Source organism: Paenibacillus sp. FSL R7-277, from assembly GCF_000517965.1.
Classification (GTDB): Bacteria; Bacillota; Bacilli; order Paenibacillales; family Paenibacillaceae; genus Paenibacillus_AQ; species Paenibacillus_AQ silagei.
Genome location: NZ_ASPX01000122.1, coordinates 57,672 through 109,242, shown reverse-complemented (window position 1 = coordinate 109,242; position 51,571 = coordinate 57,672). Strand labels below are relative to the sequence as shown.

The window sequence follows — 51,571 nt, the reverse complement described above, 5'->3', positions numbered from 1 at the left end:
CCCCTGCGGCTGCGCAGCCGCAGGGGGTGCACTGCCGCCCGCCGCGCCGGAGGCGGGCGGCGCTTCGGCGAGCTGCGGCAGAGTGCCGCGCAGCTCGGAGAGCACGCCCTGCAGCTTCGCGAGCAGGGCCGGCCCCGCAGCGCTCTGCGCCTGCGCGGCAACGCCCGCGCCCTCACGCACTCCAGCTGCAATTCCCGCACCTTCGCGCGCTCCTGCCGCGTTCCCTGCGCTTTCTCGCACTCCAGCTGCGATTCCCGCACTCTCACGTGCTCCTGCCGCGTTCCCTGCGCTTTCTCGCACTCCAGCTGCGTTCCCCGCCACTTCACGCGTTCCTGCCGTGTTCCCTGCGCCCTCACGCACTCCAGCTGCGATTCCCGCACTCTCACGTGCTCCTGCCGCATTCCCTGCGCTTTCTCGCACTCCAGCTGCGTTCCCCGCTCCTTCTCGCGCTCCAGCAGCGATTCCTGCACCCTCACGCGCTCCCGCTACGTTCCCTGCTCCTTCGCGCGTTCCCGCTACGGCACCAGCACCTTCACGCATTCCAGCCGCGTTCCCCGCTCCTTCTCGCGTTCCCGCTACGGCACCAGGACCTTCACGCATTCCAGCCACGTTCCCTGCTCCTTCACGCATTCCAGCCACGTTCCCTGCTCCTTCACGCATTCCAGCCACGTTCCCTGCTCCTTCACGCATTCCAACCGCATTCCCTGCGCCTTCACCACGCGCACCCGCAGTGTTCCCGCTTCCTGCCGGCTCCGCATCTCCCGCTGGTACTAATGCAGCTTGTCCATTAGCACCCCCAGCCTGAGAAGTGCCCGCATTACCGGTCTGTCCTGTCTGAGCATTCGCCCCGGCAGCTCCTCCCGGAAGAGCACCGGCTGCTGGGGTATTGCCAGCTAGACCGGTATTCACTCCGCCTGTCAGCAGCCCTCCCGCAGGTCTGCTATTCCCCGTAGCTTGACCTGATCCGTCGCCGTCAGCACCTTGCTGCACCCAGACGTTCAGCGCAGTCTCCAGCTTCGCCAGCAGATCATGCAGCTTCGGTCCGAATACAGCCTGCTGCAGCCCCTTCACCGTCTCAGCCGTTACAGGCAAACCACGCTTCACTGAGATTACAGCCGCCTCCAGCCACTCTGAGGCAGGGACACCGGGAGGTTTGGCATTCATGACTGCGTCCAGCTTCGCTGCAGTCTCCTTGGTGAAGGCCAGCCCTCCGGCCTGCATCGCTTGAACAATCTCCCGTCCCGCCTTGGAATTGGCAAGTCCAAGCGACTCCAGCGCCTCGCCCATACTCTGCGGCGAGACCATAGCCGCCTCCCCCAGAGAGACCGGCTTAAGCACCGGCAAGCCGCCTTCTCCTGGTGCTCCCACCTGCAGGTTAAGCGTCTGACCGGGTGCCAGCGGTGTTTCCAGTTCAGCCCGTACCGGCGTTCCCTGAATCTGCACCACAGCTTCTTTTCCGGAATCGGATACGCTTAGCACAACGCCGCGAACAACCTGACCTTCCTTAAGCTCTACAGATTTGGCCTCCCCCGCCTTGCTGTCGCCAAGCAAACCGCGAACCAGTGATCCGATGTTCATGTTGTCCGCCTCCCTTCTTTCTATTTATATCGGTATTTCGCCTTCATTTGTGATTATCGGGATGATACGCCAAGTGGAAACTGCTATGCCATCCTTTTAGAGGACGGCGCCGTTTCAGCGAGAAATAGAAGGATAATGTAGACGTGAAACCATACATTCTTATATTTTTAGAATAAAGACAACTGTTCCTGCTCGGCAAGAATATTACCGATGAAGCTGCGCCGGTGCATCGGAGTTACACCCAGTGCCTTGATCTGTTCACGGTGCAGCTTGGTAGCATATCCTTTATGTACTTTGATCCCGTAATCCGGGTATAATTCCTCCCACAAGCCCTCACAGAGCCGGTCACGTGTCACCTTGGCTACAATGGAGGCGGCAGCAATCGACTGGCTGTTGGCATCCCCTTTAATGATGGCACGCTGCGGCAAGGGCAGGTCCACCTTCTCCGCATCAATCAGCATATAGTCCGGCTGCTGGCTTAATCCCTCTACCGCCAGGCGCATCGCCAGACGCGAAGCCTGCTTAATATTAATTTCATCGATCACCGCCGCCTCCACATGCCCTAAGCTTACCGCCAGCGCCTGCTCCATAATGGTCTCATACAGAGCATCCCGCTTTTTGGCCGTCAGCTTCTTGGAGTCATCCACACCCTCAATAATCAGCCCAGCCGGCAAAATTACCGCTGCGGCCACCACATCTCCGAACAAACAGCCCCGCCCCACTTCATCCACACCTGCGATGTGACGGAAGGATTGTTCCCAGCCTTCTTTTTCATACCCAAGCATATCGATCTCACTCACTGTCTCTCCACCTGCCCATTAAAATTAAAGTAAGCCACATCTATGATCTTCCTACGAATATATGACAGAATTCGAATCCCATAAGAACTTCGAACTTGCACTCATTTCCATCCAATCCCAGTCTCAGAATCTTAAAATTCTGCACTGAATACAACAATCCCTTCATTAATACTGCGCAAATCCAAAAAAGTTGTATGAATAACAGCATTTCTCTTCCCTCAAGCTGACTAAACGAGGACATTCCTGCATTTCATACAACACATCTGCTACGCTGCCCTATTCCCCGTCTACACGCAAAAAAAGAGCCACCCCACATTCACGGATGGCTCTTCCATTCCACATTCCATTCTACTATTCAGGTGTCTCCAGCGTGAAACGTCCAAGCTTCCCTGCACGAAGCTCATGCAGTAGCGCGCGTGAAGCCTTCTCCAGATCTACTCGGCCACCGCTCATCAGACAACCGCGCTTACGCCCGACTGCTTCCATAACAGCCACGATTTCGTCCGGGTTCTCTAAGTCCTCCGGCAGCTTACTGATATCGAAGCGTTCCTGGAACCGGCTTCCGTAATCCTTCACCAGATACTTCACCGCATAATAAGCGATATCCTCAATATTCAGGATCTCTTCCTTAATGGCCCCGGTTACTGCCAGCTTATAGCCTACCGTCTGGTCCTCGAATTTCGGCCAGAGAATCCCTGGCGTATCCAGCAGTTCCAGACTGCCGCCGGTCTTAATCCATTGCTGGCCCTTGGTAACCCCAGGACGGTCACCGGTAATCGCAATATTTTTTCCAGCCATCCGGTTAATGAGAGTCGATTTGCCTACGTTGGGAATGCCCACAATCAGTGCCCGCATCGCACGCGGATTCATGCCCTTGGCAATTTGCCGGTCGATCTTGTCCTTCAGCAGCAGCTTCACCTGCTCCGGAATTTCTTTAATCCCGGTGCCAGTAGAAGCATCTACCGGATAGGCAACATGACCCTGCGCCTTGAAGTAAGCCAGCCACTTGCGTGTAGCTTCCGGATCGGCCAGATCCGCTTTGTTCAGAATAATCAGCCTTGGCTTGTCCCGCAAAATATCGTCAATCATCGGATTGCGGCTCGAGATCGGCAGACGGGAATCAAGCAGTTCTATTGCAACATCAATTAGCTTCAGCTTATCCTCGATTTGCCGTCTAGCCCTCGTCATATGACCAGGAAACCATTGAATGGCCAATGCCGTCACCTCCTTTGACTTCTGTCAGCTTAAAATAATTAATGATTTATCAATGAGATATTCTTCACCGGCCAGAAAATAAGGTCTGCACGGCCGACAATATCCCCCAGCGGCACATAACCGATCATCCGGCTGTCCGTACTGTCAGAGCGGTTATCCCCCATTACGAACACATGGCCTTCCGGCACCTTGTTGTCCGTAAACTGCTCATTCGGGAAGTTCTTATTGTTGTACAAGATGTTGTTATTATGTGCATCATCAATCGCGCTCTGGATATACGTCTCGTTCACAGGCTCTCCGTTAACTGTAACGACATCCCCTTCAACTGTGACTGTATCGCCTGCCACACCAATGACACGTTTAATGAAATCCCGGCCCTCAGAGGGCACATGGAACACAATGACTTCCCCGCGCTCCGGCTTGCGGATATCGTAGAGAATTTCATTAACAATCACACGTTCTCCGGTATGGAAGTTAGGCTTCATGGAAGGGCCGTCTACGATAAACGGTTTGAACAAAAGCCAGCGTATTAGAATAACCAGAACCAATGCAATCGCTATCGCTTTAATCCATTCCAGGACTTCATTCTTTGGCTTCCGGGGGCTCTGGCCGTTAGAATCAATCACTTCGCCTTGCCCTTGCTGCAAATCCTGCTGCATAGTTCACCGTCCTCTCCATCAGTTGTTATCTCCACTATACAATACAAAAAAGCTCCTGCCAAAAACTCCCCCGCGATTACTCCTTCAGGAGGCCTTTTCGGAGAAGCTGTTCCTAAGGCACATATGTCTAAAAACCCCACAAAGTGATGCTTTAACTTCGTGCTTACTCAGGTACTTTGCGGGGATCCAAAATTCTTTAATCACAAGAAATAAACGAAAGGGGCTTGAATTCAAGCCCCTTTCCTTTGTCACTATTCTAGCGACGAATTTCTTTAATTCTTGCAGCTTTACCGCGCAGGTCACGAAGATAATACAGCTTCGCACGACGCACTTTACCACGGCGAGCCACTTCGATTTTCTCGAGTTTAGGGGAGTTGACTGGGAATGTTCTTTCCACACCAACACCATAAGAGATTTTACGAACCGTAAAAGTCTCACCGATACCGCCGCCGCGACGTTTGATTACAACGCCTTCGAACAGCTGGATACGCTCACGAGTTCCTTCGATAACTTTTACATGCACCTTCAAAGTGTCACCCGGGCGAAAACTCGGGATATCTTTACGAAGTTGCTCTTGTGTAATTGCTTGTAGGATATTCATTAAGGACTTCCTCCTTCCGTACAGGTGTTCTTGCCTCTTCCGGAGAGCCATTGCTCTCCCTCATTATCCGCAGAGGACCACCGTATTCCACACAACAGAAGTAATTTTATCATAAAAGACAGGCTCATGCAACATATATTTATTATTTAAAGCGGCAGCATATCCCGTTTCTTCGCCTTCACCTTGCAGTCCTTGCAGAGTCCGACCACACTTCCGTCATCCTGGGCATAAAAAATCAGCTTGCCGTTCTTCTTCTTACAGGAGGAGCACTGCTGATCCGCAGCATTCTGCTTGGCCCTACGGTGCCCTTCCATAGAAATCACATTACTGGCCTTCCCTTGCTTCGGCGCTTCAGACTGTTCTTGGCTTATCCGGCTGCGGTACACGGTATAGACAACTGCACCCACCAACACAACGATCAGGAATGCTGCATACTGCATTTGGCTCATCCGCCCCTCTGACTTGTTCAGTCCAAATAGTAAACAGACCGTCTCCCGGGTCTGCTTCCGTGCCGGCCCTCCAGCTGTCACATTTCATTCTTCCGGTCCTTCATCTAACGACAGTGTACCATAATGCCTCTCTAAAATGTAGTAGCTAAGCTTACTGGACTATAGTCCAGTAGAACAACCCGCCGCCAGGCTGTTATCCAGTGTTTTCCCATAATATATAATACTGAGTATACATAAGCAAATAATCATGCCTTTAGGAGGGCCTATATAATGAAGAAACATCACAGTACAGCAATTATTGCAGCCATGGCCGTGTTTTCTATTGCACTTACCGGCTGCCGGGAGCTTCCCGGCAAGGAAGCGGCAGATAACCAAATGGAGCAGACGATCTCCGGCAGCTTCAAGCAGGAGGCGGCAGAAGCCGTGAAGCAGAGTCTCAGCGATGCCAGTGCTGCTGTCGGTGACGCCATCCAGAACACAGCAGGTATGATTAAAGAGCAAATGAACACCAATGGAATCAGCCGGGAGTTCTCCACCTCCCTGCCTATTGCTTCGGCTTCCGTTCTTAAGCTGGATAATGCAGTGGGGGAAGTCGCAGTAGTGCCCGCTTCAGGTGACGAGATTACTGTCCAGGCCACCGTCATTGTCCATGAGCAGACTGGCCACAAGCTGGTATCCGGTGTGCTGGATCATACTGAAATTTCTATTGAACATAAAGGAGACGCTCTAATCGTCTCTGCTCATGGTGAAGGCAATTCGAAGAGGGATCTCTGGGAATGGGCGCAGCATGAGTATGGGGATTCCAACTTCAGCATTAATTATGTAATCGGGATTCCAGAGACCGTTGACCGGTTTGAGATTGATAATAATGTAGGCACCGTCCAGCTCCGCGGGCTTGAGGGAACTTTTGAGATTAACAGCAATGTCGGCAGCATCATCCTTCAAGACACCATATTCACAGGCAAGTCCAGTGTGGAGTCAAATACGGGAAGTATTGAGCTTGGGGTATCCGGCATGACAAAGGGCAGCAGTCTCAAGGCCAAGAGCGATATTGGAAGAATCTCCGCCGATCTGTCAGCATCAACCGCATGTACGGTCAAAGCCCGCAGTGAGCTCGGCCACATCTCCGGCGCCGACAACGGTACACCCAAGGATTATAACGGCGGCGGTCCGCTGGTATCGTTAACCACGCAGATCGGAGCCATATCTGTTAATTAGATCATCCTATAGTGACGCAAAAAGTGGGCCTTCCTGACTTCCAGGAGCCCACTTTTTGTGTTGTTCAGGCTATCGTCAGATTAACGCAATTGCCAGAAGCGTGAACAGGCTTAAGGTAAGGATCTGGCTGCCGTAGCCATAGTATCCGCCATAGTAGTTCCCTGCACCGCCCGGGTAGAAGGCCGAAGTTTGCATTCTGCCATTGCCTTTTGTTTTCAGATACACATTATTCCGGTCCACATCCACAATAATTCCTTCATGGCGTTTGCCGTCAGTAGTCATAATGCGTACACGCTTATTCTTGCAATGAAGACAATTATAATAAGCTTCCATCTGCTGTTTCCTCCTTTAATCGTGGTTCTGTATCTTATGAGGGGAGGGATAAGCCGGTAACGGCTATCGTCACGCAGCAATTGTCTATATGTAAAATAGTTGTGAATTGAAGAACTTGTGAACATTGTGTATCAATTTTGTGTAAAAAGGGGTAATATTAAAGTAACAAAATCAATGAACCGCTTACGGTTGTGAACAATCTTCTACAATCCATAAGGAGGCAGGAATCATGAGTACAGCAGGCAGACGTTTTATTAATGAAGGAGTACTGCGGATCGCCTGGTTTATCATCTTCGCTTCGCTCACCTACACGGTGCGCAATTATACTTGGGCCATTGTATTGCTCATGGTTGTTGGCTTGTATTCACTGGTCACGGGAGTCATCATGCTTACCCGCCGGGATGGTGACAGGGGCAGGTTCTAGCTTAACAGCACATGAATCTTATCATCTAAATAAAAACACTTCCTACAGAGCGTGATGCGCTGACGGAAGTGTTTTTTGTTTTTAGCGAAAACCGGAATAATCGGAGTAACAGGATTTGAACCTGCGACCTCACCCACCCCAAGGGTGCGCGCTACCAGGCTGCGCTATACCCCGACATTGCAAATAAATCCATTACTTCATACTTACGTTTGCCGCATCCCTACGATTAACATACGTTAATCTAATGCATAATATGCCGGTAAGCGGTTACTTACTGTTATACTATAAATATACCTCACTAGTTCAGCAGTTTCAAATAGAGTTCAGTATTTTTATTGAGTTCAATATTTTTTCTCATCTCATTAAAATTTAATGGATTTTCCGTAAAGGCTGTGCTATACTCTTGGCACAAGGAAAGGAGGTGCGTTCACATCAAGCATGACATGCTGAACGTATCCCTTACCCGGACCAACGGCTGAATGATTAAGTCTTGGTGGCGCGGGATACGGATCAAAGTTACAAACTAGCGCCTCGGGTAGAGAGACCGTCTTCGGACGGTCTTTTTTTGTTTGCCCGCCCTCTTCGCACCCGGCAAACAAATAACCGCCGAAGCCAGCGAACCTGGGGTTCGTCTGTCTTCAGCGGCTATTTGTGGAATTTGCTGTATTACTGAGCCTATTGAACCTGCTTCCAGGTCTAATTCATTTCTTCGATTATAAGATTACGATTTACGATTCTTATAAAAATCAATAATATCACTTACCGTGCGGAGCGGCTCCGCCTCCTTGTGGACAGTGTCCACGGCTGGCTTGAATGATTCATGCGTATTCGTAGTCACTTCAGTCATTCCTTTCGATAATTAAGCTAGCTGCGTCTATAGCTGCATGTCTACTTGCGGCACCTCTATTCATTACCCTAGAAAAAGGGTATTGACGCACATCTGCTCGTATTTATTTCGCTGGCAAAACTTCTTCTATGCCTATCCGTTCTAGTTCGTAATTCCCGTTCCCGGTTCTCAGAACACAGCAAAAAACGCCTCCCTAACGTAATATACGTTAAAAAGACGCCAGCTATGACTCTATTTAAGCCCAAATTTATCATTTATTTCTGCTCCAGGCTTGCCTGCTCCTGCAGCCGCTTCAGCGTCTGCTTGTCCTTCGCTGTCAGCTCGGCGGTCTCAAGCAGATCCGGCCTGCGTTCGAGAGTACGCTGCAATGCCTGCTCGCGCCGCCATTCCACGATATTGGCATGATGTCCGCTGAGCAGCATGTCCGGCACCTTCCAGCCCCTGAACTCTGCCGGGCGGGTATAATGCGGGTACTCCAGCAGCCCGGTGCTGAAGGAGTCGGAGATTGCAGAGGTCTCATTGCCCAGCGCCCCCGGCTGCAGCCGCACTACCGAATCAATGACGGTCAAAGCCGGGAGCTCACCGCCGGTCAGCACATAGTCGCCAATCGACAGCTCGTCCGTCACCAGATGCTCACGGATTCGCTCGTCATAGCCCTCATAATGACCGCAGATGAAGATCAGATGCTGTTCCTGTGCCAGCTCTTCGGCGATCTGTTGATTATACGTCCGGCCCTGGGGGCACATCAGAATAATACGCGGCTTCACCGCCTCTGTATTGCCGTGTTCCCCTTGCTCCCCTCCAGCGCTACTCTGAGCCAGCACATGCTCCACCGCTGCGAAGATAGGGTCAGGCTTCAGCACCATGCCTCCCCCTCCGCCGTAAGGTGTATCATCCACGCTGTTATGCTTGTTGCCCGAGAAGTCGCGGAAGTTCACCGTGTTCAGTGAAGCAATGCCTTTCTCACGGGCCTTACCGAGAATGCTGGTGCCGAAGACGCCTTCACACATATCGGGGAACAGCGTCAGCACGTCGATACGGATCATGGGAGCAGCCCTTCCATAAGGTGCACAGTGATTTTTTTGGCTGTAATATCGACGTCCAGCACTACATCGTTAATAACCGGAATCAGAATATCCTGGCCCTTCTTCGGCTTCACTACCCAGACATCATTGGCCCCGGGCTGCAGAATCTCTGTAATCGTCCCCAGCGGCTGGCTGGCATCTTCATCCGTGTAAACCTCGCAGCCTACAATCTGGTGGAAATAATACTCGTTCTCCGGCAACTCAACCAGATTATCACTAGGCACCTTGAGCAGGCTGCCTTTGTATTTCTCGATCTCATTAATGTTCGTATACCCCTTAAGCTTGGCGATATACATCCCTTTGTGCTCTCTCGCCGATTCGATCGTAACCTCGAATTTCGGGCTTCCGTCTGCGGGAATCAGCAGCAGCTTGTTGCCGGGTGCGAAACGCACTTCCGGGAAATCGGTATGCGACAGGATTTTGATCTCCCCGCGAATGCCGTGCGTGTTCACCAGCCTGCCTACGGTTAACTCTTCTGTCATGTGTTCATCTCCTTCACGTTGATTGCGTACAGTCTATAAATTCTTATATTTTCAACAAAAAGGAGCCGGGATATACTATCCCTAGCCCCTCCTTGTGCGCATCCTTAAGATAAAATATCCACGGTAACGCGTTTATCACTTTTGACTGCTGCAGATGTGACTACGGTACGAAGCGCTTTGGCGATCCGCCCCTGCTTGCCGATGACCTTACCGACATCATCAGGATGCACGGAGAGCTCATAGACAATCAGGTGATCCTTCTCCACGGTCCGTACGGCCACATCCTCCGGATGATCCACTAAAGCCTTAGCAATAACACCAACTAATTCTTCCATAGAGGACCCTCGCAATCAGTCATTATTTCTGAAGCTTTGACTCATGGAACTTCTTCATCACGCCAGCTTTGGAAAGCAGGTTGCGGACGGTATCAGATGCTTGTGCACCTGTCTGAAGCCATTTAAGAGCCTTCTCTTCGTCAATCTTAACGACTGCCGGTACTTCGATCGGATTATAATAACCGATTTCCTCGATAAAACGGCCGTCACGAGGAGACCGGGAATCGGAAACCACTACACGGTAGAAAGGCGCTTTATGTGCTCCCATTCTTTTCAAACGAATACGTACTGCCACGAAATTCACCTCCTTAAAAGAATATCGTTTTCGATCCCTCCCAAACCCTCCCTTCCCGAAGGGAGGGCCCCAAGGGCTCTGCCCTCTGGACACCCGCTAAGTGCAACTAGCGTAGGCGTTCAGACTGGCGGGACTTGGGTGAGTTCGGGGGAAGACCGCTTTTCCTCCCTGCGGGATACGCTTGACTGGCGGCGTTCCCTGGTAACGAGGGGAAGAGATTTAAACATTAAGATCAAGGTCAAAAGATCAAAAAATTAAGGTCAAAAGATTACTCGATCTTCTGATGTTGTACTATATCAGATCTAGGGGTAAACATTATACCGTAAAGATTAAGGTCAACGGAACGGGAACTTCATTCCGCCTTTACCGGCAAGGCCCTTGAGCTGCTTCATTGCGTTCTTCTTGCCGCCTTTGCCGCCTCCGCCGCCCATCATGCCGGAGAACTGCTTCATCATCTTGCGCATTTCATCGAATTGCTTGATGAGCCGGTTCACCTCAGCGACGTTGGTACCGCTGCCTGCCGCAATACGCTTGCGGCGGTTGTGGTTGATAATCTCAGGCTGGGCTTTCTCGGCCTTGGTCATGGAATGAACAATGGCTTCAACGCGGCCCATCTGCTTATCGTCCACCTTCAGGTCCTTCATGCCCTTGGCCTTATTCATGCCGGGCAGCATATCAAGAATCTGGTCGATCGGGCCAAGCTTCTTCACTTGATCCATCTGCTCCAGGAAATCATCGAACGTGAACTCTGCATTACGCATCTTACGTTCCATTTCCTTGGCTTTCTCGGTATCGATGTTAGCCTGAGCCTTCTCGATCAGCGACAGCATGTCGCCCATGCCGAGGATCCGCGAAGCCATCCGCTCGGGATGGAAAGGCTCCAGCGCATCAATCTTCTCGCCGAGAGCGGCGAATTTGATCGGGCAGCCGGTGACCGCCTTGACGGATAATGCAGCACCACCACGGGTGTCGCCGTCAAGCTTCGTAAGCACTACGCCGGTAAGCTCCAGCTGCTTGTTGAAGCTGTCGGCCACATTCACGGCATCCTGACCGGTCATCGCATCGACTACCAGGAGCACTTCATCCGGAGTTACAACGTTATGGATCTGCTTCAGCTCTTCCATCAGCTCTTCATCAATATGCAGGCGGCCTGCCGTATCAATAATCACATAATCCAGGTTATTGTCCTTCGCATGCTGAACACCTTGTCTGGCAATCTCTACCGGACTCGTCTGATCACCCAGCGAGAAGACAGGAACCTTAATCTGTTCTCCGAGCACCTGCAGCTGCTTGATCGCAGCCGGGCGGTAGATATCGGCGGCTACGAGCAGCGGGCGGTGGTTGCCCTTCTGCAGCAGCTTCGCCAGCTTACCGGAAGTGGTCGTCTTCCCTGCGCCCTGCAGACCCGTCATCATGATGACCGTCGGCGGCTTGTTCGACTTAGCCAGCTTCGCCTGGCTTCCGCCCATCAGCTCCGTCAGTTCCTTGTTAACAATATCGATGATGACCATGCCTGGCGTGAAGCTGTCCATCACTTCCGTACCAACAGACTTCTCTTTCACCTTGGACACGAAGTCCTTGACGACCTTGAAGTTAACATCGGCTTCCAGAAGGGCCAGCCGCACTTCACGCATCGCTTCGTTTACGTCATCTTCGGATACTTTCCCTTTGCCGCGCAGTTTGCTGAACACATTCTGCAATCTTCCGGTTAATCCTTCAAATGCCATAGGCGGCTCGCTCCCTTCTTCCTACTCTAACCTCTGCAGCCGGTCCATGATTTCCATGAATTGCTGCTTATATTGCTCCGGCAGCATTCCACTGTCAGGGAATCTGCGCAGTTCTTCTAAGTACTTATTGCGGTCTTCATGCTTGGACAGGAGTCCAAGCTTCTCTTCATAATTCTCAAGCACCTGCTCCGCCCGCTTGATATGCTCGTACACAGCCTGGCGGCTAATTTCAAATTCCGCTGCGATCTCCCCCAGGGAGAAATCATCATGGAAATAATATTTGAGAAACGTCTGTTGCTTGTCAGTAAGCAGCCGTTCATAGAAAGCAAATAACAGGTTGATCCGGTTGGTTTTCTCGAGCCTATTCTCCTGACTCATCAAGGGCACTCCCTTCGTCAAGGAAAAACACTTTACAGCTTCACAACGTCCCTTATGATACCGAAAACAAAGAAAGATGTCAAGTCTTTTTACTTGTCATCTTTTTCTTTGCCCAAAACCGGCATTCCCGCCCTGAAATCCTGCAGCAGTACGGCACTATACCTCCCGCATTAATGAATAGGGAGAATGTATAACAATACAACGAAGAAGTGCAGAACGGTTCCCGCAAGCACGAATAAATGCCAGATCGCATGATGGTACGGGAAGCCGCGCCATACATAAAACACGGTGCCCAGAGTGTACAGCAGTCCGCCAATCATCAGCAGAGTCATCCCGCCGCTGGCGACGGCCTGGGACAGAGGGCTCCAGGCGATTACGATCATCCAGCCCATCGCAATGTAGAAGACGGTGGACATGAACAGGAATTTTTTGACGAAAAAAGCCTTAAAGAAAACACCGAATACCGCCACTCCCCAAGCGATACCGAATAACGTCCAGCCTAGCGGTCCGCGAATCGCCACCAGCATAAACGGGGTGTAAGTTCCGGCAATGAATAAGTAGATCGAAGCGTGGTCAAGGAATTCAAAGAAGTCCTTCGCCTTGCCGTCTCTGAGACTATGCACCATCGTTGAATTAAAATACAGGATCAGCATAGTAGCGCCGTAAATGGAGAAACTGACTACATGCCAGGCTGTGCCGTTCTGAACAGCATATACGATCAGCAGGACCAGCGCAGCAATACTTAATAGAGCGCCGATCCCGTGTGTAACCGCATTTGCTACTTCTTCCTTGCGGCTGTAAGTGTGAGTATTTGCCATACCACGATTCCTTCCGTTTGCGGTTTCCTTCTATTATAGCCATTTCTCCGAAGTCCTTCCAGCTTACGGACGCCTCAGGGCAGGCTTCTGCAACAATCAATCGCTTAAGAAGTCATCATTTGCTGTTACAGCAATTCAAGTCCTATAGCTTGTAGAGCTCGGTATACTTCGCTTCCAGATAATCCGCCAGATAATCGGGATTCAGCGGTTCGCCTGTGACTTGCTCGATAATTTGCGAAGGGGTCAGGCTCTGGCCGTAGCGGTATACCTTTTCAGTAAGCCATTCTTTGATCGGCAGCAGGTTACCAGTGGCAATCAGCTCCTCGAATTCCGGCAGTTCCTTACGCAGGGTGTTCAGCATTTGGGCCGCATACATGTTACCCAGGGAATAGGAAGCGAAATAGCCGAAGTCTCCACCGGACCAATGAACGTCCTGCAGTACGCCAAGCGCATCCGTAGGCGGTGTAATCCCTAAGTATTCCTGATACTTCGCGTTCCAGGTCTCAGGCAGATCCTTGACTTCAAGCCCTTCGTTGAAAATCAGCTTCTCAATCTCATAGCGTACAATAATATGCAGGTTATACGTCAGCTCATCAGCTTCGATCCGGATGAAGGAATTGCCTACACTGTTGATTGCCCGGTAAAAGTCTTCCATCTCCACGTTCGCAAGCTGCTCCGGGAAATGCTGCTGCAGATCGCCGTAATAACGCTGCCAGAAGGCCCGGCTGCGGCCGATCATATTCTCCCACAGTCTGGACTGGGATTCATGGATTCCCATGGAGGCCCCCTGTGCCAGAGGTGTACCGATCAGCTCTTCACCGAAATTCTGCTCGTACAGGGCATGTCCGCCCTCATGCAGCGAGCTGAAGATGGAGCTGGTCACATTGTCCAGCAGATAGTTCGTGGTTATGCGGACATCGCCGGGGTTCAGCCCTGTAGCGAACGGATGTACACTTTCATCCAGACGTCCTGCCTCGAAATCATAGCCCATCTGTTCGAGTAAGAAGAGGCCGAATTTCTCCTGCTGCTCCTTAGGGAAGATCTGGCTCAGGAATTCGGTGTCCGGCTTGTTCGGCGAAGCATTGATCGCTTCGGCCAGCGGCACAAGACGGCTGCGCAGACGGGTGAAGATCGCATCCACCTTCTCAACGGTCAAATCCGGCTCGTACATATCCAGCAAAGTGTCATAACGCGAGCCTTGCACACCCCAATAATCAATGAACTCTTGTTTGAAGGCCACAATCTTGGTCAGATAAGGCTCGAAGGAGGCGAAATCATTATCATCCTTAGCCTCTTCCCAGATCGTCTGCGCATGGGCGGTGAGCACCGAATATTCCTCGAAGGTCTTGGAGGGAATGCTTTTGCTGCGCTGGTACTCCTTGCGGGTATCCTTCACAATCTTATTCTGATTGCTGTCCAGCTGCTCCGCTACTTCCGGGCGGCTGAAATATGCTGTGAACGCTCCGACCTCCTCCGATACCTGGAGTCTGAATGCTTCTGCACTCAGCATACCCAGCGTGGCGGAACGGATCTCTACACCTTTGCGGGGCGCGCCTGTACGCAGATCCCAGCCCAGAAGTCCAATTGCTTCATAATAGCCTTTGATTTTAGATAATAGCTCACTGAATTTATCCCATTCTTCCTGGATCTGCTTTTCCATGTTTTGAGCACCTGCCTTGTTTTTTTATCTACTCCTATTGATGATACTTTTTTAAATAGTTATAATCAAATTCGGGCTGTATCTCTTCAAATTTGAAGTAGTTAACAGCTCACAGGCGCGGAGACAGACTCCGCTTAGATTTTGCAATATTTGATTGCAGGAAGCCCTTTATGTTCGCGGCAAGACGCAGTACAATGAATTACAGTTTAATCTTAAGGAGGCACATGGCTTATGAGTCAGGTTACAGACATTTTAGAGTTCAACAAGCATTTTGTAGAGGAAAAAGCATATGAGAGCTATCTGACCAGCCGCTTCCCGGATAAAAAAATGCTGATCATCACCTGTATGGACACACGGCTTGTTGAGCTTCTGCCCAAAGCAATGAATTTCAAGAACGGTGATGTCAAAATCATCAAAAATGCCGGAGCCATCATCTCCCAGCCGTTCGGGAGCGTCATGCGCAGCGTAATGGTTGCGCTATACGAACTGGACGCGGACGAAGTGATTGTCGTCGGCCATTATGAATGCGGCATGGCTTCCCTGAATGCTGACCATATGATTAACTCCATCAAGGAACGCGGCGTGTCCGAGGAAGTACTCAGTACCCTGGAGAATTCAGGGATTAAGCTGACCAAATGGCTGCGCGGGTTTGACAACGTCGAGGAAGGGGTAATTCAGACTGTGGAGCTGATTAAGCGCCATCCCTTACTCCCCCCAAACGTACCTATTCACGGCATGATCATCGATCCGGCTACCGGAGCGCTTGAGCTTGTCTCGGACGGATACGCGGACTAAGGCAACTCTCTAATACTGCTGTTTGCGCGGGTCCCGGACCCGCGCTTTTTTTGTGTCCGGGTATCCGGGCCAATGCCGGGTGAAAGTTATCGTATGAAACATATAAATTCTTATATTTTAAAAATTGAAACCTTAGCCTCCGCCTTGCGTATTACCGGGCAACAGCCAGGTAAACTGGGTGTTACCAATACTTCTAGGAGGTTCTCGTACTCAATGAAACCAATGAAACGTGTAATGATGATCGTCATGGCCTTCACACTGTTCTTCGCAGTCACTGTTCCTGACTTCGCAGATGCCCGCCGCGGCGGGGGCTTTAAATCAGGAAGCCGGGGATTCACAACGACCCCGAAGAAATCGACTACCGATAATGTGAAAAAAAGCGATAGCACTAAAAGCAACACCAACGGAACTGCAGCGAATGCGAACCGCGGCTTCTTCAGCGGCGGCAGCCTGATGAAAGGCCTGATGATCGGTGGGATCGCCGGGTTCCTCTTCGGCGGAATGTTCGCCGGTATGGGCGCTTTTGGAAATATCATCGGATTCCTGATTAACATGCTGGCCATCTACTTCGTGATTACGCTGATTATGTCCTTCTTCAAGCGCAGACAGGAACGACGCCGGCTGGAAGAAAGGGACGGACGCTACTAATGGGTGTTACCGTTCTCAGCATGGACGAGATTATCAATGCGATCTGCCTGCATATGGCGGAACGCAAGGCTGTACGGGTGGAGGAAGTCCAGGTGGAACTTAGCTGGGACGAGGACACCGGCTACACAGCAGAGGTCTGGATACAGGGAAGAAGCCAGTATCTGGTGGAGTCCAACATGATTGAATCCATCCTTCGCTACGTACACAGCGAATACGGCATCCGTGCCTACCGTGAAGATGTACGGCTGGAGCTGGATGAAGAGATTACAGCGGTTGTGAACACGTAAGCATTGCAAGACTTGATTGAATAAAGGGCTGACCCCGGGTAGCGGGGTCAGCCCTTTTATTGTGACTGCCTTTTATGATCATTGCCTGATAATCACAAGATAGCTTATTCTTCTGCTGTCAGGAATCCGGCCAGTACATCGTCCCTGCCCGCCCGCGCAGTGCCGCTTCCGTGCAGCTCAGCCCAAGGCGCACGCTGCTTCCGCAGAATCGCCGCAGTTCCTTCAGAAGTGTACTCCGCATACCTGACCGTCTGCTCATTAGCAGGCTCGCCCCAATGAGCCCAGCCTTGGGGGTGGATATGCTGGCCCATCCGGCAATCCACAAAGGCAGTCTTGGCATGCTCCCGCCATGGGCGGCCCAGGAATACCGGCGCTGTTCCCGGCTCAGCACTCAGATAACATTGATTGAACACGTAGCCGTAGGCCTGCCCTTCAGGAGTGGAGGCAGCCGTGATGTAGCCTGCATGGCCTCCGCTATTCCGCAGGCTGTGCAGCGTACAATGCTCGAAGTAGGCCGTTGCTCCGCCAAAGATATAATCTACCGTTCCCTCAATGTAACAGTGCTGGTACAACTGGCGGTACTGCGCATGATGCTCCCGCAGCGGAACGCCGCCGAACAACAGGCGCTCTCTGGGGGCTGGCGGCAGCGGACCGGTGAACAGCGTGTCCTGATGACCCTTGAATGTACAATTTCGGAATACCGCCTCATCACAATGGGCGTACACCGCCACTGCCTGCCCCACCTCGCTGCCTTGTCCGGCTGTATTGGAGACGGTCAGATTCTCCAGCACCAGCTTCCTGCCGCCCAGGAACAGGGTGGGAGTGGCAAAGGTCCCGATCTCTTCCCCCTGCTCATCCTGCTCCCGGGCATAGCGGTTCATCGTGATCTCCACTTGTCCGATGCCGATGATACGGAGACAGGAGCGGTAGACCCGCACCTCCTCCTTGTACACTCCCGGCATAATGTAGAGCGTTGCCTCTGTGTCCGGGTCCAGCCGTTCCAGGGCATCGACTGCCGCCTGAATGGTAGAGTAATCGCAAAAGCCCTCCTTGCCCACCAGCATCCCTTTTCCCATCCCCTCTCAGACTCTGGCCTTCACTTAAAGCTTGCCTGCTTGCTTACTTCTGTGTCAATTTGTATGCAGCTTCATATTCTTCCGTGATCTTGGTTCCGCCCGAATCCTTCCAGGTCTGTACGGCTTTCTTGAAGGCCGCCTCATCCGATTGGCCCATGATATATTTGAAGGTAGCATCTGTGATGATCTTTTGCAATTCCGTTCCCTGCTCATTATTGGTAGCCGAATCCAGCGGAACGGTGGGGTCAAGCACAGCGAACTTGTCATTCTCGCGGATCAGCTCATTGGCCAGCTGCTTCTCAGGGTTCGCGTCCTTAAGTGTATAGGCAATCTCACTAGGTCTGCTGGAGGAGAAAGGCTGCACATCCGCCTGCCACAGCTCGGTGTTCAGAATCTTGAAGGCGCCGTTCTCATCATATTCATAATGGGTGCCTTCAATCCCGCCGGTCATCAGCATGAACGCCTTCTCATCGATCAGGTCATTGACGAACTTCAGCAGCCGCTTGAGCTCTGCTTCGGTCTTCACCTCGGATTTCGGAAAAGCCATCAACCCGCCGATCCCGCTGCCCTCGGACCAGATATGATACTGCCCGTCTCCATTAGAAATCTTGTTCACCGGCACCAGCTCCATGCCAGGCTGAAGATCCTGTGCCAGGGTTCTCAGACTGGAGATGTCGACCATACCGGTATAGATCCCGGTTTTACCCTGCGCGAATTGCTGCTGCTGGTCTGTTTTGGCTGTAACTGCGAAATCCTGCGCCAGGTATCCGTTCTCGTAGAGCTTTCTGGAGAAATTCATCGTGTCGATATACTCTTGAGTATCGAATTCAGGGATAAACTTGCCGCTATCCTCCACCTTCCAGCCATTGGGCGTGCCAAAATAGGAGCTTAGTGTTTTGAAGCTGCTGTATTTCAGCTCTGATCTGTCCCCGAAGCCTGTCGTGTCCTTCACACCGTTGCCATCCGGGTCATCCTCTGTGAAGGCTCTGGCCACTTCATACACCTCATCCAGCGTCTTCGGAACCGGCAGACCCAGCTTATCCAGCCAGTCCTTGCGGAAGATCAGCCCGGAACGCGCCAGATTCTTCTGGAAGGGAACGCCGTAGAGGACGCCTTCAATCGAAGCCGCTTCCTTCAGCTCAGGAGCAATCTTCGCCAGATTACTGAACTCTGAGAGATAAGGGCCCACATCCCAGAACAGCCCTGATTTCAGTGAGCTTCTAACCGATGAATTCGTCATCATGGTCAGGGTGACAATGTCTGCAAGCTCCCCCGAGGCCAGCGCCGTAGTGATCCGCTCTTCCTTGGAAGCATCAGGTACCCAGTTGAAGGTGATTTTACTGTTGGTATATTCCTCAAGCAGCGATTTGATCGTATCGGTCGGCGGCGAAGCTGTGTGCAGAATATTCAGCCAGCTTACTTCCAGCTTCGAGTTCAGATCCTCTGGTGCGGCATTCTTCTTCTCTTCCTTGTCTCCGCCGCATGCCGAGAGCATAGTGGTAGCCATTGTAGCGATTGCAATTAGAGTGACCCATCTTTTGTTCATAACACTTCTCCTTTGGTAGATGAAATAGGTAGCCTTAGCCTTAATACACGCCGTCTTCGCCCATCTTCTTGGCCAGCTTATTGGAGAGCATCACAAGAATTAACCCGACAACGCCCTTGAACAAGCCTATCGTGGTGCTGAAGCTTAATTGCCCGTTCTTGAGGCCCGCCGTATAGATATAGGTATCGAAAATCTCGGCGACACTGCGGTTCAGCGAATTCAGCAGCAGATACATATGTTCGAAGCCGAGATCCAGCGTGCTGCCGATTTTGAGAATCAGCAGGGTAATAATCACGGGACGGATCGCCGGCAGTGTAACATGCCAGGTCTTGCGCAGACGGCTGGCCCCGTCCATCTCGGAGGCTTCATAGAGCTGCGGGTCCACTACAGTAATAGCTGCCAGATAGATAATGGTCGACCACCCCAGCTCCTTCCAGATAATCTGCAGGATATAGATCGTCCGCAGCCACTCCGAAGAGGTGAGGAAGCTGATTTTGTTGCCGCCGAGACTTGCGATCAGCTCATTGATGACCCCACCATCCACCGTCAGGAACACATACGTAATAGAGACAATAATAACCCAGGACATGAAGTGCGGGATGTAGATAATTGTCTGAATCCAGTTCTTGAGATAGCGTCCCTTCAACTCGTTCAGCATCAAGGCTACAATAATCGGCAGCGGGAAGAAGATCACAATGTTCATGGCAAACAGAATCAGGGTGTTGCGCAGCAGCTGCATGAACGTAGGCTCCGTAAATAGACGGATGAAATGCTTCAGGCCGACCCACTCACTCCCGGTAATTCCCTGGAACGGCTGATAATTCTGGAATGCAATGATCAGCCCGCCCATGGGCAGATATTTGAAGATGATGAAATACAGCAGCCCGGGCAGGATCATCAGATACAGCAGCTTGTATTTGTTCAGAGCCGTAAGTGCGCGTGCGCCTTTCCCCTTTTCGATAGTCAGATTTGGTGTTGCGGTGATGCTTGTTGCTTTCACATGTCAGCCTCCTTTGCTCGTTCCTGTTACGGTCTCAGCGTAAGAAATTTCTTACATTACGTATATAATCATTATGTGATAGCGTTTACAGAACCCGCGTGGCTGCGGGGTTAAGGACGATCAGATCTCCTCTGAGGATTACCTGCCTAGGCTAATGATTATCTCCGGAGACGGGGCTGCACAAGGCAAGTCTGCGAACACCTCATGCCCGGATTATATACGTAATTTCTGCTCCTTGTTACAGTGAAGAGGTACTGAAAACCGAGGAGGATCACAGAATGAACCATAGCTCACGTAGAAAAGAATCGGTCGGCGGAAGGATCTTCACCTTCGTTAATACAGCCGTACTCGTTCTGATTGCGCTTGTCTGCTTATTGCCCTTCATCAATATCATTGCCAGCTCCTTCGCTACCACCCAGGAGGTCATGGCCAAGCGGTTCATCTTATTCCCGACTACCTTCTCCCTGGATGCGTACCGCTACATTCTCTCAACGCCTACCATCTTCCGGGGACTCGGGGTATCCGTGGGTGTCACTGTTGCAGGAACCGTAGTCAGTATGCTGCTTACCGCGCTGATGGCCTACGGCTTGTCCAGGAGATACCTGCCTGCCCGCAATACCATTAACTTCATCGTCGTCTTCTCCATGCTGTTCAGCGGCGGAATGATCCCCACCTTCCTGGTCGTCAAAAGTGTCGGCCTGATCAACTCGTACGGGTCCCTCATCTTCCCGGTTGCCGTCAATGCCTTCAACATGATTATCATGCGCAACTTCTTCCAGGCGCTGCCTGACAGTCTGGAGGAGTCGGCCAAGATCGACGGAAGCAATGACTTCGGAATCTTCATGCGGATCATGCTGCCGCTGGCCCTGCCTTCCATCGCCACCATCTCCCTGTTCTATGCGGTTGCTTACTGGAATACGTACATGAACGCGATCCTCTATATGAATGATTCGGCAAAATGGCCGATCCAGGTGCTGCTGCGCCAGATCGTCATTGTCTCCAGCGGGATGCAGGCCGAGGGAACCTCGGTCGATATTGTGCCGCCGGCCCAGACGATCAAAATGGCGGTCATTGTCATCGCCACGGTGCCGATGCTGGCCGCTTATCCTTTTGTCCAGAAGCATTTCACCAAGGGCGCCCTGCTCGGAGCAGTCAAAGGCTGACGGCCCGCCGTTCAGCATCCATCCGAAACTACCGGAACTTTAGAACATATACAGAAACGGTACCGCCTTGAAGCAAGGACGGTACCGTTTGTGCATGAACCCCTGATCCAAGCTCTCTCCTGAACCAAGCCCCTATTCCTGCTAAAATATCTGCTGCTCCCCCTGCTTCAGCTTCCGGTAAGCGCCAGGCGTAACCTGCTCCTTCTTGCGGAAGGAGCGGATGAAATTCTGCGGATTATGATACTGCAGCCGCTCGGCAATCTCCCTGATCGTCATATCCGTCTCCGTCAGCCACCGTTTGGCCATCTCCAGGCGGTAGTTCATGAGGTATTCGCTGAAAGCGGTGCCGTACTCTTTTTTGAAGATGCTGCTTAGATAATTCGGATTGTAATGAAGCCGCTCGCCGATCCCCTCCAGCGTAAGCTCACGGTCATATTCCGCATGCACAATGTCGGTGATCTTATCCGAGAGACAGCGGAACTGCTGGCTGGTCTTGTCCTTCATGCTGTACATCATGGGGTAAATAACCTCCTGCACCAGCATCCGCTCCATCTCTTCGGGATTGCGGATATCCAGCAGGCGGTGATACAGCTTATTGTTATCCTGAGTCAACAGGACACTAACTCCCAGATGCTGCTCCAGCTGGATCAGATTATTCACGAGCCGCACCAGCATGACCTCGAATTTCAGGGTGCTCTTATTCTTGCCCATCAGCTCCGCCAGGAACGGATAGAGCGCAGCCGTAACCTGCTCCTTGTCCCCCAGCCGGATGGCATTGAACAATTGCGTTTCCAGCTCTGCCGGATAATGCAGCGACACCGGACCGGAGACGACCATGGAGATATCCTCATAGAAGATAATCGATTCCTTGCCCAGATTCAGCCGCTGATGCAGGGCCTGCTTGCTCATCTCCCCCGCTTCCTTGCTCTCCAGCAGATTGCTGTAAAAGTTGCTGATGCCGATGCTGATCGACACCTTCAGATAATCGCGTACCGCCTTCAGCAGAGCTGCCGCATAATCCGTCACTTCCTTATTCATCCCGGCATCACTGGTCCCGGCGAAGGTCAGGATCGTAGCCTGGGTATCATCGTTCAGGATAATAGGCTGTAATCGCTGCTGTGCTGGGATAAGTTCCTCCACCATCTTATTGACGGCAAGCAGCAGGACATCCTTGTCCGAGGCCTCCCGGCCGCCCAGACTGTCCAGCTGAATCAGCATCGCAGCATAACGGTGCTTCTCTGACAGGTTATACCCGAACCGGAGCAGACTCTGCTCCAGCTCCTCCGCCGAGACGCGGCTGCGGAACAGATTAAGGATCAGCTGCGTCTCCAGCCGGGGCATTTCCGATTCGATCAGACTCTCAAGCGAAGCCTTCTCCGAGATAATTGTGTCAATTGAATGCCGGATATATTCCAGCTCATTCCTGGAGTTCACCTGCGGAATAACGGGCAGACTGCGCTTAAGCTGCTCAATCGGCTTAGTGAAATATTGGGAGATCATATACGCCACCACCCAGATCAGGAGAATCAACAGCAGCCCCATCGCGGAGATCCCGAACTTGGTCATCTCCAGAGAGCGGGTAATCTCCGCCTGATCCAGCACGGTCAGATAGATCCAGTTATTATACGAGGACTTGGCATAGATAAGCTTCACACTGTCGCGGCCGGACATCTCCTGCTGGACCGCCCCCTTGTCCTCCATGGAATTGATTGTACCGGCAAGCTGGCCGAACTGCTCCGGGGCTAACAGCACATTACCAGGATCAGATTCATACATCAGTTCACCATGCTTGTTCAAAATGTAGACAGCTGCATCTTCCCCGCTGCTTATCGTGGCATTAAGGGTATGTAATGAAATGTCGGATAAGGCAATCGCCTGCTTCTTAGTGGAGAACACCGGCAGTGTATTCACGAACCGGATTCCCTTGTCCGTCTTCATCCAGAAGAGGCTCTGCTCCTGATTCTCGATATACTGCTCCCGGAGCTGCCGGACCTCCTCGCTGCTGAGATTGCTGAGCTTCTCATTCAGGATCTGCCAGTTCTGCACCAGACTGATCAGCGAATATTCCGTCCCTTCAGCCGCCATGGAGGCGATATAATTCAGCTGTGAGTTCACATTCCGGTAGGCGATGAAGTCTTGCTCGGTAATGGGATGGGTCACGACCTCCTGAAAAGAGCTGGTGGTGCTATAGGTATTGAACGCGTATTCTATCGTTTGGATTTTGTGCTCCAGATTGTTCTTGATCTGCTCGATATAGCTCTGCTTGCTGCTGGAGAACCGCCCGACCACTGAATCGATGGTACTGATGTAGATATAGCTTCCGAAGCCGACCACCAGTCCCACGCCAAGGATTAATATAGGAATAAAGATGCCGTAGAACATTCTTCCTTTGCTCATTGTGTTTCCCCTTTGATTTGATAGACTCTATTAAATTATAGCGCTTTCATGAATGCGGTTCCATGATTATTTTCACGTGTGCAATTGGCAAAAGGTCTCGTTGAAGCCGTTCAGCCCTCTCCTTGAGCGCAGTAGATCATACAAAACAACCCCACAACGTGGGGCTGTAGCTCGATGATGACCCAGGCTATGAGCCTTGCTTAGAGTAACGCAATCGTCAGCAGCTCGAACAAGACCAGCGGCATAATCACATTGCTGTTCACCGTACCGGGATACGGGTAGCCCGGGCCCGGATATCCCGGACCTGGATAAGGCTTGTAGTACGGATTGTAATATCCGCGGCCCATATCTGTGGCTATGGTTACAGCCAGATACATATGCTTACTGTCCATACCGGCAATCGTACCCTCATGCATCTGACCGTCAAGGGTCTGCACCTGCACTTTATGATTCAGATACGGCTTACAGGACTGGTGAAGCGAATCGCGGACCCCGTTCAGATGCTGGACCACCGCAGGGTCTGCCTGATAGATCACCGGCGATTGCGTGCCGGAAGAAGTTGTCGACATAAGTGCATGACCTCCGTGTAATTGGATTTGCTTCATACTATGCACCTGCCCAGTCCGGTGTGCCTAGCCTGCTCCCCCCGTTCATTCGATCCACATACGCAAAGCAAACAGCCGTTCACCGGAAAGTCCGGTATACGGCTGTTATCAATACTTTAAAGTGCTGTGCGTTCAGAACGCTCAAAAAGCCACTCCGATTCCGCCCTGCCCGGCATAGGTTCCCATCACGGGTCCCATTGTTGACAGCAGAACCTCCTTGAAGGGATGCTTTTCCAGAATACGCCGCTTGATCTCCAGCGCCAGCGTCTCACAATTGCTATGCACAATTGCGATTACCGCCTGCTCATAATCATGCTGCTTCTGATCCAGCTTGGCCAGCAGATGAGTCAGCGCCTTGGGCAGTCCGCGCGTCTTCTCGACCACTTCAACAATACCCTCGTCGCTAATCTTCAGCAGCAGCTTGATGTTCAGCACGGAAGCCACAGCGCCGGAGATCCGGCTCAGCCGTCCGCCCTTGATCACATTCTCGAGGGTGTCCAGCGTGAAGTACGCAGTCGTCTCTTCGACCTTCTTCAACACTCTGTCCTTCAACTCAGCCAGACTTGCTGCAGTGAGTGACCATTTGGCCGCCATGGCGACAATCAGGGTCAAGCCGCCGGAGAACAGCTTGGAATCTATAATTTCAATCGCATTCGGATGTCCTTCTTCCTCGTACATCTCCTTGGCGATCATTGCGGTCTGATAAGTACTGCTAATATTAGAGGACATGCAGATGACCAGAATGTCAGTGCCTGCTTCCACTTGCTTGAAGCTGTCCAGGAAGGTCTGCGGACTCGGGCTTGCAGTCGTCGGCAGCTCCTTCGATTCATGCATTTTGTCATAGAAATCCTTGGCATTCATATCATCGGGCATCAGCTCATGGCCGAAATGGACCGGCAAATGAACAATGGAGATGTCATACTGCTTCGTATATTCAGGGGGTAGATCCGAACCGCTATCCGTAATTATCTTGATGGGCATCAGAATGCTCTCCTTTCAATTCTATACCATTATAGTTACCCTTTCCGGAGATCAATAGTACAATTTATAACTTGTCAAAATCGGACTTTTATGCTTGGTCCTACTTATGTTATGGTTGAAGCATAAGCATACAGAAATGGAGTGTACCAGGATGAGCAAGAATAGAGTATGGAACCGGGGCAAGCATAACGGTGCCGGCCTGTCCAAGAAAGCACCGGCTGCCGCAGAATCCGAGGTTGCTGCCGAGACCGCAGCGCCACAGGACCACAGTGCCGAGGTAATTAACGAGCGGATTGATACCGTCAAGCCGATGAACCGCAGCAACTGGGTCACCCGCCCACCCGCGTGAAGCCGCAGAACCCGGAACGTAAGAATTAAGCAGCTTAACGACTGACATGCTTCGCATTCTATGGAAGCACAATTCCCCCAGCTAGCGGGCTTCCCGCAACCTTTGTTATCATGCAGACACAAACGGCTACGCCGTCCTTAAGAGGATGGCGTAGCCGTTTCTGCTTGCAATAGCCGGCTGGAGAACGGTGAGCTTGTTGGGACTGGTAATATCCAAGCTGGTATCCCGCTACAAGGATTCAGACAGACTATCCGGCAAATACCGGTTCTCCCGTATTAGCGCCCGGATTACCTTCAGCGTGTTCCGCTGAATCGGGACACCCGTTGTCCGGTGCAGCTGAAGCCAGCGCAGGGCAGCCAGTGCCTCGAACAGCTCCAGCTCTGCCGGGCTATACCTGCTGTTGGCGGCAAAGGCCGACCGGTATAGACTGGCATTCCGCTCCGACAAATATACTCTAAAGAGCAGAATAGACCACGCAATATCATACCTCGGATCGCCCAGCTGGACATTGGTCCAGTCTATGATGGTAAATACCCCTGCGGCCTCCAGAATATTGCCCAGATGATAATCACCATGAATCAACTGGTGTGCGGTAAGCTTACCCCGCTCCGCCAGCTCCTGCGCCAGCGTTCGGATCTCCGGCTGCTCTGCCCAGGCAGGGAAGAAGTAATCTGCGAAATCATAAGCCGGTACCTTCAAGCCGCTGACTGAATCAATATGCAGCTTATGTACATCAAGCAGATTGGCTGCTATGGCTGTAAGACTGTCGGCATTTACCTTCTTGACAGGCATACCATCGAAGCTGGTTAACAGCACCTGATGACCCATAGCGTCTAGACCCCAGGCATACGGCCGTGAGACCGCGCAGCCCTGCCGGACCAGCTGCTCCAGCACTTGATACTGGATCGAGATGTCCGGCCGGGACTCGCGGTTCCAGATTTTCAGCACAAGCTTCGTATCCGGCAGTGTAATGCCGCACACCTCAGCTTCCAGTCCCCCCTTCATCGGGGTAACTGCCGCCTCTTCCAGCCTTGCCAGCAGTCCTCCACCATCTGCACCCTGCTCTTGCCAGCGGATATCGCTCAGAACATTATTCATAGTTATAATTCCCCTCTCCAAGGAACGATCTGCTGCTCATTAAGCTGCTCCGAATCCCTCAGACCATATTCTAGGCATTTTCCCTATTCCAATGAATAACATATTTCAACTATACCAATCAACAGAGAATTGAGGGATGCGAAATGGAACATTGGATTAGAGTAGAACCGAATGTGAAGGTGTATGTGAATGATCTTAACCCGCTTGGCACCAAAACGATACTCTTCATTCACGGCTGGCCAGCAAATCACCAGATGTTCGAATACCAGTACAATCAGTTGGTGCCCATGGGCTACCGCTGCATTGGAATGGATATGAGAGGCTTCGGACGGTCTGACAAACCGCTTGGCGGTTACGACTACAACCGTCTCGCAGATGATATCCGCTGTGTGATCGGAGCCTTGGGACTGCACAATATTACACTCGGCGGGCACTCTACCGGCGGAGCTGTAGCGATCCGGTATATGGCCCGGCACAAGGGATATGGTGTCTCCAAGCTGGCCTTATTCGCTTCGGCAGCCCCCAGTCTGATTCAGCGGCCGGGCTTCCCTTATGGCACGACCAGAGCAGCTATAGAGCAGATTATCCAGTCCACCTACAAGGACCGGCCCAAGATGCTACATGATTTCGGCGATATTTTCTTCTATCAGCCGGTATCACAGCCATTCTCGGACTGGTTCTTCCTGTTAGGGCTGGAGGCGGCAAACTGGTCCACCATCGCAGTCTCCAACGCCTGGCTGGCCGAAGAGTTGTTCGATGATCTCCCCCGGATCCAGGTGCCTACGCTGATTCTGCACGGGGTTCATGATCAGGTGTGCTTCTTCCCGCTGGCCGAAGCGCAGCATCAAGGGATTAAGAATTCGGTCCTTATTCCCTTTGAGAACAGCGGCCACGGATTATTCTATGACGAGCGGGACCGGTTCAACCGGGAGCTGGCGGGGTTCGCCGGGTAGATTTTCCGCACAGCCAGAACAGGACTGCCCGAGAAGAAATAGCTTCATGGGGCAGTCCTGTGTTGATTCGCAGGCGTAGGTGCGTGTGCGAATGAGAAGCTCTACAGCTCCAGCGTCTCACCATATGCAAGTGCCGAGCCTCTGATCCCCGCCTCCTCCAGCGCCTGAACGAAGGCCCCGGCATCCTGCTTGATCGGCGGGAAGGTATTATAGTGAACCGGAAGCACCTGCCGGGCACCCAGCCACTTCGCCGCGATAAGCGCATGCTCCGGCCCCATGGTGAAATGTCCGCCAATCGGCAGAATCGCGAGATCGATGTCATACAGCTCACCGAACATTTTCAAGTCACCGAACAGCCCCGTATCCCCTGCATGCAGTAGCGTGTGGCCGTCTGCCTCAATAATGAAGCCCGCCGGTGTGCCGCCATAGATACTCTGTCCGTCTTCGAGGGTGATGCTTGAGGTATGGAAGGCATGGATCATCGTCGCCTTGGCAAAGCCCAGGTCCACCGTCCCCCCGATGTTCATGCCAATCGTCTGTGCCCCTGTGGATTCAAGGTAACCGGCCAGCTCCACGATGGCTACAATCGGCGCGTTATTGCGCCCCGCAATCGGTGCGGCATCCAGCATATGATCCATGTGGGCATGCGTCAGCAGCACCGCATCGGTCTTAATCTCCTCTACAGTCGTCACCGCCGCCGGATTACCGCTAATGAACGGGTCGATGATCAGCGATTTGCCATTCACCTCAATTTGAACACAGGAATGGCCGTGGTAGGTAATTTTCATAGATATCCTCTCCTCTTCTTGATTAATTTCAATAGGTACTAAGGAATGAATCGTGCAAAAACCCAAGGTTTACGATACAATGACAGCAAGTTGCTCTAAATCCAAATCCAGCAGTGCGATTGACGAATATAACATAAATTATTACGTTCGTTGTTTTTTATGATATATCTATTCCTGCCAGCTGTCAAGAGAGGTGTGAAGAAGTTGCTGTCCGTTGAGAAAACAATGCTGTTTCTGTTATCTAAGGTGAAGCAGATGGGCGCCCAGCAGTTTGTCGAGATCTATGAGCAAAGGGGGTACACCTCCACCTATATCCGCAATGCCCTATCCCGCTTGAAAAAAGAGGGCTATATCGCTTCCCCGGCACGCTCCTGGTATAACGTCACTGCCGAGGGCCTCGCCTACATTAAGGCGATTAACAGCAAGCCTGCCCGTTATCAGGAGCAGTGGGATCATACCTGGGATGTGGTGATGCTGGAGGTTCCCGAATCCGAACGCAAGAAGCGCGATCTGTTCCGCACAGCACTCGGGCAGCTGGGTTATGGGCTTTTATATAACAGTGTGTACATCTCACCATGGAACTATCAGGACGAAGTCGCAGCCCAGATCCAGAAGCTGGAGCTCGAAGGCAAGGTGTCGATCCTCCAAGGCCAATTTCAGGAAGGTACCATTACACCGCTCAAAGCGCGGGCCATCTGGCAGCTGGACGACATTGAAGCCTTATACCAGAAGAAATCAGTCTGGCTGAAGGAAGAATTCGCTCCGCGATTGGCGGATACCCTTCAGGCGGGGCAGCCGTTACAGCTCTTCCTGCTATATTTGCAAATGGGAGAGGAGTTAAGCGGATTGTTTATGGCTGACCCCTATCTCCCGGATGAGCTGCTGCCGGACCATTGGCCGGGCAAACGGGTTCTCTCAGACATGAGTGAATACATGGTTAGAGCCGCTCAGGCGATACCTGCGGATTCTTCCTATGCGCCCTTCGTCCAATAAGGTATGGCAAAGAGCAGCCCGGACTCCGGGCTGCTCTTCGTATATGAACTACTCCTCACGGCTGCCGGAAGCCAGCAGCTCCCGGACCGCTTCCTTATTCGTAAGCGGGGCCCGGCAGGCGAAGTTACGGCAGACATAAGCGGTCGCTTCGCCCTGGACGGCCGGTTTATCAGCCAGATGCGGCAGCAGGCGGAGCATCTCTCCTCCGTCCCCTTCCCAGTTCACGATGAGCGCCGCATCCGGCAGGTAGGTCTGCTGAACCTGAGCGAGCATGGCATGCAGCGCGGGATCTTCTTTTTTGCCGGAGAGGACCCATTCTCTGCCGCCAGAGACCATCCCCAGATGGGCCTGCAAATACATCGCATACCCCGGCGGATACTCCGAAGCAGCGGAAGCAAGCACCGCAGCGGTGCGCTCCGCAATCTCTTTTAACTCCATATCCTGGGTAATAACCGACAGCTTCCACAAAAGCTTCGCCGCCACCGAATTCCCGGACGGAATCGCCCCGTCATACAATTCCTTCGAGCGGACCGGCAGCTTCTCCCCGTCATGCCCGGTGAAGAAGAACCCGCCTCCTTCGGTATCTAGGAACAGCTCCAGCATCCCATCCTTAAGCGTCAGCGCCCGTTCCAGATAGACCGCTTGACCTGTAGCTTCATATAATTCGCTGAGACCCCAGATCAGGAAGGCATAATCGTCCAGATATGCGGGAATCGCTGACTCCCCGTCACGGTAACGGGCCAGCAGCCGTCCATCTTCACGCCGCAGCTTGTCCCAGATGAAGTCCGCTGCACGTTCGGCGGCCTTGGCATATTCCGGCTTCTGGAGGGCTTTGGCCCCCAGGGCCAGCGCAGCAATCATCAGCCCGTTCCACGAGGTCAGCACCTTGTCATCCTTAAGCGGATGCATGCGCTGCTCCCGGTACTCGAACAGCTTCGTACGCCATTCCTCCATCCGGGTCCGCAGACCAAGCGGATTCATACCCATACGCTCCGCAATCTCTTCCGGCAGACCGTGAAGGAGATTCGGAATATTTTCCCCTTCGAAGTTGCCCTCCGGCGTAATCCCGTACACATTGCAGTAGGAATGCATATCCTCCAGCCCAAGCGCTTCCTCAATCTCCTCACGGGAGAAGACATAGAACTTTCCTTCCACCCCTTCGGAATCGGCATCCTCCGCAGAGTAGAAAGCGCCTTCCGGCGAAGTCATATCGCGCAGCACATACGTGAAGATCTGCTCGGCAATCTCCGCATACAGCGGCTTTCCCGTAAGCTGGAAGGCTTCCAGATAGACATTCGCGAGGAGAGCGTTATCGTAGAGCATTTTCTCAAAATGCGGCACCAGCCACTCCCGGTCTGTTGAATAACGAGCGAAGCCGAAGCCCACATGGTCATACATGCCGCCCCGGTACATCGACTCCAGCGTATGCTCCACCATCCGCAGCGCTTCCAGCTGATCATGCAGCTGGCTGTACGCCAGCAGGAAAGACAAATTATGCGGTGAAGGGAACTTCGGCGCATTGCCGAACCCGCCGTACTCCTCATCGAACTGCCGCCGGTACAGCTCATACGCCTCATGCAGCAGCTCCGCGCCGGGAATACCGCCCGCAGCTTCCGGGTTATACGCATTCTTGCGGTCAAGCGTATGCAGCTCCGCCAGCAGGTCGTCGCCCAGCTTATCCAGTGCTTCGCCGTCCTGCTCCCACTTCGTATGGATCTGCTCCAGCACATCCATCAGCCCGATCCGCCCAAACATCTGACGCTTCGGGAAATACGTCCCCGCATAGAACGGCTTCTTCTCCGGCGTCAGCAGCACCGTCAACGGCCATCCCCCGCTCCCCGTCAGCGCCTGACACACCGACATATACAGCGCATCGATATCCGGCCGCTCCTCGCGGTCTACTTTGATCGCTACGTAGTGATTGTTGAGGAGCTGGGCGACTTCGTTATCTTCAAATGATTCTTTTTCCATTATATGGCACCAATGACATGTGCTGTATCCAACTGAAAGGAAGACCGGCTTGTTTTCGGACTTCGCCTTTGCAAAAGCCTCCTCGCCCCATGGATACCAATCCACAGGGTTGTGGGCGTGTTGGAGCAGGTAGGGCGATTTTTCGTTCGCTAATCTATTGGATGATTTGTGAGTTGTCACGGGGCGTCCCCTCATTTCGGATGATTTGGGTAAAGTGTTGTCTAGGGATAGTTTACCCAATTTGGTGGAGGAGGGCTCAGAAAAAAAGTAAGCCCCATAAATTATCTGATATTAAAATTGAGGGGGATACGATCATTTTCAAACCAAAAATAGAGTCCGCAGTAAAACAATAATAACTTTTTTCTAAAAAAATTTTAAATAGTTATATTATAGTCGCTGTTAGATGGCTTAATAAGTAATTGATTAGATATATTTTGTATATATTTCCTAAGGTGAATGATATAAAATGGGAGGTAAGGTATAAAATAAGAACATCATTAGAAAACTCTTTTTAAGGCAGGAGGCGATAACTATAAGTGCCACCCGACAATATAGCAACATGAGAGATAAAATAGAACTTTATATTATCTCGTTATGGCTTCTTTTTGTTTTGATTATCATTGCAACTATTAATATACCTATTAGCTTCAATAAAAATGCACAGTTTATTGGTTTCAAGAAATTATTTGAAATGAATTTCGTTCCACTATTATCATTACTATTCCTTCTTTTAGGACTAGCTTTTATAAGTCGATTTAAATATAAGCTTTCTGGAAGCCTGAAAACCTTTAGAGTTAATGAAGTTCAGAATGGAAGCTTTGAACATCTTACTTTCTTAACAACTTATATTGTCCCACTCATTAGTTTTAATCTAGATGAGTCAAGGAATATATTGATATTGCTAATACTACTATTAGCTATAGGAGCAATTAGTATAAAAACACAAATATTTTATGCAAATCCAACCCTAGCACTTTTAGGTTTTCATATTTATATTATTTCAGGAACCTTTCGAACTGGAGTAAGACAAGGAATTATTGTCATATCTAGAGACAAACTTAATTCTGGCAGTACAGTTAAATATCGTAGGCTTGATGAAAAAATATATTTTGCGAGGTTAATGCCATGATAAAAGCTGATCTTATTACATTGTTGCGCGAAACGTTAACTAATGAAGAATTAATTATTGCTGAACTTTATTTTGTTCTTAAACAGGCTCAAAATATGACACTTCGCCTTATAGACATTGATGAAGAAACTCAAGGAGATCTTACTAAACAATTTATTGAAAAAATTAAAGCTGATTTAATAGAAGATGAAACTTTAGATTTAGTTAGTATTTCAAACTCAGATGAAAGAGAAAGAGTAATCTACGAGTATGATCTTGATGAAGTACCAGAAGAAATAAAGTTAATTAATGCAATTATTGAGGATGAAGACATACTTGCATTTGATTTTAAAAAAGATGAACTAAATCAAATAAGAGGTATTGTCGTTTTAATCTCAAACAATAATCACAATCTTTTGTTGTACAAAAAACACTATCCAGTAAGCTTGATAAAAAAAGATAATACATTTACTTTTAAGCGTATCGGAAATCATAAACGCTTTGTGAACGTGGAAGAAGATCTCATCAGAATTAACACCAATTTCGAGTTTTTTATGATAGATGGTAGTTTAATAATTAAAGATCTCAAAACACTCGAGAAATTCTTTGGTTTTCATGAAATAATTAAAAAGAAGGCTCAAGAATGTATTGTTGCAATTGAACAATCAGGTTTACTTGAAGATTCTAATGTATTACAAGAGCTAATTGATGATATTTCTTATTCACGCAAACTAACAAAAGTTTTAAGTTCTTCACCTGTACTCAATAAAATTCCGACTCCATCAATTATTGCTTTTACTGATATCTATCCTGCACTCAAAGGACAATTTCAATATAATACCGATAAAAGCAAAATAATGTTATCTACTAAAAAAGCAAAACTTTTATTTGCAAAATTATTAAACGATGATTTTTTGCAGTCTGAATTAACCAAAATGTTTTATGACAGCTTGGCAAAAGATACTATTTTAGAAACTGCTTCAAGTTAATCGAATTAATAAGAATCTATATAATCATATAGGTTCTTATTTTATGATAAAGCAAGTGGATTAATTGATGATTTTGTTTTTTTAAGCTTAATTGATATTCTTGTAGCCTTCTTATGAGATGTTAATATGACTTCTTTTGAGAGGTAAATCCTCATTCTCCTATCCATATTTTGTTTGTAGCCTGAGTAAGCCGCGAAAATAACTAGCGGCAATGTCCGCCCGCTTTCCGAAGTAAAACTTAATTGTCTTACGTACTGTCTTAAAACAAAAATGGAGAGTCATCCTTTCACTTCAGTTTTCTGAAGCTCCTCAAATGAAAATAGACTTTCTTGAAAAATATGCAAAGTAGACCCCTCCTATTGTGTTTCTTGATGTCGTTACCAAAAAAATCTATAAGTTAACTAAGTTCTTCTTGTACTCGACAAAAAACATGTCTTTCAAGGCACAACACCAGCATAAAAATGAGCAGCATACAATCGTCCATTCATCTGTTTAGCATGTTTTCACAGAAAAACCTTTGTGTATCATGGACATAGATTAATGAAAAACGCTCACTTACAAATTAGTTATTTTCCTCCAGAATTCCGGAAAAACTGGAGTGCGAAAATGCCGAAAAGACATAACTCCCACAATCGAAAAGTATTCCTTCTGAAATGAGAATTCCTCAGTTTTCTCCAGTGCTCGTCCTTTATCTTCGAAAACCAAAGCACGGTAATTTTCAAATGTGTCAGGCAATTTAATCGTTGACAACATAATACCTGAATCATAAAGTGCGTTTTTTCGATACATGAACCTTTCCGTAATTTCATCCGGGAACCATATTTGAAGATCTACGTTTTTAAAAACATGATTGACCACAGTTAGTGCTTGTTCATACTGCTCAGGCCACTCAAGTATTAGTGTCCATTCTATTAATATTGGTAAAAGAGTTGAAGAGTTCAATTCTGTTCTCTCAAATCCCAGCTCTACTTCAATTAATTCATCGTAAGAATCACTTAGGAGCGGAAATCTATTGCGCAATTGATAGCCCCTACTAATATACATAAATAAATCTTGTAGCCAATTTTTCATTATATTAAATCGATTCGTTCGATATAACAAAATAAGAGCTAATGTTATGTCATTAATATGTGAATCATAAACTGGATAGCGACTAATACTATTATTCTGAATAAGGCATTGTAAATAGTAAGCTGCCTTTTGAGCCGACTGATGAAGGAATGAATTGGGATTATCCTGTTCAATAGCGTCATCTGCATAAATATAGTCAAGTCCAATGGAAGCGACAATGCCAATTTGTTCAAATACAAGTAATGGATATTCAATTCTCTCCGACCCGTAACCGCTTAGCCCATCACAAACAAGACAATGGGGGGAAATTTTGTTGAGGTATTCTTTCCCTATTTGACATCGAGTGTTATTAATAGAATGGAAAATCGCCCATATATTCGCGTTAATATTTAAGTCTTCTTGGTGTAACCATTCCCATACCCGAAGAATCATTCGCTCAGCAGCTAAAAATGCATTCTTAAGATTCCCTACCTCTGCGGACCAGTGGTATACAAGATTCAGACATAAATGAAGACAACGTAGTACTTTTAGAGGTTTATTCTTCGCATTGAGTGCATCATTAAATAAAATCTCTTCAATTAAATCGTAATAATCAGACAAGTCATATTCTACTAAATCTAAAAATGCTAACGTCTTTCGTATCTGCTTCTGGATCGAATCTGGCATAATATATTCATTCAGCATATAACGAACAATCAGCGAAGAGAGAACATCGCCTCCCCAAAAATCAAACTCTATTTTACTCTCAACTCTATGATCATTAATATAATTGATCCAGTTTATGGAAACATCCTGTTTCATATCTCCATTTGTGCATACAATAATTTTTTTAGGGAGATCACGCTGACGATCGTCCAGCATAGTACGCATATAAACATCAAGAATTTCATTTAAAGAGGGTCTAACAGCCTGTGGTCCATTATCCCAGTTATACCGATCAATATCTTTCTGTTTTATAACGAATAGAAATAGTTTTTCTTTCTGATCATCAGGGTCAATCCCAATAGCAGACTGGTCAACCCCATATTGTCTAACTCCACGCTGAGGCTTAAAAATTGGTTGTATATCCATTGAGATTAATAGATCAGGAATAAGGGCATCCAATTCCTCAGATTCTCTAAGCATAGATAGATATTCTCGGATAATAAGTCTCATTCTAAATCCTCCTGTTGACAAGTTCTCCAACCAAATCTCTTCATTGCTTGGCCTGTCGGATCCAAATTTTCTCCTCTAGGGAACTCCATGGATACAGACATTTCCGAAAACTCCATTTTATCGGTATATTCCCCCTCTATTTTAGAGAATGATGCTTTCCCGCCTTTTAATAGCACACGATGGATAAGATTGGAGAAAAGTGATGTTTCATTAGCACTCTCTGCAATTTGGCGACTCATTAATCTTGAATGCATTTTCTCAAATTTACTTGCCCTTCCTTCAGGTGGATAAAACTCTTTTATTCTAGGTAGTTCTTCTAGTCTTCGTCGGTATGAATTTAAGTCCGTTAGAATGCTATTTGCAATCCTTCGCTCTAATGCTGTCCCATTCTCAACTTTATCATTAAGAAATTCGCTTGCAACCCCAGGATAGTTATACGCAATGTACTCCCTAAATGCTATGTGCACCAATTTATTGACCGCTTCATCCTCCGGTGTTCTCCGTAAAATCGAAAATGCTAGATGGCATAAGTTTTTATTGTCAAATACAAACCCCATAATTTTCATAAGAACAAACTTAATCTCCTTATAAGACCATTCACTTATGATTTCAGAATTGAGATGAAAAATACCACCATTATGATGGAGGTTTTTCATCATTTCTTGGATGTGCAAGTGAAATCGTACGTCATCCTGTATAAAGTATGATGTTAAAAGTTCTTCAAACCATGATTTATGTTTTTGTAATAACGTGTAAAACATCATATCAAAGAGTTCTGTTATAGATTCCTTCTCACTTGGAGCTTCATGCTCTAATATCCAGCTTTCCAAAAACTTCTTAATGCAATCGAAATTAGTTGAGACAATTCGATTCAATGTATAGTCCAAATTATCTATTGTCCCCTTCTGCTCGACAGACACTTTACTCAACTGAATTAAAGTCTCTTGGAACCATATTTCATCTTGATAATTTCCTCCTTGAAGGTACAATATATTAGCTATTTGTTCTTGAATCTCTGGAAAAGACTCCTTTGATAGCATTCGTACAGCAAGTTGTGCACGTTTTGATTTAGAAATAAGACGCCCATAAGATTGAATTAAAGCTAGGCGTAACTGTATACGAAACTCTTGTTGAAGTAACTTATCAAACTTATCAAGGGTATAATTTAATAAATTTTCAGTAGTCTTCTCATAAGGAAGTAAACCACAAATACTAATGCCGGCTTTGATTAACGATTCTTCAGGCGAATCCATTAATTCAACTGCTCTATTATAAACGTTAACTATACCTTCCTTATGAACAAGAGCAGTAGCGACTGATTTTAAAAGCCAAACAGCTTTGAATTTCGGATTCCTTGTCCACATCTCCCACAATTCTTGACCTACTTTAGAATTTTTTTTTACAAGTACATCCACAACCTCTGTTAAAACATCTATTGAAGAAATATTCGCATTGTGCATCTCTTCAAAGAAAACCACTATAGACTTAGTATCTAATTGGAGATAGGGTAAAAGACTTGAAACTATTTTTAGTAGAGTCCAATGGACTCTCTGATTCCCCACTTTCACACTTGAAATAAGTGACTTAAGTATGTCCTTTTCATACATCCGATTTAATATAATGAGTAACATAACTTCTGTATAACGCAACATTTCAGATGGTTCGAATTCCCAATTTAGATATTCAATTTGAGCCCAGAACTCATCTTCTTTCTCCCATAATGTTTCAAAACGAATTGTAATTAGTGACCTTGCTAAAAAAAACAAAAGATATTGCGGATATACAAAGGATATTCCGTCAGGAGTCCTAATTAAAATATTTTCTTTAATAGCCACACTGGTTTCTTCACAATCCAAGTCTTGTGGCAAAGTTATAATTGAAGAATTGGACTTACTAACATACTGAGCAATTTCGCCAAGTATTCTTGCCGCTTCTTCATTATCAATGGTGAATTTCACAATAGTTTCTAGCATTAAATCGTCAATTTCAAGCATACTCTCTGAACACTCCCCATCTGTAGCTATTTAAACTTCTACAAGAATATCGAACTCCCTTATAAATTAGGGGTTACTTAAGCTTACAACTTAAAAATTTGAAGTGTGATATCATTATACTATAAATGGGAATTTTCAAAGAACCTAATTTCTATCATCAATTAAAAGGTTACTTGGGTTGATGTTTACATCTGCGAATTCAATAGGGCATCTTAAATGAGTAGCAAATTTTTTCTCTCCATATCTTATACAGTCAATATCCATGAGAACCACATCATACAATTTTTCTTAAACAATTCTGCATTTCCTTCTGGGTCGAGCTCTTTTCCATTAAGCAGTTCTCTTCAAAACCCAAGCCTTAGCAAAATAAAAAGAAGCCAGTGCATAAACGGCTTTACGCATTGGCCTCTTTTACCACAACCTATTCCGAATAAATTCCCGCTCCGCTTTCTTCAATTGCTTTAACGAATTTTCAAAAAAATAAGGAAACCTACCTCTAAGCTCAATCAGCTTATCAACCTCTCCCAAGGCGATAGCTTCCTTAATAGCAGGTATCCACTTCTCATGAACAATGCCCCAACTTTCTGCTTGAAGAAGCTCGTCAATCAGCATAGGCAACTTAGAATTAGACTTCTCATAACTCTCTCCTAGCCGACTTTATTTGTTCGAAGATCAACTTCTCCTTAGTCTGTATAGGTTCTGTCTTATGTTCTAATACTTCTATGAGCATCGCAGCTCCCGTTCTGAAACCAAGTGTATAGGCAGAAGCGGATGAGATAGAGATCAGTAGACTGTTCAGATCCATGACTTCTTCGAGGACGGTGAAATCTTCTGGAGACAGCTTTTCTTGCAGGATGTGTATACGCTCCGAGATTAGCTTAGAGTTCTGTGCATACTCGGGATCATTGAAACAGATTTGTTCGTTTGGGCAGATTTTTCCGTAATATAGATTTTCTAAAAGACTCACTTACACCCCTCCCGAATCATATTCTCTTTGATTATCTTAGCGAATTTTCCGCTAAAAATCAATAGCGAATAATTCGCTAAGATATGCTTGCGTTGGAGGTGTTCAAATATGTATCAACGTATCCGGGATTTACGCGAAGATAAGGATTTAACGCAAACTCAAATGGCGGAGTATTTGCAATGCAGCCAGCGAATCTATAGTAATTATGAACGCGGTGATGTTGATATCCCCACTGCGATTCTAATCAAGCTGGCAGACTTCCATATGACCAGTACTGACTATTTACTTAACCGGACGAACCAAAAGAAACCTTACTCCAAAAGTTAGACTAATATTCGTGGGCGCCATAAACTAAGTTTATGGCGCTTTCTAAAAATTTGGGAGGGGTAAATTATGAAGAAACTTCTTTTCATTATATCCATTTGTATTCTTTTAATAGGATGTTCAAATAGCAAAGTTACAAGCAGCAACAATAACATGTCTAATAGCGATCCAGTGACTTGGCTCACAATTGATGGTAAGAAATACTTTTATACCACTACTTAAGACAGTATGGATGAGACCACTCTAGTGAATACTGGAGAAGTAACTGACAAGGAAGATGGAATTCAACTTGGTCTTAAAATCTACAAAAGCAATGTCTTCGAAGACCGTTACTTCATAAAAAGCCAAGATTATGAAAACGCATGGAGAGAGTATAAATTACGCGATTAACATTGTTCATATCAACACATGTTTTACACTTCCAGCCCTAACCGCAAAGCCAATCCTGCGGAGAATTCTTTTTGTGACTCCAGTTGCAATTCATTATACACTCTGGTCATACGTGCCTGTGCTTGTTCCATATCACCTGTTAAGCGATAGAGTGCAGTTAAGTGATGCGGGTTCTCATATGTTCCAGCTTTCTCCCTTAGCTCCATTACCCGAATGACATCTTTAACCTTTTCAAACTGCTGCAGGTGAGGAAGTATATACTCTGAAATGTCTTTCGTTATTCTTCGTTTAAGTTCCTCAACGCTCGAATCAGGGGTCAACTTATACCAATTATCATTGTTCGTTAGTTCAGTACCGCGTATCTGTAGAACTGAACTTGTGACTGTTGGAAAAGATGGTTTTGGGTATAAATAAACTATTCCAAATAATTCCTCTACGTAAATACCTGTATTGAAACAGAATTCAACCTCATCTTGCGTGTTCCACTTGGATGACTGAATGTTAACCACCGCAGAGAAGGCAGGATTTAGGTAAGCGTAGTTATTTCCTTGTTTCTTATACCCTTCTCCTTTAAACAAAGGCACAATGGTTTCTTTGACAACATCCTTAAGTATTTCCTGCGTTCCCACTCCCCTACCCTCCAAAACTATTCAAATCCCCAAATTCTCATTCACATACAGCTCGCTAGGTTGAATTCGATGCTTACCTGTGTGTAACAGCTCTGGCAAACGCCCTATGCGCTCAGCCAAGCTGGATAGTTGTTGCTCATGGAAATAAGCTAAGCCCGTATGAATCCGGTCCTGAAAAGGCTCAAGCCATCTCGCATCCAAGCTATCCGGGCCGAAATACACCCCGAGCAGAGAGCCTGCTGTTGCTCCGAAGCTGTCGGTATCGTTGCCTTGCATGACCTGTTTGCATATCCCGTCACCAGCATTCTCTGCGAAGCGAAATGTATTGATCAAGGTTCCGATTTCCTGATACACCTGACAGTGGGAATGAGTCGCATACTTCTGATGAATGCCCTGATACGCTTCCAGCCAGTGATCTGCATTCGCTACGATCTGGAGACAATCCGCAGTAATCTCATAGAATCGGCTCCTTCTAGGGACGAACTGCAGTGCAGTTCTTATGATTTCAAGCGGATCGCGCAGCACGTGTGCGGCTGCAATTGCAGCGGCAATGAACATCGTGGCATAGATTCCCGTCCGCCGATGTGTAAAACTGGCATCACGCCAAGCCAGCTCGGCCGCAAGCGCAGGTTGACCAGGGCAGGCATAGCCGTAAGCATCTGCACGAATTGCCGCCCCGCATAGTTCGGTATCTTGCACCAGGAAGTCGGGCCAAGACTCTATTTCAGAATGATTAAAGGGTTCCCTGTCATGCTCCAAATAGCTCATCCCCGACCGAACCAGGATGGCCCTCTCCGGCCCCCAGGTTGTACTTATCGGAAGATGATTGATCCATAAATCTCTTAGATTTCTTTTCGTAAAACCCTTACCAAATTGCTCTAACGCCATCATTCCCATTAAGGTGTAGTTGATATCATCGTCAGGTGCCACATAACGAATCCGCCCCCGCGTGGTCTCGAACCAGGACCAATGACGACGATCCAACGCATGGAGAGCTTGTTCCGAAATATAATCATTCAGCGGCCATTCCCCTACAGCGGTTAACGCTTGACGTAATTCCGACAAGGTGGGATTGACCTCAATCGGCTTGCCCAGCATTGAACCACAGACTGAAGCGAGGAAGCCTGCCTCTACACGTTTAGCACTGTCCTTCAGATTCAAGACTCCGATCTGGCCTAAAGGTCTATCCGGGTCGCATTCCCTCCATATCTCCTCCAAATCGTCCGGCTCATAGTAGGGCCAGTTGTCCCGCATTGGAATGTCAGCCAAGCTATGGGCGAATTCCAGATAAGCATCATAGCTTGCCGGAAGCTGTTCCAACCGGGCCAAAAAACCGGAGGTTTGATGCCCCTGAGCAAATTTATTACGCAAAATTCCCTCTAATTGATGTTTCAGAAACGTTAGTGATGGCAGCATGTTGTATCTCCTTTATTTTGATTATCACAAAACCCCAGCAACTTAGAAAAATAAACGGATTTCAAAAGTTCACTGTTTATCGCTTGAATCTCCTTAATAAATTCAATAATTCTAGTTCTTATCTCATTAATAAATTCACTTTTGTGTACTCTATTTCCTAGTAGTTCGAGTCGATTTACAGAGCAATTCAGAGCTTTTAAATTTCATTTTTCCGGTCTTCCCTTATCCTTTCTAATGCTCTTTTGGCTGCTATTTTCCCATTATGCATTCCGTTTTTGGAGATCTTCACCAGCTTTTCCTTAGCTGGTATATAAGTATGAAATCCAATAATCTCACATGCTCTTTCTTGAACAAACATATCTTCATCGTCTAGATATTTTATGATGGAATTAAGATTTCCTTTTGGCGTTAATGCCATAATCGAAAAAATATACTGACAGCGAATATCATCGCTTATAATTTGGTCAGAGCTTATCATTCGATTCAACTCGTCAATACAAGCGAGGTCTTCATTCATTTCAGTTTGACTAACTTCAAATTCTGCTGGATAGTCTTTATTCAAATCATGCCAATCCAGATCAGGATATTCTTCGATTTTCGTTATAAATGAACGTATACTTCTAAAGGCCGGAGATACATCCGTTTCCTCATGATCGATATAACATATCCTGTATTTGCATGCGCCTTGTACGTACAAGCCAATATAGTTTGAATGATCGTCACTCCACAAAGGAATCATATCCCGATAAGCCTCTATTTTGGACATATAATCAACTAATTCAACAATTTCGTCAGCTTCCATTAATCTCAAAAAGTAGTTTTGATCCTTTTGTTTCTCCTTGTGCAGCTCCAACTCCTCAACTAATGCAACAGGCAATGAAAGGCCAAGTCTGTGAATAAGATCTGTAAACATGCGACTACTCCTCATAAAATAGTTTTTCACAACCTAGTGTCACTTTCAATCCAAATCGAATACTTCATTTCATTCACCCTAGCCCCTCCCCAATCCTGCCTCACAAAATAAACACAACCGCAATCACCAGATACGAATACCGCACATTCTTTCTCAATATTATGTATATCGTTCCGTAAAGTAGTGACATAAAGAATGCATAAGCACCCGTCGGTCCGCCCTGGAGCAGAATGTGGATCAGGCCCCAAGTGAGTGCGAGGAACATCCCGCCGTAGGGCAGACCGTCTCTTTTAAAAAGCACTTCACCGAACTTTTGACCAAACGCAATCGTCAGCAGAATCAAGCCCGCTTCAAACAAGTAATAGATATTCTGAAATACGAATCTCACCACGTCCTTGTACTCCTGAACCGGCTTAAAGCCCTCCCATACGACAGTTGTCGTTGCAATGGCGATCACCGAAACCACCACCGCGAGCAACCATCCCCTGGAATCTGGCTCAGCGTTCAACCTCATGATGTCAAAATCGTGTTTCCGCTTGGAGAGCCTGATCAGAAATACGGCCATACTCCCCCACAACAAGCAGGTAATTCCCCAGTGAATACATTGATGAAGCAGCGTATAATCAGAACTTTTCACCCCCAAGACGGATGGTAATATCATCAACAATACCACTTCAAGACCAAACCCTGCAAACGCATACAATGCTAAAGACAGATAATCGCTCGCTCCAACCTTCTTCTCCACCATCCCGGCATCCCCCATCATCCGCATCCTCCAGTTCAACTTAATTCACCTTCATGTGGAAAAACCTCATCCTGCCACGCTCACCAATCTACACCGCTAATCCCCCTCATACTTCCTCATAATCCCCCGCACATATGCCTTGAACCCATTCCGTATCTCTGGCGGCCCCAGCACTTCACACTTATCTCCAAAAGCAAGCAGCCGGTCGTAGCCATAGTCATTCGCAATAATAGGATACTTGGCCCAGCAGTGGTGTTCATCCACCCGCAGGATATGGTCGGCGCCGAACCGTTCGATCACCCGATCCATGACAGAGCGGTCCAGCCGGACCGTAACCTCCACCCATCCCTGGTTCAGCCAATCTCCTCCGTCCATGGGGAGAGGGGTGAATGCTCTCGGAACGAACTGCTCCTTCGTCACTTGGAGACCGCTCATTCTGGCCAGCTTGAAGATACGGTAGCCCTGCTTGACCAGACAATAGGCTTGCAAGTACCAGCTCCTCTCCTTGAAAACCACCTGATACGGCTCCACCCGCCGTTCACTGCTCTGCCCCCGCGCATCCGTATACGCAAAAGCCAGCACAGCGTGCTCATTCATCGCCGTCTCGATCATCCCGAACAGGCTGCGCAGCGACTCGTTTCCTTGATTCAAGGACAGATCCATGACGAACGGCGCATTCGGCTGGCCCTCTGCATTGTCCGGGTAGAGAGCGTTCAACTTCTCCGCTACATACACCATTTCCCTTCTTCCAAAAAGCTGCTTGTAGCTGTGCAATCCATTCTGCAGGTTCTGAATTTCTTGCGGGGTGAACAGGGTTTTGCCCACTTTGTAGGATTTCATCAAGCCGACACCGCCCCACGCTCCCATAAGCGTATAGATGGGCAGGCCGGCTCTATTCAGCGTTTCAATATCCCGGTAAATCGTTCGTCTGCTGACTTCGAGACGCTCTGCTAACTCGCGCGCACTAATCTGCTCATGCTCCAGCAGGATCATAATTAGCGCAATCAAGCGATCCATTTTCATGATGACCACCTCTAATCAAGTATGCCATACAGGTGTCACAGTTGGTAGATTATGCTTGCTTGGAATACACCAATCCCACTATCCAGGAGGTACATTGTCATGATTTCGACCAGAATTGAAACGAAGGAAGCATTCCGCATCATTGGGTTCAAGGCCACACTAAGTGAAGATGGAGCAGTGCACGATCCAGCGTATTCTCCGCTCAAAACGGCTTTTTTCAAAAGCACGCTGGAGAACGGGAGGAGAGTATTTGGTGTTGTCGGGTCAGGGCGGCTTGTCGCGTCTCGCGTTTGACCGGCTGGAGGATGAGGCATTCGATGCCATCCTGAACGATAATTATGAGTATGTGTATACCGGACACCCGATCGCGGAGGTACTAACCAATGGCAATCCTATGGATGCCGAAGTTGAAGTATGGGTGCCGGTGAAGAAGCGGTAGGCAAATTGAGGATTAAGCTTGAGGAAATAACATTGGGCTGTAGGTAGAAGCAACTTCGTTGCGTTGGAGCGTGTTGGATCAGCGGCACTCAGAATTTGAGGAGTAGCTGATCCAGCGCTCAATCATCTGCTCATGTCTAGCGGCTTTCGCGCAGACCAGCCCAGTACGTTAAGGTGTAGGCGTATAGGATGATAAAGGCAATTATACTTAGGACAACGGGGATAACAAAATTCATGTTAAGCAGAGACGTCATATTTAGCTGCACTACGGATAACAGGATAACGAACAAGAAGCTTGCTGTAATCATATAATTCGACCAGGCACGGCGGTAAGTTAAGTCTTCCCTAACCTGCTGCTTCCCTCTGCGCATTCTCCAATATTCATATATGAACAGAAGGATTCCTAACACCTGCATGATCGTAGGTATAAACACGATACTATAAGATTTATCTATATAGCGGTCTACGGTCCAACTGCCGTTGAAATGGACCGGAAGCTGGTCAGGAATCAGATCGTAGTTGCGCAGCACTGTTACAATACTAACCACAATAATAACAGCATGAATGAGGAACCAATGACTGGGCAGGCCAACATTTCCGTTCCGCAATCCTGGTTCCATGACCGATGATTCGGGAGCAGCAGGCAGCATAGGCAGTACGCTTTTCATTTTCAAATGATACCTGATGTTAATGACCAGAGAGATTACGAGCATAGCGAGTGCATAAGTAATAATGATCCAACTAATTTGTCTCGAATGTTCATCACTGTAAATTAAGCATAGAATGCCAACTATGAACAGGATGGTATGTAAAATTGCACTAATCCTAGCATACGACTTCCGCATCTGACGCAGCGGCTCACTGTGGAATTGGACAGCGCTGACGGTGACTCCGAAACTAATCGTCTCTTTTGTTAAATACGGCATACTCACGATGAGTACAATGGAAGGTACAAATACCAGGATAAATATTATAACAGGCAGTATCGTCATATCATTCACCTCATTCTACATACGTATTATTTTACATAGTCCTCGAAAGTGATCTTATACTCAATAGAAGTTGAAGCCCTCAATTTCCGCACAATGCAATCCCCCTACCATATTATGGTGTACGTATCACATGCTAAGAAAGTTTCATCCGAGGCCTATCGGCAGCATACCTTCTTCGGTGTAATGCTTCAAGCTTGAAGATCTGGAGGCGTTAGAATTACTTCATGTATTAAATTCAATTGTCTTTCCCTCTCCTTTGTTGAAGAATCTGTGGAGTTATCAGTTAATACATTTGTTGCCTTTATTGCGTAATCACTGCTAACTAAAGCATGTCCTCTCATATGTCCTGTTGCAATGGCTTGGGCAAATGAACGTGCAGAATACTTGCTAACGTCTGATTTGGATTCTTTCGCCAATTCATTAACTACAAATCCAACTTTCCGTAAATCGGAGGCTCTAATGCTTCCGTCTATTCGTTTTTGTAAAGTTTCTATCCCTAAATGTATTCGTGAGTCATCTTTTAAATGGTCGTCTAAGTAATCCAAGTACGGAGTTGCTACTTTTAAAGTCCATTGAGCAACTAACTTCTGCGGTATTTTTTCAAGAGCCTCTTCAATTTTATTGCGCAATTCGGTGTTATCTATAATTTTTATTTTAGGGTTACTATGCTTGAATTCTGTTTGTTCTTCTTTTAATTTTTGCTCATGTTTATTCCATGCGTAATCTTCTAATTTCACTCAATTCACTCCTATTAAACTACAAAAGATTTAATTGGAAAACGAAACCATAGCCTCAATTCCTTATCGTATTACAATCATAAGGTAACCGCAGCGTCACAGCAATTCTTTAATCGAAACCTGATACAACATATCATCTGCACAGAACAGCACGAGATCTTCCCGAAAATCTTGCGTGACTGGCACAAGAGGCTCAGATTTTTCATTCAGAAACTGTATCTTATGCCCTTTGGTCATGCTTGCTTTTTCATGTTTTTTGATATAATAGTCTCCGTGTTTGCCGTAACCGCCATCGAACAAGAAGTGACAACCATCCGTGCAGAACCCGGCCGAACCGGAAATCTCAGGATTGATAAATGTGACCTTGGGCTGAGTGGGTCCGCCTGAGATACAGCCGAGCAAAAAGTCCGTATAATAATAAAACCAGACCTCGTCTTCACGGACCACATTCAAAGCGTAACAATCGGCAATATCCGACACATGATCTTCGTATACTTTGTTGCCATGCTCATCCCAGGCCACCAGGCCATGTTCACCGACAGGCTGATCCCACCCGTTGTTCCCGAACACGCCTTCGTCAAAATAACTGGTCCAGATGGTACCTTTCTCCGTCACTTGAACATTCTGAATCCCGTCTCCAAGCAGGAACTCACGGACAGTACGTCCTGTATAATCACATACTTTGGCGTTCAGATCATATTTACCTGCACCATAATACGTACTGCGTGCACCAACCAGCAGCAGATGTCTGCGAAGCGGCTGAACATAATGATAATTGAAATGCTGATCCTCTATGATAATTTCATCGATATAATCTTTACTTTCTACCATCAAAACCTTGTAAGTATGCGGTTGCTTCAAAGCCGGTTGGACGAACATTCCGCGCTTCCGTTCCGGGATCTGGTTAATCAGCAGGACATATACGCAGCCATCCCCACCTAATTGAGCCGAGACGATCTTGAACCCTTCAGTATACTCCGAAATATCTGCAAAAGGCTGCAGCGTCACTGTTTTATGAAACATGCCAATTCCTCCTTAAGAGCTGGTGTAAAACCATCCTCTGTTCTATTACCGTATTATGTCAGAGTAGATGGAACCAGAACATGGCGGAAGTATGGCGAAGCTTAGGAAAAAACGAAAAGACGCTAACATGGAGTTAGCGTCTTTATCGATTCAACTCAGTTTATACCATAATCTAAAGAGTAATTTTCAACATGCTGTTTGCTCCCTTTTGAAACTCGTACCGGGCCGTTATTTCTTCAGTTGAACAACCCTGTTGATGTAAAAAGGTGAGCAGCTCATCCAATTGACGATATCTCTCTCCTGAAAGGCTGACTAAAGGAAAAATCCGAATTTCCTGTTTGGTTACCCGAAGTAGCTCTTGGATCGTTTGCCTATGGAAATCAAAATCAAGCCGATCTGAATACATAAACAAAAAGTGTGCAGACAGTGTCATATCAAATTGTTTATCCTTGAATGGGAGCGTAGGCAGCGCCGAGGCGATATAACGCCCGGGATGGTTTTTCATATCCTCTGCACAATCAGTTAAGGCGCGGGATCGATGTTGTTTCAGTTCGTCAACGGATTGGAAATAATCCCATACGTAGTTGGTTTGGGCACTTTCCATTTTGGTCATGGCGTGTTCCAAGTCGTTCATGCCTTTTGTGTAAAGATCTTCATTGTCATGAAAATAAGCGATATCCGTTGCTGTTACGTCGGCACCTAGTTTATTCGCATAGGCCGTGAACGAACATGCTCCAGCGGGGCAATCCAGAATGGACCGTCCCTTCAATTCCGTCTGTGTTAAGTTAAACATGGACATATACTCTTCAAATGTACGTCCAATAAACACGATACGGCTTAAATCCAATTTACTCTCTCTGCTCATCTCAGCTCACCTTTCCTCTACTCATCTAATCTTACCCGATCTTCATACAATAACACCTGATCATCCGGCAGCTCTGCATTATGATGAAAATGCCCAAAGAACCATTTCCCATAGTCCAGTCTGAACTTAATTTCGTTGAAATACGTGTGCATGGGGTCAACTTCCACATTCGTACGATAACGCCCTTTGATCCACTGAAGCGCATCATAGGAGCAAGTGTGCGTCAACACATAGTCCACTCTCCACTGGTTCTTTTCCAGATTGCGGATGCCTTCCTGGTATTCTTCCGGGCTTGGCATTTCGCGCTCCCACCAGGATACGCCAACCTTCCTGTACTCCTTATCATGTGAAGCCGCCCCGCCAAAGGCGAAAAAGCTTTTCCCTTCGAGCTCAAAGACTTGGCCGCGCATTAAATGAATGATACTAGGAGTAATGTGACGCACCCGACCGCCGTTCCATTCGAAGACTGGGTAGGATTCGAGCAGATCAAAGTTCTCGTGATTCCCGTCAATAAACAGGGTGGTCCATGGTTTCTCAGTAAGCCATTTTAGCCAAAAGCGATCCTCCGCGTCATCTGCCCACAACAAGCCGAAATCCCCTACGATTATGACATAATCCTGCTTCGTCAGCGTCCTGCCTTCAGGGAAATTCCTTGAATTAAAACGGCTGGCCACACTGATGGAACCGTGAATGTCGCCTGTTATGTAGATCATAGAATGTGCCCCTTTCAGAGAGCGTTTGATTGGATCACAAAAGCATAGTTCTTCTCCTGCTTCTCCCAGATTGCATTTATGATAAAACCTCTAAATTCCTTTTTATCTTTTTCATAGTAAGAGCTTAAAGCAGAAGCGATGTGCGTGTCTAAATTGAAGCTATACACACCTTTCTTTGTAACATAGGGGACATCGGTGATTTCTTTGGATGTATATAAATAATCTCCATTAGCATCAAGTAATCCATCGCTTATGGAAAGTGTATCTGGCGGATTCGATCCAAAATCAATTAAAATCTCTTCGCCATTTTTCAAATATTGAATGTCTGAAGGATTCTTTTTCTCGAATGCAAAGGAAAACGGTGAAGCCTTCTGATCGGATAAAGAAGCCTTTTGCTCACTATTTAGAGTCGCATATTTAATATTTTCTTTTCCGCCAAGAATGGTAACGCTACTCTTAGGACTACCATCACACCCGGTAAATGCTACAAGTAATGAACTTAAAAGCATACTCAATATTATTTTTTTACAGCGATTAATAAGGATCATCTCCTTCTTTATAGTCAACGCCAATGTCTGCCTGCCAGAATCATAGACAGAACGCAGCTAATCGAAGCCAGCCCCATCCACAGCAATACCGAATAGGACATCCATACACTAATCATAGTGTAATTGTAGTTTACCAAAAAAGGCCAGCCTAGCACCAATAGTAACAACAGCGCTCTGATAAACAGGGTAACACGGGCCTTGATCTTTTGGCGGCGGATTCCCTTCTCTGTGGCAAAATCGCTTCTCCCTCCTGCCAGCCGGATGAGCTTAAACGCAATCCCAATCACAGTTAACACTACTAAAAGCGAACCTATTCCGTCCATTAGGATATAGGTGTCGTCATACTTGAAGGTCTCCATCGGCTGCCCTTGCATCTGGTCATAGATATTCTGGGCAATCAGCGTAGGTGCGGTAGAGTTTAGATTAGCCAGCACGAATACCCCCTCCTTCCGTTCGGGATCGATGATCGCCTGGGAAGAATAATTCGGGTTAATGCCGCTATGACGGATCACCCTCGTCTCCCGGTCTTGGCTCCAGCCGAAGGCATAGAATTGGTTCTCAGCTTCATGCCCCGTTGTACGAAGGTCCGGCTCATGGGATTGTTGAATGGCCTTTCTTAGATTATCCGGCACCTCTCCGCTTCCCATCTGAGCGTTGACCCAGTGCTGCAAATCCTTAAGATTGGTCACCAGATACCCTGCGGCTATATTTCCGTAGTATCTGGGAGCATCGTAGGCCATGCTTTTGCCAAAAAACACCCGATAACCCTGTGCAAGCTTCTCCGGCTTCCATTCCTGTCCTGTCGAGAAATAGCTGTCGTTCATCCCTAGCGGCTTAAGGATCTGCTGCGTCACATAATCCTGATAACTCCGCCCTGTAACTCGCTCAATGATCGCTGCCAGGATATCGTAATTCACTGTTGCATACTGATAGGCACTGCCTGGATTAGTATCCAGCGCAAGGCTGGAGATTTTATGTATGGTCGCTGCAAGCTGCTCCTTATCTGAACCTTCAGGGATCAGGCGGATGCTCCATGACGGTATTCCGCTGGTATGTGAGAGTAGCTGGTTAATGGTGATCTTAACCTTCCCCCCCTTATAGGTCGGAGCGAACTCTGGCAGATATTGCGAGACGTCATCGGTATAAGCCAAAGCCCCCTGATTCTGTAGCATAATCACAGCAAGCGCCGTAAACGCCTTAGTCGTTGAGCCTAACTCAAAAAGCGAGTCCGCTGTGACCTCCTTATCCTGCGCCTTATCGGCGTAGCCGTAGGTTTTGAATTCTGTTTTGCCGCCTGTGGCGGATAGAATTGCTACCCCTGGAGTCGCTGTCTTGTCCATGATGCTCTGTACCATAGCGGACTCACTGTCAACCTTTCCTGAGGTCAAAAGCGTTCTAATCTCATGCCGGCATGCAGCCGCAGCAAGGATTAGGATTAGCAGCATGGCAATGCCTTTCAGCAGCATTTCTTTTCTTCGCGTTGTCTTCTTCATGATTAAGCTCCTTCAAGATCTGTCGTCTGGTTCAAGATGTACTTAACTAGTAAGACGTATTGACGCAGCCGTTCCCTGCACAACGAGGGTAAATCCAAAAGCTTGCCTTGACCTTGAAGTATACTTCAACCCTTATAGTGAAATATAGTTAATGGTACACTTAAAAAACGGGCAAATATGCTTATAACGAGAGAGGTAGACTATGAGAAGTCAATTAAATCGAGAATTGTCGGGGATTGTATTCCTGATTCTAGCGCTTGGTGCTTCTGTATTGATCGGGAAAGAAATGTCGTTCGCTGTACTAGCAATAATCGTACTTTTGGCACAATTAGGAATTTATACTTTTCACTTCAAAAAAAGAGGTAAACTGTTTTGGCTCTATGCTGTTGCCCTGATAACCGAGATTTTATTCTTGGCCACTAAGGAGTTTTGGATATTCGCATTTGCTATTCTACTGCTAATTGTAGCAGGGGTGTGGAATGTG

General features: G+C 47.9%; 55 protein-coding genes and 1 tRNA gene (1 of these 56 running past the window's edge). 14 read left to right on the top strand and 42 right to left on the bottom strand.

Annotated elements, in window-relative coordinates; genetic code table 11:
• The 6 genes from C173_RS33300 to C173_RS32535 all read right to left on the bottom strand — a co-directional run.
• On the bottom strand, positions 1–1,578 hold a 1,578-nt coding region (locus C173_RS33300; protein ID WP_051478766.1), incomplete at its 3' end, for a hypothetical protein.
• 167 nt (positions 1,579–1,745) lie between these two features.
• Entirely contained in the window at positions 1,746–2,363 is a 618-nt protein-coding gene (locus C173_RS32555) for a ribonuclease HII (protein WP_081751445.1), read from the bottom strand.
• Positions 2,364–2,729: 366 nt separating this feature from the next.
• The gene (gene ylqF / locus C173_RS32550; protein WP_036733575.1) at positions 2,730–3,593 is read right to left on the bottom strand and encodes a ribosome biogenesis GTPase YlqF; all 864 of its coding nucleotides are present in this window, start codon (positions 3,591–3,593) and stop codon (positions 2,730–2,732) included.
• A 38-nt stretch (positions 3,594–3,631) separates the two neighbouring features.
• Entirely contained in the window at positions 3,632–4,252 is a 621-nt protein-coding gene (lepB, locus tag C173_RS32545) for a signal peptidase I (protein WP_036733573.1), read from the bottom strand.
• Between the two features lie 256 nt (positions 4,253–4,508).
• Positions 4,509–4,853: a 50S ribosomal protein L19 gene (rplS, locus tag C173_RS32540; RefSeq protein ID WP_036701215.1), complete on the bottom strand. Its 345-nt coding sequence runs from the start codon at positions 4,851–4,853 to the stop codon at positions 4,509–4,511.
• 146 nt (positions 4,854–4,999) lie between these two features.
• The gene (locus C173_RS32535) at positions 5,000–5,383 is read right to left on the bottom strand and encodes a hypothetical protein (RefSeq protein WP_155991706.1); all 384 of its coding nucleotides are present in this window, start codon (positions 5,381–5,383) and stop codon (positions 5,000–5,002) included.
• A gap of 189 nt (positions 5,384–5,572) precedes the next feature.
• On the opposite strand from C173_RS32535, the gene C173_RS33295 reads away from it, so the two are divergent.
• Positions 5,573–6,520: a hypothetical protein gene (locus C173_RS33295; protein WP_051478765.1), complete on the top strand. Its 948-nt coding sequence runs from the start codon at positions 5,573–5,575 to the stop codon at positions 6,518–6,520.
• Positions 6,521–6,595: 75 nt separating this feature from the next.
• Here the strand turns inward: C173_RS33295 and C173_RS32525 are convergent, their stop codons facing one another.
• A complete protein-coding gene (locus C173_RS32525; RefSeq protein ID WP_036733567.1) occupies positions 6,596–6,853 on the bottom strand; it encodes a hypothetical protein in 258 nt (85 codons plus the stop codon).
• Between the two features lie 229 nt (positions 6,854–7,082).
• Between C173_RS32525 and C173_RS32520 the strand changes: the two genes are divergently transcribed.
• Positions 7,083–7,277: a hypothetical protein gene (locus C173_RS32520; protein ID WP_036733564.1), complete on the top strand. Its 195-nt coding sequence runs from the start codon at positions 7,083–7,085 to the stop codon at positions 7,275–7,277.
• 100 nt (positions 7,278–7,377) lie between these two features.
• Here the strand turns inward: C173_RS32520 and C173_RS32515 are convergent.
• The 10 genes from C173_RS32515 to C173_RS32475 all read right to left on the bottom strand — a co-directional run bounded on the left by C173_RS32515 (position 7,378) and on the right by C173_RS32475 (position 14,904).
• Positions 7,378–7,451 (bottom strand) — tRNA-Pro (locus tag C173_RS32515).
• Between the two features lie 547 nt (positions 7,452–7,998).
• Positions 7,999–8,124, bottom strand: coding sequence for a hypothetical protein (locus C173_RS35440; RefSeq protein ID WP_268748501.1), 126 nt, complete (start codon positions 8,122–8,124; stop codon positions 7,999–8,001).
• Between the two features lie 254 nt (positions 8,125–8,378).
• A complete protein-coding gene (gene trmD / locus C173_RS32510; protein WP_036733614.1) occupies positions 8,379–9,167 on the bottom strand; it encodes a tRNA (guanosine(37)-N1)-methyltransferase TrmD in 789 nt (262 codons plus the stop codon).
• Positions 9,167–9,691, bottom strand: a complete 525-nt coding sequence (gene rimM / locus C173_RS32505; RefSeq protein ID WP_036733560.1) for a ribosome maturation factor RimM — start codon at positions 9,689–9,691, stop codon at positions 9,167–9,169. Before rimM ends, trmD begins: the two co-directional genes overlap by 1 nt.
• 104 nt (positions 9,692–9,795) lie before the next feature.
• On the bottom strand, positions 9,796–10,026 hold the full coding sequence (locus C173_RS32500; RefSeq protein ID WP_020432321.1) for a KH domain-containing protein: 231 nt from the start codon (positions 10,024–10,026) through the stop codon (positions 9,796–9,798).
• 22 nt (positions 10,027–10,048) lie between these two features.
• On the bottom strand, positions 10,049–10,321 hold the full coding sequence (gene rpsP / locus C173_RS32495) for a 30S ribosomal protein S16 (RefSeq protein WP_036701203.1): 273 nt from the start codon (positions 10,319–10,321) through the stop codon (positions 10,049–10,051).
• A 335-nt stretch (positions 10,322–10,656) separates the two neighbouring features.
• Positions 10,657–12,048, bottom strand: coding sequence for a signal recognition particle protein (ffh, locus tag C173_RS32490; protein ID WP_036701200.1), 1,392 nt, complete (start codon positions 12,046–12,048; stop codon positions 10,657–10,659).
• A 21-nt stretch (positions 12,049–12,069) separates the two neighbouring features.
• The gene (locus C173_RS32485; RefSeq protein WP_036733556.1) at positions 12,070–12,426 is read right to left on the bottom strand and encodes a putative DNA-binding protein; all 357 of its coding nucleotides are present in this window, start codon (positions 12,424–12,426) and stop codon (positions 12,070–12,072) included.
• A gap of 170 nt (positions 12,427–12,596) precedes the next feature.
• Positions 12,597–13,244, bottom strand: coding sequence for a PAQR family membrane homeostasis protein TrhA (gene trhA, locus C173_RS32480; RefSeq protein ID WP_036733553.1), 648 nt, complete (start codon positions 13,242–13,244; stop codon positions 12,597–12,599).
• A 142-nt stretch (positions 13,245–13,386) separates the two neighbouring features.
• Positions 13,387–14,904: a carboxypeptidase M32 gene (locus tag C173_RS32475; RefSeq protein ID WP_036733550.1), complete on the bottom strand. Its 1,518-nt coding sequence runs from the start codon at positions 14,902–14,904 to the stop codon at positions 13,387–13,389.
• A 231-nt stretch (positions 14,905–15,135) separates the two neighbouring features.
• Here C173_RS32475 and C173_RS32470 point away from each other — a divergent pair, with 231 nt between their 5' ends.
• From C173_RS32470 to C173_RS32460, 3 genes are all read left to right on the top strand, one after another.
• Positions 15,136–15,699 (top strand): beta-class carbonic anhydrase, encoded by a 564-nt coding sequence (locus tag C173_RS32470; RefSeq protein WP_036733547.1) that lies wholly within the window; start codon positions 15,136–15,138, stop codon positions 15,697–15,699.
• A gap of 213 nt (positions 15,700–15,912) precedes the next feature.
• Positions 15,913–16,347 (top strand): hypothetical protein, encoded by a 435-nt coding sequence (locus tag C173_RS32465; RefSeq protein WP_200869617.1) that lies wholly within the window; start codon positions 15,913–15,915, stop codon positions 16,345–16,347.
• Positions 16,347–16,634, top strand: a complete 288-nt coding sequence (locus C173_RS32460; protein ID WP_036701193.1) for a YxcD family protein — start codon at positions 16,347–16,349, stop codon at positions 16,632–16,634. The genes C173_RS32465 and C173_RS32460 overlap by 1 nt, the downstream gene beginning before the upstream one ends.
• 104 nt (positions 16,635–16,738) lie before the next feature.
• Here C173_RS32460 and C173_RS32455 read toward each other — a convergent pair whose 3' ends face one another.
• From C173_RS32455 to C173_RS32445, 3 genes are read right to left on the bottom strand one after another with little or no spacing between them, the layout of a single operon-like run.
• Entirely contained in the window at positions 16,739–17,698 is a 960-nt protein-coding gene (locus tag C173_RS32455) for a pectinesterase family protein (RefSeq protein WP_036733543.1), read from the bottom strand.
• Positions 17,699–17,753: 55 nt separating this feature from the next.
• On the bottom strand, positions 17,754–19,256 hold the full coding sequence (locus C173_RS32450) for an extracellular solute-binding protein (protein ID WP_036733540.1): 1,503 nt from the start codon (positions 19,254–19,256) through the stop codon (positions 17,754–17,756).
• Positions 19,257–19,296: 40 nt separating this feature from the next.
• Positions 19,297–20,154: an ABC transporter permease gene (locus C173_RS32445; protein WP_081751444.1), complete on the bottom strand. Its 858-nt coding sequence runs from the start codon at positions 20,152–20,154 to the stop codon at positions 19,297–19,299.
• A gap of 380 nt (positions 20,155–20,534) precedes the next feature.
• Here C173_RS32445 and C173_RS32440 point away from each other — a divergent pair, with 380 nt between their 5' ends.
• A complete protein-coding gene (locus tag C173_RS32440; RefSeq protein WP_036733534.1) occupies positions 20,535–21,419 on the top strand; it encodes a carbohydrate ABC transporter permease in 885 nt (294 codons plus the stop codon).
• Positions 21,420–21,560: 141 nt separating this feature from the next.
• On the opposite strand, the gene C173_RS32435 is transcribed toward C173_RS32440, so the two are convergent.
• From C173_RS32435 to C173_RS32425, 3 genes are all read right to left on the bottom strand, one after another.
• Positions 21,561–23,816, bottom strand: a complete 2,256-nt coding sequence (locus C173_RS32435; RefSeq protein WP_036733531.1) for an AraC family transcriptional regulator — start codon at positions 23,814–23,816, stop codon at positions 21,561–21,563.
• Between the two features lie 200 nt (positions 23,817–24,016).
• Complete coding sequence (locus tag C173_RS32430) at positions 24,017–24,385, bottom strand: hypothetical protein (RefSeq protein WP_036733528.1); 369 nt, start codon at positions 24,383–24,385, stop codon at positions 24,017–24,019.
• Positions 24,386–24,562: 177 nt separating this feature from the next.
• Positions 24,563–25,402, bottom strand: a complete 840-nt coding sequence (locus C173_RS32425) for a DegV family protein (RefSeq protein ID WP_036733524.1) — start codon at positions 25,400–25,402, stop codon at positions 24,563–24,565.
• A 151-nt stretch (positions 25,403–25,553) separates the two neighbouring features.
• Between C173_RS32425 and C173_RS32420 the strand changes: the two genes are divergently transcribed.
• The gene (locus C173_RS32420; protein WP_036733521.1) at positions 25,554–25,751 is read left to right on the top strand and encodes a hypothetical protein; all 198 of its coding nucleotides are present in this window, start codon (positions 25,554–25,556) and stop codon (positions 25,749–25,751) included.
• Between the two features lie 228 nt (positions 25,752–25,979).
• On the opposite strand, the gene C173_RS32415 is transcribed toward C173_RS32420, so the two are convergent.
• The gene (locus C173_RS32415) at positions 25,980–26,849 is read right to left on the bottom strand and encodes a phosphotransferase family protein (RefSeq protein ID WP_036733518.1); all 870 of its coding nucleotides are present in this window, start codon (positions 26,847–26,849) and stop codon (positions 25,980–25,982) included.
• 143 nt (positions 26,850–26,992) lie between these two features.
• Here C173_RS32415 and C173_RS32410 point away from each other — a divergent pair, with 143 nt between their 5' ends.
• On the top strand, positions 26,993–27,802 hold the full coding sequence (locus C173_RS32410) for an alpha/beta fold hydrolase (RefSeq protein WP_036733515.1): 810 nt from the start codon (positions 26,993–26,995) through the stop codon (positions 27,800–27,802).
• Between the two features lie 101 nt (positions 27,803–27,903).
• Here the strand turns inward: C173_RS32410 and C173_RS32405 are convergent, their stop codons facing one another.
• Complete coding sequence (locus tag C173_RS32405; RefSeq protein WP_036733512.1) at positions 27,904–28,590, bottom strand: metal-dependent hydrolase; 687 nt, start codon at positions 28,588–28,590, stop codon at positions 27,904–27,906.
• A 225-nt stretch (positions 28,591–28,815) separates the two neighbouring features.
• Here C173_RS32405 and C173_RS32400 point away from each other — a divergent pair, with 225 nt between their 5' ends.
• Positions 28,816–29,583: a PaaX family transcriptional regulator C-terminal domain-containing protein gene (locus tag C173_RS32400; RefSeq protein WP_235192109.1), complete on the top strand. Its 768-nt coding sequence runs from the start codon at positions 28,816–28,818 to the stop codon at positions 29,581–29,583.
• A gap of 48 nt (positions 29,584–29,631) precedes the next feature.
• Here C173_RS32400 and C173_RS32395 read toward each other — a convergent pair whose 3' ends face one another.
• Positions 29,632–31,749 carry a thioredoxin domain-containing protein gene (locus C173_RS32395; RefSeq protein ID WP_036733507.1) on the bottom strand — a complete coding sequence of 706 codons (2,118 nt, stop codon included), beginning with the start codon at positions 31,747–31,749 and terminating at the stop codon, positions 29,632–29,634.
• A 364-nt stretch (positions 31,750–32,113) separates the two neighbouring features.
• On the opposite strand from C173_RS32395, the gene kwaA reads away from it, so the two are divergent.
• Both kwaA and kwaB read left to right on the top strand, forming a co-directional pair.
• The gene (gene kwaA, locus C173_RS32390) at positions 32,114–32,683 is read left to right on the top strand and encodes an anti-phage protein KwaA (protein WP_036733505.1); all 570 of its coding nucleotides are present in this window, start codon (positions 32,114–32,116) and stop codon (positions 32,681–32,683) included.
• Positions 32,680–33,651 carry an anti-phage protein KwaB gene (gene kwaB, locus C173_RS32385; protein WP_036733503.1) on the top strand — a complete coding sequence of 324 codons (972 nt, stop codon included), beginning with the start codon at positions 32,680–32,682 and terminating at the stop codon, positions 33,649–33,651. Before kwaA ends, kwaB begins: the two co-directional genes overlap by 4 nt.
• Before the next feature lie 555 nt (positions 33,652–34,206).
• Here the strand turns inward: kwaB and C173_RS32380 are convergent.
• The 4 genes from C173_RS32380 to C173_RS32365 form a co-directional block, all read right to left on the bottom strand.
• The gene (locus C173_RS32380; RefSeq protein ID WP_036733501.1) at positions 34,207–35,877 is read right to left on the bottom strand and encodes a hypothetical protein; all 1,671 of its coding nucleotides are present in this window, start codon (positions 35,875–35,877) and stop codon (positions 34,207–34,209) included.
• Positions 35,874–37,871, bottom strand: coding sequence for a hypothetical protein (locus C173_RS32375; protein WP_036733498.1), 1,998 nt, complete (start codon positions 37,869–37,871; stop codon positions 35,874–35,876). Before C173_RS32375 ends, C173_RS32380 begins: the two co-directional genes overlap by 4 nt.
• A 411-nt stretch (positions 37,872–38,282) precedes the next feature.
• Entirely contained in the window at positions 38,283–38,483 is a 201-nt protein-coding gene (locus C173_RS32370; RefSeq protein ID WP_036733495.1) for a hypothetical protein, read from the bottom strand.
• Positions 38,484–38,505: 22 nt separating this feature from the next.
• Positions 38,506–38,838 (bottom strand): DUF6809 family protein, encoded by a 333-nt coding sequence (locus C173_RS32365; RefSeq protein WP_063830975.1) that lies wholly within the window; start codon positions 38,836–38,838, stop codon positions 38,506–38,508.
• 108 nt (positions 38,839–38,946) lie between these two features.
• Here C173_RS32365 and C173_RS32360 point away from each other — a divergent pair, with 108 nt between their 5' ends.
• Positions 38,947–39,165, top strand: a complete 219-nt coding sequence (locus tag C173_RS32360) for a helix-turn-helix domain-containing protein (RefSeq protein ID WP_036733492.1) — start codon at positions 38,947–38,949, stop codon at positions 39,163–39,165.
• 410 nt (positions 39,166–39,575) lie between these two features.
• Here C173_RS32360 and C173_RS32355 read toward each other — a convergent pair whose 3' ends face one another.
• The 5 genes from C173_RS32355 to C173_RS32335 form a co-directional block, all read right to left on the bottom strand.
• Complete coding sequence (locus C173_RS32355) at positions 39,576–40,181, bottom strand: DUF4304 domain-containing protein (RefSeq protein ID WP_036733489.1); 606 nt, start codon at positions 40,179–40,181, stop codon at positions 39,576–39,578.
• Between the two features lie 21 nt (positions 40,182–40,202).
• The gene (locus C173_RS32350; protein WP_036733486.1) at positions 40,203–41,597 is read right to left on the bottom strand and encodes an ADP-ribosylglycohydrolase family protein; all 1,395 of its coding nucleotides are present in this window, start codon (positions 41,595–41,597) and stop codon (positions 40,203–40,205) included.
• Between the two features lie 196 nt (positions 41,598–41,793).
• Positions 41,794–42,510 carry a hypothetical protein gene (locus tag C173_RS32345; RefSeq protein ID WP_036733483.1) on the bottom strand — a complete coding sequence of 239 codons (717 nt, stop codon included), beginning with the start codon at positions 42,508–42,510 and terminating at the stop codon, positions 41,794–41,796.
• Between the two features lie 100 nt (positions 42,511–42,610).
• A complete protein-coding gene (locus tag C173_RS32340; protein WP_051478764.1) occupies positions 42,611–43,276 on the bottom strand; it encodes a hypothetical protein in 666 nt (221 codons plus the stop codon).
• A 75-nt stretch (positions 43,277–43,351) separates the two neighbouring features.
• On the bottom strand, positions 43,352–44,278 hold the full coding sequence (locus C173_RS32335; RefSeq protein WP_036733480.1) for a helix-turn-helix transcriptional regulator: 927 nt from the start codon (positions 44,276–44,278) through the stop codon (positions 43,352–43,354).
• Between the two features lie 253 nt (positions 44,279–44,531).
• On the opposite strand from C173_RS32335, the gene C173_RS34765 reads away from it, so the two are divergent.
• Positions 44,532–44,717 carry a hypothetical protein gene (locus C173_RS34765; protein ID WP_200869616.1) on the top strand — a complete coding sequence of 62 codons (186 nt, stop codon included), beginning with the start codon at positions 44,532–44,534 and terminating at the stop codon, positions 44,715–44,717.
• Between the two features lie 136 nt (positions 44,718–44,853).
• Here C173_RS34765 and C173_RS34570 read toward each other — a convergent pair whose 3' ends face one another.
• The 7 genes from C173_RS34570 to C173_RS32295 form a co-directional block, all read right to left on the bottom strand.
• The gene (locus C173_RS34570; RefSeq protein ID WP_235192108.1) at positions 44,854–45,336 is read right to left on the bottom strand and encodes a DUF1648 domain-containing protein; all 483 of its coding nucleotides are present in this window, start codon (positions 45,334–45,336) and stop codon (positions 44,854–44,856) included.
• Between the two features lie 560 nt (positions 45,337–45,896).
• Positions 45,897–46,445: a putative immunity protein gene (locus tag C173_RS32320; protein WP_036733473.1), complete on the bottom strand. Its 549-nt coding sequence runs from the start codon at positions 46,443–46,445 to the stop codon at positions 45,897–45,899.
• 96 nt (positions 46,446–46,541) lie between these two features.
• Positions 46,542–47,468: a hypothetical protein gene (locus tag C173_RS32315; protein ID WP_036733470.1), complete on the bottom strand. Its 927-nt coding sequence runs from the start codon at positions 47,466–47,468 to the stop codon at positions 46,542–46,544.
• 172 nt (positions 47,469–47,640) lie between these two features.
• Positions 47,641–48,333 (bottom strand): methyltransferase domain-containing protein, encoded by a 693-nt coding sequence (locus C173_RS32310; protein WP_036733467.1) that lies wholly within the window; start codon positions 48,331–48,333, stop codon positions 47,641–47,643.
• Between the two features lie 17 nt (positions 48,334–48,350).
• Positions 48,351–49,046, bottom strand: a complete 696-nt coding sequence (locus C173_RS32305; protein ID WP_036733464.1) for a metallophosphoesterase family protein — start codon at positions 49,044–49,046, stop codon at positions 48,351–48,353.
• A gap of 14 nt (positions 49,047–49,060) precedes the next feature.
• Positions 49,061–49,561, bottom strand: coding sequence for a hypothetical protein (locus tag C173_RS32300; RefSeq protein WP_235192107.1), 501 nt, complete (start codon positions 49,559–49,561; stop codon positions 49,061–49,063).
• Positions 49,562–49,608: 47 nt separating this feature from the next.
• Positions 49,609–51,087, bottom strand: a complete 1,479-nt coding sequence (locus tag C173_RS32295) for a serine hydrolase domain-containing protein (RefSeq protein WP_036733461.1) — start codon at positions 51,085–51,087, stop codon at positions 49,609–49,611.
• A 202-nt stretch (positions 51,088–51,289) separates the two neighbouring features.
• Between C173_RS32295 and C173_RS32290 the strand changes: the two genes are divergently transcribed.
• Positions 51,290–51,571 carry the start of a M28 family metallopeptidase gene (locus C173_RS32290; protein ID WP_036733458.1) on the top strand. It continues 1,569 nt past the right edge of the window, so only the first 282 of its 1,851 coding nucleotides appear in the window; the start codon lies at positions 51,290–51,292; its stop codon lies off the right edge, out of view.

Excerpts from the sequence above, each read along its gene's own strand:
- C173_RS32435 (WP_036733531.1), bottom strand. The coding sequence starts at position 23,816 with ATGAGCAAAGGAAGAATGTTCTACGGCATCTTTATTCCTATATTAATC.
- C173_RS32445 (WP_081751444.1), bottom strand. The coding sequence starts at position 20,154 with ATGATCCTGCCCGGGCTGCTGTATTTCATCATCTTCAAATATCTGCCC.
- C173_RS32380 (WP_036733501.1), bottom strand. The coding sequence starts at position 35,877 with ATGAGACTTATTATCCGAGAATATCTATCTATGCTTAGAGAATCTGAG.
- C173_RS32425 (WP_036733524.1), bottom strand. The coding sequence starts at position 25,402 with ATGCCCATCAAGATAATTACGGATAGCGGTTCGGATCTACCCCCTGAA.
- rimM (WP_036733560.1), bottom strand. The coding sequence starts at position 9,691 with ATGACAGAAGAGTTAACCGTAGGCAGGCTGGTGAACACGCACGGCATT.
- C173_RS32370 (WP_036733495.1), bottom strand. The coding sequence starts at position 38,483 with ATGCTGATTGACGAGCTTCTTCAAGCAGAAAGTTGGGGCATTGTTCAT.
- C173_RS32520 (WP_036733564.1), top strand. The coding sequence starts at position 7,083 with ATGAGTACAGCAGGCAGACGTTTTATTAATGAAGGAGTACTGCGGATC.
- C173_RS32345 (WP_036733483.1), bottom strand. The coding sequence starts at position 42,510 with ATGTTTACAGATCTTATTCACAGACTTGGCCTTTCATTGCCTGTTGCA.
- C173_RS34570 (WP_235192108.1), bottom strand. The coding sequence starts at position 45,336 with ATGGAACCAGGATTGCGGAACGGAAATGTTGGCCTGCCCAGTCATTGG.
- C173_RS32475 (WP_036733550.1), bottom strand. The coding sequence starts at position 14,904 with ATGGAAAAGCAGATCCAGGAAGAATGGGATAAATTCAGTGAGCTATTA.
- C173_RS32555 (WP_081751445.1), bottom strand. The coding sequence starts at position 2,363 with ATGCTTGGGTATGAAAAAGAAGGCTGGGAACAATCCTTCCGTCACATC.
- C173_RS32485 (WP_036733556.1), bottom strand. The coding sequence starts at position 12,426 with ATGAGTCAGGAGAATAGGCTCGAGAAAACCAACCGGATCAACCTGTTA.
- kwaA (WP_036733505.1), top strand. The coding sequence starts at position 32,114 with ATGAGAGATAAAATAGAACTTTATATTATCTCGTTATGGCTTCTTTTT.
- C173_RS32525 (WP_036733567.1), bottom strand. The coding sequence starts at position 6,853 with ATGGAAGCTTATTATAATTGTCTTCATTGCAAGAATAAGCGTGTACGC.
- C173_RS32430 (WP_036733528.1), bottom strand. The coding sequence starts at position 24,385 with ATGTCGACAACTTCTTCCGGCACGCAATCGCCGGTGATCTATCAGGCA.
- C173_RS32450 (WP_036733540.1), bottom strand. The coding sequence starts at position 19,256 with ATGAACAAAAGATGGGTCACTCTAATTGCAATCGCTACAATGGCTACC.
- C173_RS33295 (WP_051478765.1), top strand. The coding sequence starts at position 5,573 with ATGAAGAAACATCACAGTACAGCAATTATTGCAGCCATGGCCGTGTTT.
- C173_RS32360 (WP_036733492.1), top strand. The coding sequence starts at position 38,947 with ATGTATCAACGTATCCGGGATTTACGCGAAGATAAGGATTTAACGCAA.
- ffh (WP_036701200.1), bottom strand. The coding sequence starts at position 12,048 with ATGGCATTTGAAGGATTAACCGGAAGATTGCAGAATGTGTTCAGCAAA.
- trhA (WP_036733553.1), bottom strand. The coding sequence starts at position 13,244 with ATGGCAAATACTCACACTTACAGCCGCAAGGAAGAAGTAGCAAATGCG.
- C173_RS32455 (WP_036733543.1), bottom strand. The coding sequence starts at position 17,698 with ATGCTGGTGGGCAAGGAGGGCTTTTGCGATTACTCTACCATTCAGGCG.
- C173_RS32310 (WP_036733467.1), bottom strand. The coding sequence starts at position 48,333 with ATGAGCAGAGAGAGTAAATTGGATTTAAGCCGTATCGTGTTTATTGGA.
- C173_RS32335 (WP_036733480.1), bottom strand. The coding sequence starts at position 44,278 with ATGAAAATGGATCGCTTGATTGCGCTAATTATGATCCTGCTGGAGCAT.
- lepB (WP_036733573.1), bottom strand. The coding sequence starts at position 4,252 with ATGCAGCAGGATTTGCAGCAAGGGCAAGGCGAAGTGATTGATTCTAAC.
- C173_RS32315 (WP_036733470.1), bottom strand. The coding sequence starts at position 47,468 with ATGTTTCATAAAACAGTGACGCTGCAGCCTTTTGCAGATATTTCGGAG.
- kwaB (WP_036733503.1), top strand. The coding sequence starts at position 32,680 with ATGATAAAAGCTGATCTTATTACATTGTTGCGCGAAACGTTAACTAAT.
- C173_RS32405 (WP_036733512.1), bottom strand. The coding sequence starts at position 28,590 with ATGAAAATTACCTACCACGGCCATTCCTGTGTTCAAATTGAGGTGAAT.
- C173_RS32470 (WP_036733547.1), top strand. The coding sequence starts at position 15,136 with ATGAGTCAGGTTACAGACATTTTAGAGTTCAACAAGCATTTTGTAGAG.
- C173_RS32375 (WP_036733498.1), bottom strand. The coding sequence starts at position 37,871 with ATGCTTGAAATTGACGATTTAATGCTAGAAACTATTGTGAAATTCACC.
- C173_RS32340 (WP_051478764.1), bottom strand. The coding sequence starts at position 43,276 with ATGATGGGGGATGCCGGGATGGTGGAGAAGAAGGTTGGAGCGAGCGAT.
- C173_RS32350 (WP_036733486.1), bottom strand. The coding sequence starts at position 41,597 with ATGCTGCCATCACTAACGTTTCTGAAACATCAATTAGAGGGAATTTTG.
- C173_RS32295 (WP_036733461.1), bottom strand. The coding sequence starts at position 51,087 with ATGAAGAAGACAACGCGAAGAAAAGAAATGCTGCTGAAAGGCATTGCC.
- C173_RS32415 (WP_036733518.1), bottom strand. The coding sequence starts at position 26,849 with ATGAATAATGTTCTGAGCGATATCCGCTGGCAAGAGCAGGGTGCAGAT.
- C173_RS32460 (WP_036701193.1), top strand. The coding sequence starts at position 16,347 with ATGGGTGTTACCGTTCTCAGCATGGACGAGATTATCAATGCGATCTGC.
- C173_RS32395 (WP_036733507.1), bottom strand. The coding sequence starts at position 31,749 with ATGAGGGGACGCCCCGTGACAACTCACAAATCATCCAATAGATTAGCG.
- C173_RS32465 (WP_200869617.1), top strand. The coding sequence starts at position 15,913 with ATGAAACCAATGAAACGTGTAATGATGATCGTCATGGCCTTCACACTG.
- C173_RS32440 (WP_036733534.1), top strand. The coding sequence starts at position 20,535 with ATGAACCATAGCTCACGTAGAAAAGAATCGGTCGGCGGAAGGATCTTC.
- C173_RS32500 (WP_020432321.1), bottom strand. The coding sequence starts at position 10,026 with ATGGAAGAATTAGTTGGTGTTATTGCTAAGGCTTTAGTGGATCATCCG.
- C173_RS32420 (WP_036733521.1), top strand. The coding sequence starts at position 25,554 with ATGAGCAAGAATAGAGTATGGAACCGGGGCAAGCATAACGGTGCCGGC.
- rplS (WP_036701215.1), bottom strand. The coding sequence starts at position 4,853 with ATGAATATCCTACAAGCAATTACACAAGAGCAACTTCGTAAAGATATC.
- C173_RS32400 (WP_235192109.1), top strand. The coding sequence starts at position 28,816 with ATGCTGTTTCTGTTATCTAAGGTGAAGCAGATGGGCGCCCAGCAGTTT.
- C173_RS35440 (WP_268748501.1), bottom strand. The coding sequence starts at position 8,124 with ATGACTGAAGTGACTACGAATACGCATGAATCATTCAAGCCAGCCGTG.
- C173_RS32410 (WP_036733515.1), top strand. The coding sequence starts at position 26,993 with ATGGAACATTGGATTAGAGTAGAACCGAATGTGAAGGTGTATGTGAAT.
- C173_RS32305 (WP_036733464.1), bottom strand. The coding sequence starts at position 49,046 with ATGATCTACATAACAGGCGACATTCACGGTTCCATCAGTGTGGCCAGC.